The organism is Streptosporangium sp. NPDC051023, from assembly GCF_040689595.1.
In the GTDB taxonomy this organism is placed as follows: Bacteria; Actinomycetota; Actinomycetes; order Streptosporangiales; family Streptosporangiaceae; genus Streptosporangium.
On record NZ_JBFBCE010000055.1, the window covers coordinates 1 to 57,671 of the forward strand.

Sequence of the window (57,671 nt, forward strand, 5' to 3'; positions counted from 1 at the left end):
TGGCGGGTCGCGGCCGGGCTGTGCCTGGGCGCGGCCTGCGCGGTCAAGTGGTCCGGGGTGTTCTTCCTGATCGCCTTCGCCCTGATGTCCCTCCTGTGGGACGCGGGAGCCCGCAGGGCGATCGGCCTGCGCGGGCCGTACCGGGGCGCGGTCGCCGTGGACCTGCCGACCGCACTGGCGGCGCTCTGCGCCGTCCCCGCGCTGACCTACCTGCTCTCCTGGGCCGGCTGGTTCGCCTCCCCGCTGGGCTGGGGCCGTAACTGGGCGCAGGCGACCTCCCAGGGCCCGGCCTTCTTCGTCTTCGACTCGCTGCGCTCCTGGCTGAGCTACCAGCTTCAAGTGCTGAGCTTCCACACCGGCCTGGCGGAGCCGCACAACTACCAGTCGGAGCCGTGGAGCTGGCCACTGCTGCTGCGCCCGGTCGCGTTCTTCTACGAGAGCCCGAAGAACGCCTGCGGCGCCGAGACCTGCTCCCAGGCCGTCCTCGGCGTCGGCACCCCGGTCATCTGGTACGGCGCGCTCGCCGCCCTCATCGCCATGATCGCCTGGTACGTCGCCACCCGCGACTGGCGCGCCGGAGCCGTCCTGCTCGCCTACGTCGCGGGCTGGCTGCCCTGGTTCTACTGGGCCATCGCCGACCACCGCACCATGTTCATCTTCTACACGATCCCCATGGTCCCGTTCATGATCCTCGCACTCACCCTCGCCGCCGGGCTCATCATCGGCCCGGCCGACGCCACGCCGAACCGCAGAGCCGCCGGGGCCTCCGTGGTGGGAGCCTTCGCGTTCCTCGCGCTGGTCAACTTCTGGTGGCTCCACCCGGTGCTGACCGCAGAGGTCATCCCCTACGCGCAGTGGTGGCAGCGGATGCTTTTCCGGAGCTGGGTCTAGCGAACCCGTGCCGCAGTGAGATCGCGGCGGCCAGGCACGCCAGCGGCACGGCGGGCAGGACATAGCGGTAGTCGAACTCGGCCGTCGCCGCGGGGGCCAGGATGAGGCCGAAGGCGCCAAGCCACGGCAGCAGGACAGGGCCGCCCAGTGTGCGCCAGCGCACCACGACCCCGGCCAGGCCGATCAGCAGCAGGACGCCGACCACGAGGCCGGGCAGCCTGACCGTCTGCTGGTAGGCCTGCATGAACCGGGCCCACGGGGCGTGGAGCTGGGTGCCGATCACGCTGGGCTTGCCGCGGATCTGGGCGGTCGGCAGGCCGGGGTCGTAGATCTGGGCGTCCCGGTCGCTGGTGCCCCGGTAGGAGGACCATGAGGGCAGCACCTTGCCCTCGGGGAGGAACTCGTACTGCCGGTAGGTGTTGGCGTCGGGGAACTGCGGCCGGTCCCAGCGGAAGGCGCGGAAGAAGTCTCCGGTCACGACGCCGAGATAGTCGAGCGGCTGGGCGAGGATGGCCCGCTTGGCGAACGTTCCCGCGGCCTGGTTGACGGCGGGGGTGAAGGTGGTGTTCGGCCCGAACGCGTGGAACCGTTGCCCCGGCTGGGCCCACCACAGGTACTTCTGACCGGAGAAGTGGCGCTCGCTCGGCGGGGCGCTGATGCACAGCAGCGCCAGCTCCAGTTCCTTGCGCGGGTCGACCTTCATCTTGTTGCAGTCGGCGAACAGCGAGGTCCGCATGTAGAGGATCGCGCCGTCGCTGTTGGTCATGGAGAAGTTGCCGTAGGTGGAGGCGAACCAGGCCATGTAGCCGAGCACGGGGACGGCGCACGCGGTCACCATGGCCGCGATCGGTTTCCAGCCGGTCCGCTTGACGAGCATGTAGGCGACGACCAGGGCCAGGATCGGCAGGCCGATCGACCTGGTCAGCGCGGTGAGCGCGAGCAGCAGGCCGATCACGGCGCCGAGCCTCCAGGACACCTTCCTGTGCCACAGCACCAGCGTTATGACGCCGACGACCAGCAGCATGAACATGGCGTCCGACATGACCAGATGCTCTAGCTGGATCTGGTAGGCGTCGAACAGCACGGGCAGCGTGGCCAGCGTCGCCCCCCAGCCCGGCAGGCCGAACCTCCTGCGCAGCAACGCGTAGATCAGCACCGCGATGCCCAGGCCCATCAGGTGCTGGGTGAAGACCACGAAGGAGAAGCTGTGGATCGGCCGCAGCAGCAGCAGCCAGAAGGAATAACCGTTCGGACGCAGGGCACTGGGCCTGTCGGGGTTGACCGCCCCCGAGACGTACTCGAAGGAGTCGTTGAACCACAGCGCCGGACCGTAGCCGAGCATGGTGACGACACGCAGCATGAACGCCAGCGCCACGACGGCGGCGAACAGCCGGTGGCGTCCCAGGAACGCCCACACGCGTGTGGGCACGCCTGTCGCGGGCGCGTCGAGTCGCGGTGGTTCGGTGACGGTCACCATGCATTACAGGATGCCAGCCGTTTCATGGAGTTGACCCGCGCGGTAGACGATAGAGGGCATCATGATGAGGTTGGGCTGTGCCGTAACTGAGAGGTTGAGACGTGGAACTGACCGTGGTCATGCCTTGTTTGAACGAGGCGGAGACCGTGGAGACCTGCGTACGCAAGGCACTGGCCTGCATGCGGGAACACGGGATCGACGGAGAAGTCCTGATAGCCGACAACGGCAGCACGGACGGCTCCCAGCAGCTCGCACGCGACGCGGGAGCCCGTGTCGTGCACGTGGACGCCAAGGGGTACGGCAACGCGCTCATGGGCGGCATCAGGGCGGCTCGTGGCAAGTACGTCATCATGGGCGACGCCGACGACTCCTATGACTTCACCGCGTTGCTGCCGTTCGTCGAGCAGTTGCGCGACGGGGCCGACCTGGTGATGGGCAACCGTTTCAAGGGCGGCATCGCGCCGGGCGCCATGCCCCCGCTCCACCGCTACCTTGGCAACCCGGTGCTCTCCTTCATCGGCCGTCTGTTCTTCCCGAGTGCCATCGGCGACTTCCACTGCGGCCTGCGCGGCTTCAGGCGCGACTCCGTCCTCAAGCTCGGCCTGCAGACCGGCGGCATGGAGTTCGCCAGCGAGATGGTGGTGCGCTCGACGCTGTCGGGGCTCGACGTGCGCGAGGTGGCGACCACGCTGTCGCCCGACGGCCGCTCCCGCCCGCCGCACCTGCGCTCCTGGCGTGACGGATGGCGCCACCTGCGCTTCCTGCTGCTGTACAGCCCGCGCTGGCTGTTCTTCATCCCCGGCCTGATCCTGATGACCCTCGGCCTGGTCGTGGGCGCGGCCCTGACCTTCGGCCCGGTCTACATCGGCAAGCTCGCCTTCGACATCGACACCCTGGTCGGCGCCTCGGCCGCGGTGGTGATCGGCTTCCAGGCCTCGCTGTTCGCCCTGTTCACCAAGGTGTACGCCGCGGAGGAGGGCTTCCTGCCAGAGGACAGGCGGGTGCGCAAGCTCGTCGACATCGTGACCCTGGAGAAGGGCCTGATCGCCGGAGGCCTGCTGGCCCTGGCCGGTCTGGCGGGCCTGGTCGCCTCGCTGGTTCACTGGCAGACACGCAGTTTCGGCCCGCTGATCCCTTCTGAGTCGCTGCGCCTGGTCGTCCCGTCGGCGACCGCGCTGGTCATGAGCTTCCAGACCATCTTCGCGGCACTGTTCATCAGCATCCTCGGCATCCGCCGTACCAAGGAGACGCCGATCGACGTGGCCGCCTCGGCCGCTGAGGAGGCTGCCCAAGCCGTCAGCCTGGACGGCGAGGAGAAGACGGCGCAGGCCGTCTCCCGGGAGAGCACCAAGGCCTGAGCCCGCGTCCCTTAGGCTTGGCATCATGTCCCAGCACATCCTGACCGCGGTCGCGTGGCCATACGCCAACGGCCCCCGCCACATTGGGCACGTCTCCGGATTCGGCGTGCCCTCCGACATCTTCAGCCGCTACCAGCGGATGGCGGGCAACAAGGTCCTGATGGTGAGCGGGACCGACGAACACGGCACGCCCATCCAGGTGCAGGCGGACAAGGAGGGGCTGAACGCCCGCCAGCTCGCCGACCGCTACAACCGGGTGATCGCCGAGGACCTCCAGGCTCTCGGCCTGTCTTACGACCTGTTCACCAGGACCACGACGGACAACCACTACGCCGTGGTCCAGGAGATCTTCAAGGGTCTCCACGAGAACGGCTACATCTTCCCCAAGACCACGATGGGCGCCATCTCGCCGTCGACCGGGCGTACCCTGCCCGACCGCTACATCGAGGGCACCTGCCCGATCTGCAGCTACGACGGCGCGCGTGGCGACCAGTGCGACAACTGTGGCAACCAACTCGACCCGATCCAGTTGATCAACCCGGTCAGCAAGATCAACGGTGAGACGCCGATCTTCGTCGAGACCGAGCACTTCATGCTCGACCTGCCCGCCTTCGCCGAGGTGCTCGGCACCTGGCTGCAGTCCAAGCAGGGCGAGTGGCGGCCCAACGTGCTGAAGTTCGCCCTCAACATGCTGGCCGACCTGCAGCCCCGTGCGATCACCCGCGACCTCGACTGGGGCGTGCCGATCCCGCTCGACGGCTGGCGTGACCAGCCGAACAAGCGGCTCTACGTCTGGTTCGACGCCGTCATCGGCTACCTCAGCGCCTCCATCGAGTGGGCCCGCCGCTCCGGCGACCCCGATGCCTGGCGGCAGTGGTGGCAGAACCCCGACGCCCGCGCCTACTACTTCATGGGCAAGGACAACATCGTTTTCCACGCCGAGATCTGGCCCGCGCTGTTGCTCGGCTACAACGGCCAGGGCGCCAGGAACGGCACGCCGGGCGCGCTCGGCGAGCTGAGCCTGCCCTCCGAGGTCGTCTCCAGCGAGTTCCTGACCATGGAGGGGCGCAAGTTCTCCTCCTCCCGCCAGGTCGTCATCTACGTCCGCGACTTCCTGGCCCGCTACGACGCCGACGCGCTGCGCTACTACATCGCGGTCGCGGGCCCGGAGAACCAGGACACCGACTTCACCTGGTCGGAGTTCCTCAACCGCAACAACGGCGAGCTGGTCGCGGCCTGGGGCAACCTGGTCAACCGTTCGATCTCGATGGCCGCCAAGAACTTCGGCACCATCCCCGAGGCGGGTGACCTCACCGACGCGGACCGCGCCATGCTGGAGCGCAGCCGCGGGGCCTTCCCCAAGGTCGGCGCCGAGCTCGAACGCTCCCGGTTCAAGAACGCCACGAACGAGGCGTTCGACGTCATCCGCGAGGCCAACAAGTATCTCGCGGAGCAGGAGCCCTGGAAGATCAAGGACGACCCCGAGCGGGTCAAGTCGATCCTCCACGTGGCCCTGCAGGTCGTCGACGACGCCAAGACCCTGCTCACCCCGATCCTGCCCTCCTCCTCCAACAAGATCCACGCGATGCTCGGCGGCACCGGCGTCTGGTCGGGGATGCCGGAGATCAAGGAGGTCGACGAGGAGAGCGGCAGGCAGTACCCCATCATCACGGGCTCGTACGACGGCGAGGCCCGCTGGGAGCACACGCCACTGCGGGTCGGGGCTCCGCTCGCGCCGCCAACCCCGCTGTTCACCAAGCTCGACCCGAAGATCGTCGATGAGGAGCTCGCCCGCCTCGGCGAGTGATGTGCTGTTTTGCGACGCCTGAGGCGTCGCAAAACAAACACAGTAGGTTGGTCCAGTGAGCACGAAGCTTCCCGCAGTCCCCGAACCCCTGGCCGCCGAGGTGTTCGACAGCCACTGCCACCTCGACATCATGGTCGGCAACCGTCAGGCGTCCTCGGGAGACCCCGTCGCACAGGCCGCTCAGGCGGCTCAGGCGAGCGTCGAAGGCATCCTCGAGCAGGCCCGCTCCGTCGGCGTGACCCGGCTCGTCACGATCGGCTACGACCTGCCGTCGTCCAGGTGGAACGCCGGTACGGCCGAGCTCAACCCCGACGTCTACGCCGGGGTCGCGATCCACCCCAACGAGGCGCACGCCTCGACGCCGGAGGTCCTCGCCGAGATCGAGGGGCTGGCTCGCCTGCCGCATGTCAGGGCGGTCGGGGAGACGGGCCTCGACTACTACCGTGACTGGGCTTCCAAAGACGACCAGCACGCCAGCTTCAGGGCGCACATCGAGATCGCCAAGCGGACCGGCAAGGCCCTGGTGATCCACGACCGGGAGGCACACGACGACGTGCTGCGCGTCCTGGCGGAGCAGGGGGCCCCGGAGATCGTGGTCTTCCACAGCTTCTCCGGCGACGCCGAGATGGCCAAGAAGTGCGTCGAGGCCGGTTACTTCATGTCCTTCTCCGGCCCGGTCACCTACAAGAACGCCGGCTACCTCCGCGAGGCCGCAGCGGTCGCGCCCAAGGAGCTGATGCTCGTCGAGACCGACGCGCCCTACCTCCCGCCGACGCCGCACCGGGGCAAGCCGAACGCCCCCTATCTCATCCCCATCACGCTGCGCTGCCTCGCCGAGGTGAAGCAGATCGATCCGGCCGAGCTCGCCACGGCCATCAGCACCAACGGGGAGGCCGTCTTCGGCTCCTGGTGACCCGCCCCGGCCCCTCCTCCCCGGAGGCGCGGACAGGGAGGCGGGGGCGGGGTTCAGCCGACGGCTGCGCCGAAGTCCGCCGAGCCCCCGTCGCCCAGGGCGGGAACCTTCCCGGTCCCCGGAGACAGCAGCGTGCCCGCGCCGTCGTTGCGGCCGAGCACCGTCACCGCCCCCGAGACGCCGTGGTCTGGCGCGCCGACCACCAGGCGGTTGCCGCTGAACGCCACCGACCAGCCGAAGTGGTCGCCCGCCCCGCCCTGGCCGACCAGCCTGGCCCCCGCCGGATCCCGCACCGGTATCAGCCGCACGCCACCCCGCTGGTCGGGCCCGTCGAAGGGGACCCCGACCGCCAGCCGGGCGCCGCCCTCCCCGGCGAACGCCAGCGAGAAGCCGTACCCCTCACCCGCCGCTCCCTCCGGTCCCTGGTCGAAAGTGGTCATCGGGGCGATCTCCTCGGAGGAGGAGGCGCGGAAGAGCCGGACCAGGCCCGAGTCCTTCACCCGGCCGCCGTCGCCGAGCGGCGCGCTCACCGCGAGGTATCCCTCGTCCCCCTCCTCCGCGTAGGCCATCGCGTAGCCGAACCGGTCGCCGGCGTGAGTCTCCACGATCTGGTGGAGATCCCACTTCCTGCTGGTGTACGTCCCCTTCGCGCCGAGCACGTCGAAGAGCACGGCGATCGACCCCGCGTCGAGCGCGCCCTCCCCGCTCTGCCGCCCCGGCCCGTCGTCGTTGTCGTACGGCGCGCCGACCGCGAGATCGAGCTCGCCCAGGGTTCCGCCCATCCTGCCGACGGCCACGGACCAGCCGAACATGTCACCGGGCTCGCTGCTGCCGGGAACCCCCTCGGTGTCCTGGGAGATTCGCCGCCCCTCGCCGAGCGAGCCCGAGTCGAACAGGTAGACCGCGCCCGCGTCCTCGATCCCGTCCGCGTCCTCGTGCGGGGCTCCGGCGACGACCACGGTGCCGCCGGAGGCCAGGGACCAGCCGAAGTGGGCGTTGGCCTCGGGGGCGGAAGAGACCAGGCGGACCGGTTTCCTGGCGGCTCCGCCGTACACGGCGTAGACGGCGCCCGCGTCCTCGATCCCGTTCACGTCCGCGTACGGCGCGCCGACCAGCAGGTCCGCGCAGCGGTCGGCGTCGAGGTGGGTCAGCTTCACCGACCAGCCGAATCCCTCGCCCGCCTCAGGCAGGGGCGCGCGCACGACCGTCCCGCCCTCGCCCCTGCCGGACACCACGTGCACGGCTCCGGCACCGGCCACGCCGTCGGGGGTGGCGAACGGGTCGCCGACGGCTGTGTCGTCCAAGCCGTCGCCGTCGAAGTCGTTCGCACCGGCTCCGGCGCAGTCGGCGGTCGCGGAGAAGGCGGTGGGAGGGGGAACCGCCGCGGGGATGGGAAGGATCGCGGGAAAGAACAGCGCGGAGAGCAGCAGGGACGCCGGGAACCTCGTCAAAGCCGCACCTCGATCCGCCGCCCGCCCTCGACCACCTGACCGGTCAGCCGCACCGGTCTGCGCCCGGGAGACAGGTCGTAGACCAGGACGTCGTCCATTCTCCCACCGGGAGCCAGTTTGCCCGTCGTGTTCGCGGGATTCGCCCCGACCGGTTCGGGGGTGTGGAGCGCGCCCAGGTCGTCGACCAGGGTGAGCGGGGTACGGCTGAGGGGAACCTCCTTGCCTCCGGTGTTGAGCAGGGTCATCCCGATCACGCACAACCGGCCGCGTGCCGTTGTGCCCTCGTAGGAGGGGAGACCGCATCGCGGGCCCCGGGGGATGATCAGTTGCGGATCCTCGATCAGGGAGCCGGTCGCGATCCGCCTGCCCACGTCGGTCGCGCCACCGGTCGTGGTGGTCACGGGTGGTGTCCCGCCTCCGGTTCCCTCGCCCGCGCGGACCAGCACCGCGACCGTGACGGCGAGTGCCGCCGTCACGGCCAGTCCCGCGAGCAGCCAGCGCCGCCTGGCCTGCCTGGCGGAAGCCGTACCCGGCTTGGACGGAGACGGCTGTGAGGCATCCGCAGGAGGGGGGTTCGGGACGGCCGGGGAGAGGGGCGCGGGGGAGGTCCTCGCTCTCAGGGAGCTGAGGACCTGCGTCGAGTCCGGTTCCACGTTGGCCGGGGGACGCCACGACTCGCTGAGCATGTCCCCCGAGATCAGGGTCGGCGGGTCCTCCGGGGTGGTGGTGGCAGGCGGCGTCGAGATGTCGCCGCCGACCAGCGCGATCAGCAGGTCCTGGGCGGTCGGCCGCTCCCTGGGGTCCATCGCGGTCGCCCTGCGGGCCAACTCGTCGAGCGGGGCGGGGAGCGTGCCGAGGTCGGGCGGGCTGTTCAGCAGCCGGGTCGCCATAGTGATCATGTCGCCCCGGCCGTAAGGGTGGCGGCCGTTTCCCGCGTAGGCGACCAGGCAGCCCCAGGCGAAGACGTCGGCGGCCGGGGTGACCTCCAGGCCGCGCACCTGCTCAGGAGCCCACCACCCCGGGCTGCCGAGCACCTCGCCCGACCGGGTGAAGCCGTGGGTCGAGTCCAGCGCCCTGGCGATGCCGAAGTCGATCACGCGAGGCCCCGACATGGACAGGACCACGTTGGCGGGCTTGAGGTCGCGGTGGACCACCCCCGCGACGTGGATCGCGGCCAGCGCGGCGGCGACTCCGAGCGCCACTCCGTGCAGCGGAGCGGGTTCGAGCGCGCCGTACGTGCTGATCTGCCGTGACAGGGGAGTGCCCGCGATGTACTCGGTGACCATGTACGGCCTGCCGTCGGCGGCGTTTCCGTTGTCGAGCACCTGGGCGGTGCAGAACGACGCGACCCGCCGGGCGTTTCGCACCTCCGCGTGGAAGCGTGCGGCGAATCCGTCCTCGACCGCGACCTCCGGCTTGATCACTTTCACCGCCACGGGCCGCCCCGTCGGAGCCGTCGCCAGGTAGACGGTGCCCATGCCGCCCTCGCCCAGACGTCCGAGAAGCCGATAGTCCCCGATCCGCTCGGGATCACCGGGGCGCAGCCCCTCGACACCGGGCTGGTTGACGTCCTTCACGGGGTGGATCCCTTCCCTCGCCGACGATCCCCCGTACGGCCAACGTTATCGGGCGGGAACACGGCGGCCTGCCGATGGTGGACAAGGGCTTCCATGCTGCCGCCAGGGGGGCGGTGGCCGCCGCGAATCGCGAAACCCGCGTCGCGACGGGCGCCGGGTTTTCGCGAGGAGGGCAGGACCCTCGCGTGAATCCGTGAAATCCGTTTCCCGGCCCGCGGGGTCCGGCGGTTCTCCCATGGAGGCCTGCGGTTTTCCCGCGGGGAGGGCAGGTGCCTTTCCGGCCGGAGACCGGTGATTTCCTCGGGTGGGGGGAGGCGGGCGGCACCCGGCCGTGACTCGCGACGGCTCGCCGGTCCGAACCGTCTACCGGTAGGCGATTGTGATGCATTTCTGGCGATAAATGGTGCTGTTTTATGGAAAGTGGAATAAGGTCTGCCTGGTGGGTTGTTTGAGAGTTTTCTGTGCAGTGCGTGAGTCGTTCCCTTTTTGTGGATGCATGTGAGGGGGTGGGCGGGCATGGAAATATCGAAAAGTGGCGGTATTTCGGGTGACAATGCTCCGCTGTCGCGGTGAGCGGAGGGCGCTGTGACGGTGGGTGGGCTCGGACTGGTGGATGCCCGGTGAACGGGGAGTACTTGGTCCGGTTTGGTGTAGGCAGTGCTGGAATCAGGGTTTTGAATAGTGTTCCTGCGGGTGGCGAGTAAAAAAACGCGTGTTCCCCGGCCAATGTCTCAGCAATGTTTTTCGGCTACTGTTTCCAGAGGTGTTCCGTCGGCTCAAAAGGTCTGTCCTGGAGTTTTTCATATATGCGCGAGGGGAGAAATTCACCCGTGGCTACCTTTATGAAACGGACCCTGGTGGGTGGCGCACTCGCCGGGGCCGTTCTTGTTTATTCCCCTGCTCCAGCAGGAGCCGACACGACGCCGGCCTGGCTCGCAGCCCAGAGGATCGGTCACTCCGACACGAGTGGCGCCGCTCTGGCCAAGCCGGCCGGCCTTTCCTTCAAAGTGAAGCCCTTCCGGGCTTCCACCCGTTCTCGTTCCGTCTCCGGGAAAGCCCGCACGGACTCCGGGAAGGTTCGCGCGGCCTCTGGGAAGGTCAGTACGGACAATCCAGTACAGAGCAAGCCGACCTCGGAGCTTCGCGACGAGCCCGCCTACATCCCGCTGTGCAGGTGGCTCCACCTGCCGGTGTCCCTGTGCGAGGTCCCCGAGGGCCCCCAGGGTCCCGCAGGTCCCAGGGGCCCCGCGGGCCCGACCGGCCCGACCGGCCCCAGGGGGCCGCAGGGCCCGGCGGGCGCTGACGGTGCAACCGGTCCCGTGGGTCCGGCGGGCCCGGTCGGTGTCACCGGTTCGAGGGGGCCCGCGGGCCCCGCGGGTTCCGACGGCATCCCCGGCGCCACGGGACCGCAGGGTCCGGCAGGGCCGCAGGGTCCCGCGGGCCCGGCAGGTCCGGTAGGCCCGCAGGGTCCCGCGGGCGCCAACGGCTCCGATGGTGCCGCAGGCCCCGCCGGTCCGGTTGGTCCCGCAGGTCCCGAGGGCCCGGCGGGTCCGCAGGGCCCTGCAGGTCCCCAGGGTCCCGCAGGTGCCGACGGCGCTCCCGGCGCCGACGGTCCCGCAGGTCCGCAGGGTCCGGTAGGCCCGGCAGGCCCGGTGGGTGCCGACGGTCCGGTAGGCCCGGCTGGTCCGGCGGGTGCCGACGGCGCCACCGGTCCGCAGGGCCCGATCGGTCCGCAGGGTCCGATCGGTGACACCGGTCCGCAGGGTCCTGCTGGTCCGGCAGGTGCCGACGGTGCCCAGGGTCCTGCTGGCCCTGCGGGTGCCGATGGCGCCCAGGGTCCTGCTGGCCCCGCTGGCCCGGCTGGTCCGCAGGGTCCGGCAGGTGCCGACGGCGCTCAGGGACCTGAGGGTCCGGCTGGCCCTGCGGGTGCTGATGGCGCTCAGGGTCCGGCTGGCCCTGCGGGTGCTGATGGCGCTCAGGGTCCGGCTGGCCCTGCGGGTGCTGATGGCGCTCAGGGTCCTGCTGGTCCACAGGGTCCCGCGGGTGCCGATGGCGCTCAGGGTCCTGCTGGTCCACAGGGTCCCGCGGGTGCCGACGGTGCCCAGGGGCCCGAAGGCCCGGCAGGTCCGGCAGGTCCGGCAGGCCCGATCGGTCCCGAAGGCCCGCAGGGACCCGACGGTCCGGCTGGTCCGGTTGGTCCGGCGGGTGCCGATGGCGCTCAGGGTCCGGCTGGTCCGATTGGTCCGGCGGGTGCCGACGGCGCCACCGGTCCGCAGGGCCCGATCGGTCCGCAGGGTCCGATCGGTGACACCGGTCCGCAGGGTCCTGCTGGTCCGGCAGGTGCCGACGGTGCCCAGGGGCCGGCTGGCCCTGCGGGTGCCGATGGCGCCCAGGGGCCCGCTGGTCCGCAGGGTCCCGCGGGTGCCGACGGTGCTCCCGGCCCGGCTGGCCCGGCAGGTCCGGCTGGTCCCGCTGGTCCGGCAGGCCCGGCAGGTCCCGCGGGTGCCGACGGCGCCCAGGGGCCCGTTGGCCCCGAGGGCCCGGCTGGTCCCGAAGGACCGACTGGCGCGACCGGTCCCGCGGGTGCCGACGGTGCCCAGGGTCCTGCTGGTCCTGCGGGTGCCGACGGCGCCACCGGTCCGGCGGGTTCGGCAGGTCCTGAGGGGCCTGAGGGTCCGGCAGGTCCGGCAGGTCCGACGGGTCCCCAGGGCCCGGCTGGACCTCAGGGTCCGATCGGCCCCGAGGGACCGCAGGGTCCCGTCGGCCCCCAGGGCCCTCCCGGCCCGCCCGGTGGCACCCCGACGAGGGTGACCAAGGCAAGGGTCACCACGGCGAGGTTCGCCGGGTAACCCCGGCGCCCGCGGACCGTCGTCGTCGGCTCTCTCCGGCCGGAGCGCGCACCTCGGACATCGAGGCGCCGCCGCCGGGGAGACCGACCGAGGCGGACCGCCGGAGGTGAGGCAACAGGAGGTGCGGGCGGCGACGCCCGCACCTCTTCGCGTCCGCCCCGTGTGCGCGGTCCCGCTCCCAAGCGTCGTCGCAGGGTGTTCCATGCGCGAAACTTGTCGGATGACGTGGGGAGTGCAGCGGTGAGCGAGCGCGGCGGACGAGTCGGCGGGTACGGTGACCGGGTGGACGCCGGGTTCCTGGCGCCGGGCGAGGTGCGGTCATGAGCCTTCTCGGCCCGGTGGAGATACGCGAACTGGCGGACAGGCTCGACATCCGCCCGACCAAGAAGCTCGGCCAGAACTTCGTGATCGACGGCGGCACGGTGCGCCGGATCGTCAGGGTCGCCGAGTTGCGTCCCGACGACGTGGTCATCGAGGTCGGCCCCGGCCTGGGATCGCTCACCCTCGCGCTGCTTCCCGAGGTGCGCGGCGTGGTCGCGGTCGAGATCGACCCGGTCCTCGCGGCACGGCTCCCGCTGACCGTCGCCGAGCACGCCCCCGAGTTCGCCGACCGCCTCACCGTGGTGCTCGCGGACGCCATGCGGGTTCTTCCCGGCGACCTGCCGCAGGAGCAGCCGACCGCGCTGGTCGCCAACCTCCCCTACAACGTCTCCGTTCCCGTGGTGCTGCATCTGCTGGAGACGCTGCCGTCTCTGCGCCGCATCCTGGTCATGGTCCAGTCCGAGGTCGCCGACCGGCTCGCCGCGACGCCGGGCTCCAAGATCTACGGCATTCCCTCGCTCAAGGCCGCCTGGTACGCCGACGTCCGCAGGGCCGGTCCCGTCGGGCGGACGGTCTTCTGGCCGGTTCCCAACGTGGACTCGGGCCTCGTGGCGATGACCCGCCGCGAGCCTCCCGTGACCGGAGCCTCCCGCAAGGAGGTCTTCGCGGTCATCGACGCCGCTTTCGCTCAGCGGCGCAAAACTCTGCGCGCCGCCCTGGCCTCCTGGGCGGGCACGGCCGCCGCCGCAGAGCAGGCGCTCCGCGCCGCGGGGATCGACCCCACGCAACGCGGTGAACAGCTCTCCATCGAAGATTTTGCACGAATCGCCGAAAAGCGCATATGAGCGGATTTGTCGGGGAGTCTGCGAGGGCAGAGCCGGGGACCCCGTTACGATCGGGGACCGTGACAAGTGAGCGAGCGCAGATGAGGGACACATGAACTCCGTGACCGTCCGTGTGCCCGCCAAGGTCAACCTGCAGTTGGCGGTCGGGCCGCTGCGTGACGACGGCTTCCACGACCTGGTCAACGTCTTCCACGCGGTGTCGATCTTCGACGAGGTGACGGCCGTCGCCGAGACCGGGATGCGGGTCCGGGTCGAGGGCGATTCGGCGGACCAGGTCCCGGAAGACGACGACAACCTCGCCATCCAGGCCGCCCTCGCGTTGGCCAGGCACGCGGGCAGGTCCTACGGCGTCAGCCTCGTCATCCGCAAGTCGATCCCGGTCGCGGGGGGCATGGCGGGCGGCAGCGCCGACGCCGCCGCCGCGCTGGTCGCCTGCAACGAGCTGTGGGGCCTCGGCCTGCCGATCGAGGACCTGCTGGAGATCGCCGCCGACCTCGGGAGCGACGTCCCGTTCGCGCTGCTCGGCGGTACGGCCGTCGGCACCGGCAGAGGGGAGCAGCTGACTCCCCTCAAGGTGGGTGGCACGTTCCACTGGGTGTTCGCGCTGGCGGACGGCGGACTGTCGACGGCGAAGGTCTACGCCGAGTGCGACCGTATGCGTGAGGCGACCGGGGAGAAGGTCGCCTGGCCCAGGGCGTCCGACCCGCTGCTGGCCGCGCTCCGCGAGGGGGACGCCAAGGCTCTCGGCACGGAGCTGGCCAACGACCTGCAGCCCGCGGCCGTGATGCTCCGCCGCTCCCTCGCCGGAACCCTCGACGCGGGGCGCGAGCACGGCGCCCTCGGCGCGCTCGTCTCCGGCTCGGGTCCCACCTGCGCCTTCCTCGCCGGTTCCGAAGACCACGCCACCGAGCTGGCCGTCTCGCTCAGGGCGGCGGGCGTCGCCCGTGACGTCATCACCGCCCACGGTCCCGTTCCCGGTCCGACGGTCGTGTAGGCCGGGACCGGATACGCTTGTGTCGCGATGAATCTGGTCAATCTTGAGTCGGTCTCCCACTCCTACGGTCCCAAGCCGCTGCTCAGCGACGTCTCCCTCGGCATCGAGGCGGGTGACCGCATCGGCGTGGTCGGCCGCAACGGCGGTGGCAAGACCACGCTCATCTCGGTGATCGCCGGAAACCTCAAGCCGAACACCGGGCGGGTCACCCACAACCGGGGCCTCCACGTGGGTTCGCTGTCCCAGGGGGACGACCTCGACCCGGCGCGTTCCGTGCGGGACATCGTCCTCGGCGGCAGGCCCGAGCACGAGTGGGCGCGAGACGCGGGCGTCCGCGAGATCCTGGCGAGCCTGCTCGGCGACATCGACCTGACCGCGCTCGCCGGGAGCCTGTCCGGCGGTGAGCGGCGCCGTACGGCGCTGGCCAAGCTGCTCATCGACGAGCACGATCTGATCATTCTGGACGAGCCGACCAACCACCTGGACATCGAGGCCATCGACTGGCTGGCCAGGCACCTGTCGGGGCGCAGGACGGCGCTGCTGGTCGTGACCCATGACCGGTGGTTCCTGGACGCGGTCTCGACCAGGACCTGGGAGGTCGTCGACGGCGCCGTCGAGCGCTACGAGGGGGGATACGCCGCCTACGTGCTGGCCAAGGCCGAGCGCGCCCGGGTGGCCGCCGCCTCGGAGGCCCGCCGCCAGAATCTGATGCGTAAGGAGATCGCCTGGCTGCGCCGGGGCCCGCCCGCGCGCACCTCGAAGCCCAAGTTCCGCATCGAGGCGGCTCAGGCGCTGATCGCGGACGAGCCCCCGGCCAGGGAGACCGTCGAGCTGGTCAAGTTCGCCGCCGCCAGGCTCGGCCGTACGGTCTACGACCTCGAGGACGTCACCCTGCACGCGGGCGGTCCCGGGCAGGGGCCGCTGGTCCTTGACCGCTCGACCTGGCAGTTCGGCCCCGGTGACCGGGTCGGCCTGATCGGGGTCAACGGTTCCGGCAAGTCCTCGCTGCTGCGCCTGCTCGCCGACACGGTGCGGCCCGACTCGGGCAGGGTCGTGCGGGGCAAGACGGTCCGCCTCGCCCACCTGTCGCAGGAGCTGGCCGAGCTCGACCCGACGCGCCGGGTGCTGGAGACCGTCGAGGAGATCCGCAAGTTCATCCAGGTCGGCAAGAAGGAGTGGACCGCCTCCCAGCTGCTCGAACGCCTCGGCTTCAAGGGCGAGGCACAGTGGAAGGTGGTCGGCGACCTGTCGGGCGGCGAGCGCCGCCGCCTGCAGCTGCTGCGCCTGCTGATGGACGACCCCAACGTGCTGATGCTCGACGAGCCGACCAACGACCTCGACATCGAGACGCTGAACGAGCTGGAGGACCTGCTCGACGGCTGGCCCGGCACGCTGATCGTGGTCAGCCACGACCGCTACTTCCTCGAGCGGGTCTCCGACAGGACCGTGGCCCTGCTGGGCGACGGCAAACTGTCGATGCTCCCCGGCGGCGTCGACGAGTACCTGGAACGGCGCGCTTCGGGCGGGGCGCTGTCCGCCAGAGCCGCCTTCGGTACCGCTTCGGCCGCTCCCACGACTTCTGGCGGAGGTGCCGCGGCGGTGCCGTCGGCCGAGCCCGGCCTGTCCGCCAAGGAGGAGCGCGAGCTGCGCAAGGAGCTCTCCCGGCTCGAGCGCCAGCTCGACAAGCTGGGCGCCCGCGAGGCGAAGCTGCACGCCTCCATGGCGGACGCCGCGGCCGACTACGGCCGTCTGGCCTCCCTCGACGCCGAGCTCAAGGACATCGTCGCGGAGAAGGAGACCGTCGAGACCGAGTGGCTTGAGCTGGCCGACCGCCTCGGTGAGTGAGCACCGTCGTCTCCGAGGCGGCCGGACACCGCTTCCGAGACGGGCGGGCATCTTTTTCCGGAGCGAGTGGACATCGTCGCGCCGATCGGTTTATCCCCTTCAGCGGGGGCAGAGGGGTCAGTGCGCTCCGGTGTCGGTCGCGTCAAAAGGGACGAGTAGCGTGCGCAGCAGGTCCGAAAGGGCCTGCTGTTCATGCTTTCCGAGACCGGCCAGCAACTCGCGTTCGCGGCGGAGCAGATCGGCGAACGCGCCGTCGACCCGCACCCGCCCCGCTTCCGTCAGGGAGACCAGCACCCCGCGCCTGTCCTCGGGGTCGGGGCGGCGCCGTACCAGCCCGGCGGCGGCAAGTCTGTCGATTCGGTTGGTCATGGTCCCCGACGTCACCAGGGTCGCTCTCAGCAGGGCTCCCGGGCTCAGCTCGTACGGCTCGCCCGACCGGCGTAGCGCGGTGAGGACGTCGAACTCCCAGGTCTCCAGGTCATGCTCGGCGAAGGCCGCCCGGCGGGCACGGTCCAAATGGCGGGCGAGCCGGGAGACCCGGCTCAGCACCTGGAGCGGTTCGACGTCGAGGTCGGGCCGTTCCAGGTGCCAGGCGGCGACCAGCCGGTCCACCTCGTCGATAGGCTGTCCGGCATCGCGGCCCGCGTGGTGCAGGGTCATGTGACGAGTCTATCTGTCTTGACGTCGAGATAATTGTGTCGCTTTGTCGGGCTGTGTTGTTTGCCCGGAGGCTCGGCTGCCCTTCGAGTCGGTGTCTTCCCTCGTCGTTCAGTCGCTCCCGCACTCCTCAGTCCAGCCACCCTCGGCACCCGAGCGAGTCCAGGCATCGACGGTGGCTGGGTGACCACAGACGTTGATGGCGTCCGAGTGGGTACAGACACCGACGATATCTGAGGGAGTTTGGGCAACCACGCGGCCTCGCTGGGCGACATAATCTCGCGAAAAGCGATCTCGTGGGAGTGGGCGATGTCAGGAGACATGTGGGATCCGGCGATCTACGGCCGGTATGCCGACGAGCGGTCGCGGCCTTTCTTCGATCTCGTCGCCAGGGTGGACGCGGAGCGTCCGCGCCGGGTGGTCGACGCGGGCTGTGGCACCGGTGATCTCACCGCCGAGCTGGCCAGGCGCTGGCCGAGGGCGGAGGTGCACGGCTTCGACTCCTCGCCCGCGATGATCGCCGGGGCTCCGGCGGGTGGCAGGCTGACCTTCTCCGTCGAGGACGTCGCGCGATGGTGTCCCAGGAGCCCGGTCGACGTGATCGTGTCGAACGCCGTCCTGCAGTGGGTGCCCGAGCATCGCGAGGTGCTGCGGCGCTGGGCCGGGACGCTCGCCACCGACGGCTGGCTCGCCTTCCAGGTTCCCGGCAACTTCGGCGCGCCCAGTCACGCGCTGGTCCGTGAGCTGTGCCGTACGAAGTGGCGTGACCGGCTCGCCGACCTGGTCAGGGAGGCGCCGGTCGGCGATCCCGCCGAGTATCACGACCTGCTGGCAGGGGCGGGCTGCCAGGTCGACGCCTGGGAGACCACCTACCTGCACGTGCTCACCGGCGAGGACACCGTGCTCCGGTGGGTCTCGGGCACCTCGCTGCGCCCCATGCTCGACCGGCTGACCCCCGAGGAGGCGGAGGACTTCCTCTGTGACTGCGCCGCCCTGCTGGACGAGGCCTATCCCCGCGGCCCCCACGGCACGCTGTTCCCCTTTCGGAGGATCTTCGTGGTGGCTCAAAAAGTGATCAGTAGATGAACGTGAAGTGAATGTGAGGTGTCGCGATAATGAAGGTGATGTTGCTGTTGGGTGGCTGGTTGCAGGTCAATCGTCCGGATTTTCTGGACGAATAACCGGTCATCAATAAATACTGCATGTACGTGGTAGATATCTGGGCAAATCAGGGGATGGCCTGTGGCTATAGAGATAGAGGACAAGTTCGACGTCCCGGCGGACTACGAGCTTCCGGAACTGGCCGACCTGCCGGGGTGCGCGGAGGCCGTCGGCCCCAAGACCCACCAGCTCGTCGCGCTCTACTTCGACACCCCTGACCTGAGGCTCGCGGCCAGGGGCATCACCCTGCGCCGGCGCAGGGGCGGGACCGATCCAGGCTGGCACCTCAAGCTCCCCAAGGCCAAGGGCGTCCGGCAGGAGATCGTCCACCCGCTCACCCGCAGTGCCCGGATCGTTCCCCAGGAGCTGGCGAGTCTCGTGCTCGCCTACACCAGGGGAGCCCCGCTCGCCCCCGTCGCCGAGCTCGACACCCGCCGTTCGGTGGTCCAGCTGGTCAGCGGCGCGGGCATCCGGCTGGTCGAGATCGCCGACGACCGGGTCAAGGGCACCGTGCTCGGTGACCAGCCGCACGTCGAGCGCTGGCGTGAGGTCGAGGCGGAGCTGATCGAGGGCGAGGAGAAGCTGCTCGGCAAGGTCGGCAAGCGCCTGGTGAAGGCGGGCGCGGCCCCCGCGGAGTCGGCCAGCAAGCTGTCCCGCCTGCTCAACACCGCCGTCTCCGTCCCCGAGATCGGGCTTGCCCCGACCAAGGCGGGGTCCGCGGGAGAGGTCGTCGTCGGCTACCTCGCCTCCCAGGTGGCCACGCTCCTCGCCCAGGACCCCCGGGTACGGCGCGCGGAGGAGGACGCCGTCCACCAGATGCGCGTCGCCTCGCGGCGGCTCCGCAGCGCGCTGAAGTCCTTCAAGACGATCGTCGAGGGAACCGAGGCCGTCCAGGAGGAGCTCAAGTGGCTGGCCGGGGTGCTCGGCGAGGCCCGTGACCTCGAGGTCATCCGGGAGCGGTTCGCCCACAGGCTCGACACCCTCGACCCCGTGCTGATCGTCGGCCCGGTCAGGACGCGCCTCAGCTCCGACCTGCTGGACGCCGAGCACGAGGCCTATGACCGGATCAGGGAGACACTCGGCGGGGAGCGTTACTTCGCCCTGCTCGACGCCCTGGACGACCTGGTTGCGACCCCCGTGCTCACCAAGGCCGCGAAGAAGCCCGCCGAAACCCTCGACGCCGTCGCCGCCAAGGGCTGGCGCCGGGTCACCAGGGCGTACGCCGCGGCCCAGGCCGTCGAGGGGGCCGATCGCGAGATCGCCATGCACGACGTGCGCAAGGCCGCGAAGCGGGCCCGGTACACCGCCGAGGTGCTCGGCATGGGCAAGCTGGCCAAGCGGGCGGAGGCCGTACAGGAGGTGCTGGGCACCCACCAGGACGGCGTCGTCGCCCAGGAACGGCTGGCGGCCGAGGCGGCGAACGCCCGCCTCGCCGGGGAGGACACCTTCACGTACGGCGTGCTGACCGGACTGGAGCGGGCGAGCGCGGAGCGGGCCTGGGACGAGTTCCCGGGGGTCTGGGCCGAGACCTCGACGGCGGTCGAGACGCTGTTGTGAGCCGTGCCCGGGTCAGGTGATGTAGCGGTCCACGCCGACGATCCTGCCGTCGGCGTGGTGCAGCACCGTGAACGCGCCCTTGCGCAGCTGCACGTCCCCGGGCCGGTCGATGATTCCGGCGATCAGCTCGGGCAGCACCTTGCCATGGCTGCACAGCACCGTGGGCCGCTCGGAGGCCAGCGCCTTCGAGACCAGCCGCAGCGCGGCCCTCGGGTCGTGGTAGGTCTCAGACAGCAGCCGTTCCTGGCGGATCTCCAGTCCCGTGCTCTCCGCGTACGGTTCGAGGGTCTGCACGCACCGCTTGCTCGTCGAGCTGATCAGCTCGACGGGGCGGTAGGCCGCCAGCGCGTCCGCGAGGACCTCGGCCTGCAGTCTGCCGACCTCGTCCAGCGGGCGCTCGTCGTCGTCGCCCTCCCACTCCTGGCGTGACCCCGCCATGCCGTGCCGGACCAGGACGAGCGGGGTGGTCGCCAGCGGCACCGCGGTGAGCGCGCGCAGCAGACCCGCGTCCCACTCGTAGGTGAGGCGGCGCCTGGCCTCCTTCAGCGGCAGCCAGACCACCTCGTCCACTTCCTCGACGTCGGTGTAGCGCTCCCCGGAGACCACCCTGGCCGCCCAGTAGTCGACGCGCTTGAGCCGCTTGCCCTTCAGGTAGTGGATCGGCGGCAGCGAGCGGCCGAGCATCGCGGTGATCCCGGTCTCCTCGGCGACCTCGCGCAGGGCTCCGGCGATGACGTGTTCGCCCGGCTTGAGCTTTCCCTTCGGGAAGGTCCAGTCGTCGTACTTCGGCCGGTGGACGAGTGCCACCTCTGGTGCCGTCTCCGTCCCCCGCCACACGACCGCCCCTGCGGCGCGGATCATGTCAGTCGGGTGGACGTCCAGCTCAGTCATCGATCGTCCTCCACCGCCGAGTGCTGATCAGATGGTTCTGCAGGTCCTCGCCGGGATGCCGGGCCCAGCTCCCGTCCGCGTTGAGCCACCAGGTGGAGGTCTGCTCCGACATCGCCCTGTCGAGGAGGGCGCTGAGGTAGACCCGCTGCTGCTGGCTGGTGACTTTGACCAGCGCCTCGACGCGGCGCTCCAGGTTGCGCCGCATCAGGTCGGCGCTGCCGATCCAGATCTCCGGCCTGCGGCCGTGGCCGAACTCGTAGATCCGGGAGTGCTCAAGGAAGCGGCCGAGCACGCTTCTGACCCGGATGTTCTCGGAGAGACCGGGGATCCCGGGGCGGAGCGTGCACACCCCGCGCACCCACAGGTCGACCGGGACACCCGCCTGGGAGGCCTGGTAGAGGGCGTCGATGACCAGCTCGTCGACCAGGGAGTTCGTCTTCATCCTGATGCTGGCGGGGCGGCCCGCCTCCTGGTGGGAGATCTCCCGCTCGATCCTGGCGACCAGCCCGCCGCGCAGCGAGTGCGGGGCGACCAGCAGCCGCCGGTAGGCCGAGTGGTTGGAGTATCCCGTCAGGTGGATGAACAGATCGGTGACGTCCTCGCCGACCAGCGGGTCGGCGGTGAGCAGGCCCAGGTCCTCGTAGTGCCTGGCGGTCTTCGGGTTGTAGTTGCCGGTGCCGATGTGGCAGTAGCTGCGCAGCTCGCCGGAGGGCTCCTGCCGTACGACGAGGGCGAGTTTGCAGTGCGTCTTCAGCCCGACGACCCCGTAGACCACGTGGCATCCGGCCCGCTCCAGCTTGCGCGCCCAGGTGATGTTGGCGTGCTCGTCGAACCTCGCCTTGATCTCCACGACCACGACGACCTGCTTGCCCGCCTCCGCCGCGTCGATCAGCGCGTCCACGATCGGGGAGTCGCCGCTGGTCCGGTAGAGCGTCTGCTTGATGGCCAACACGTTCGGGTCGGCCGCCGCCTGCTCGATGAAGCGCTGCACGCTCGTGGAGAACGAGTCGTACGGGTGGTGCAGCAGCACGTCCCGCTCACGGAGCACCGCGAAGATGTCGTCCTCGACGTGGACGACCTCGGCGGGGACGAACGGGCGGAAGCCGAGCTCGCCTCGGTCCAGATCGGCGATCGCGTGCAGCCCGGTCAGGTCAAGCGGGCCGGGCAGCCGGTAGATCTCGTGCTGGGCCACGCCGAGCTCGTCGACCAGCAGGTCGAGCACCTCGGGGGTGATGGTGTCCTCGACCTCGAGGCGCACCGGCGGCCCGAAGCGGCGCTTGAGCAGCTCCCGCTCCAGCGCCTGCATGAGGTTCTCCGTGACGTCCTCGTCCACGTCCAGGTCCTCGTTGCGGGTCACCCTGAAGACGTGGTGTTCCACGACCTCCATGCCCTTGAAGAGCTGGCCCAGGTGGGCGGCGATCACATCCTCGAGCGGGACGAAGCGGTCCTTCGACGCCGCGACGAACCGGGGGAGCTGGCTCGGCACCTTGACCCGCGCGAACACGGTGTTGCCGCTTGTGGGGTTGCGGACGGTAACGGCAAGGTTGAGCGAGAGACCTGAAATGTAGGGAAAAGGATGGGCGGGGTCGACCGCCAACGGCGTCAGGACGGGCCGAATCCGCTCCCGGAACAGCTTGCGCATCTCGGTGCGCTCGTCGCGGCCGAGGTCGTCCCAGCGCACGATCTCGATGCCCTCGGAGGCGAGCTCCGGGCGCAGCTTCTCGTGGAAGCAGATGGAGTGCCGCTGCGCGAGGCCGTCAGCGATCGCGGCGATCCTGGCCAGCTCCTCGCGGGGCTTCAGTCCGCTCTTGGTGCGAAGCAGCAGGCCGGTGGCCATCCGCCGCTTGAGGCCTGCCACCCGCACCCGGAAGAACTCGTCCAGGTTGCTGGCGAAGATCGCCAGGAACCTGACCCGCTCCAGCAACGGCAGGGAGGGATCTTCGGCAAGCTCCAGAACCCGCTGGTTGAACTGTAACCAGCTCTCCTCACGGTTGAGGAAGCGTTCTTGTGGAAGGGGCAATCCTTCGGAGGTGGGATGCGCGGATTCGGCGGACATATGACCAGAATGCCCGCTTTGATTGAACGGAACGTTAATTTAGGATCAACGGCTGCTGTTGCTTACTCGCTAGGTTCAAGTTTTCCTCGATCCTCGGCGGCGCTCCCGGCCGGTGTGGTCTGCCTCGTGGCCTCCCTGCCGCCCGTTCTGGCCTCCCTGGCGCGGAGTTTCTCCTGCTCCTTCAGCTCGCGCTCGTGGATCTTCTCCTGCTCCTTGAGTAACCGCTCCCGCTCGCGTTGCTCCCGCTCCCGCGCCTTCTCCTGGTCGCGTAGCTCCCGCAGCCGTGCCTTCTCCTGGTCTCGCGCGAGCTTCTCCGCGTCACGCTGCTCGCGCTCGCGGATCTTCTCCTGCTCCTTCAGCTCCCGTTCACGCGCCTTCTCCTGGTCGCGCAGCGCCCTGGCGGTCGGGGGTGAGGGAGAGGACTGCGCCTGGACCGGGGAGGGCGCGGGGGGCTGCGGCTGCCGCTGCTCCACAGTGTGGGAGGAGGTCAGACGGGGGTTCGGGGCCAGACCGGTCAGGCCGTTCCACGCCAGGTTGACCAGATGCGCGGCCACCTCCTCGCGCGAGGGCCTGCGCACGTCCAGCCACCACTGGCCGGTCAACGCCACCATGCCGACCAGCATCTGCGCGTACATGGGCGCCAGCTTCGGGTCGTAGCCCCGCTCAGCGAACTGGTCGACCATTACGTCCTCGACCTGGCTGGCGATGTCGTTGATCAGGCTGGCGAACGTGCCCGTCCCCGAGGCCGCGTGGGAGTCGCGGACCAGGATGCGGAAGCCCTCGCTGTTCTCCTCGACGTAGGCCAGCAGCGCCAGCGCTGCCCGCTCCAGCTTGATCAGCGCGTGAGAGGCGGACAGCGCCTCCGTCACCATGCCGAGCAGTTTCTGCATCTCGCGGTCGACGACGACCGCGTAGACGCCCTCCTTGCCGCCGAAGTGCTCGTAGACCACCGGTTTCGAGACGTTGGCAGTCGCCGCGATCTCCTCGACCGAGGTGCCGTCGAACCCTTTCTCCGCGAACAGGGTCCGGCTGATCTGGATCAGCTGCTCCCGGCGTTCCTTGCCTGACATGCGTCGTCGAGGTTCGCTCACGTCTCTAATAATGGCGCTCCCCGGTCGCGAAAGGGGAACCGCGCTGTTGACCGCCTTGGCGACCGCCTCGGCACGGGAGGGCCGGCCGACGGCGTTGCCTGAGGTGCCGGGGGGTGTCGCGACGATCTGGGCCGCCGAGGCGGCCCCCGGGGAACTGTCAGGCGGCAATGCGCTTCGCCGCCAGGCGCTCAGGCGTCGGCCAGCGGACGTCGTGGGCCCAGCCCGCCTTCTCGAACCAGCGGATGACGCCCGCGCTGAGGTCGATCTGGCCCTTGAGCGCGCCGTGCCTGGCACACGTCGGGTCGGAGTGGTGCAGGTTGTGCCAGGACTCGCCGAACGACGGGATGGCCAGCCACCACACGTTGCGCGACTTGTCGCGCGACTCGAAGACCTCCTCGCCGAAGACGTGGCAGATGGAGTTGATCGACCAGGTCACGTGGTGCAGCAGCCCGATCCTGACCAGCGTGCCCCAGAAGAAGCCGGTGGCCACGCCCCACCACGACCAGGTCAGCAGGCCGCCCAGCACCGCGGGCAGCACCATCGAGGTGATCGCCATCACGGGGAAGAACTTGTGCAGCTTGATGATGTCAGGGTCCTTGACGAGGTCGGGGGCGTACTTCTCCCGGTTCGCCCTGTCCGTCTCGAAGAGCCAGCCCATGTGCGCCCAGAGCAGACCCTTGGTCAGCGGGAGGAAACCGCTGCCGAACCGCCACGGCGAGTGCGGGTCGCCCTCCTTGTCGGAGAACTTGTGGTGCTTGCGATGGGTCGCGACCCAGTCAAGCACCGACATCTCCAGCGAGAGGCTGCCCGCGATGCCCAGCGCGATCTTCAGCGGGCGCTTGGCCTTGAAGGAGCCGTGGGTGAAGTGGCGGTGCAGGCCGACGGTCACGCCCAGCCCGGAGACCATGTAGAACACGAAGGCGATCGCGATGTCGGCCCAGCCGAGCCCCCAGCCCCAGGCGAACGGGACGGCGGCGATCAGCGCGATCAGCGGGGCGGCCACGACCACTCCGAAGGTGATGAGCTCGGGCGTGGTCTTCGGCTCGGGGTCTACGTCTGGTTTCGGGCCTTGAGCAGCGCGTTCTTCGATGACGGTCATGCACTACCTCACGGGAGCTCGGGAAGGAGGTGGGCTTTTGTCTGGCTACGCAACCGTAACCTACGCCATCGTAAGTTAGGAATCCCTAAGTGCCTAATGTGGGGAAGCTGACTCTTGGCGGCCGGTCCCCTGGGGGGTTAATGACTTGTGTACCACCCGCCCGACCTGCTATGCGACATCTTCGGTGCGGCGCGCCCGTGGTCGTGTCCCCGATCGGGTCGTCCCCGTGTCCGATGAGGTCTCCAAACGAGGCGCGTTTGATATCAAGGGGTCGGTATCGTAGGGGAGCCGGGCGTTCGGGTTGGACCCGAGTCGCCGGGCTGATCCGGCATTGGGTAATTGGCAGCCCGCAAGGTTTTGGTCCTTGTTGTCCAGGTTCGAGTCCTGGTGCCGGAGCTGTCTGTTATGTCCGGTTTGGCAACTCGGCTGGTCGGCTGGGTGGATTAGCAGACGGGAAGGTATCCTCACGTTGTCGAGTGGATGACGGGACGGTTCCCAGGCGGTAGCCATACGTCATCCCGCTTCGTCATGTCTCAGCCGCGACGCCGAGGGAGCCTCGTCCGTGAGTGTGCCGCGCCCGGCCGCCGTCATCGTCCTCGCCGCAGGTGAGGGCACCCGGATGAAATCGAAAACGCCCAAGATCCTGCACGAGCTGTGCGGCCGCACCCTGGTCGACCACATGCTCACAGCCGCCCGAGGTCTCGAACCCGGGCGGCTCATTGTTGTCATCGGCCATGAGCGAGATCGGGTCGAGGCCCACCTGTCGGGAAGCAGCCCCGACGCGCTGGCCGTCGTACAGGCCGAGCAGAAAGGAACCGGTCACGCGGTCAGGGTCGTGCTGGAGGCGGTCGGCACGATCGAGGGCACCGTCCTGGTGACGTACGGCGACACCCCGCTGCTGCGCACCGAGACCCTCGCCGCGCTCCTGGAGCGGCACCGCGCCGACGGCAACGCCGTCACCGTCCTGACCGCCGAGGTTCCCGACCCGTACGGCTACGGCCGGATCGTGCGCGACACCACTGGAGCGGTCCTGCAGATCGTCGAGGAGAAGGACGCGAGCCCCCAGCAGCGGGCGATCAGGGAGATGAACTCCGGCGTCTACGCCTTCGACGGGGCGCTGCTGGCCGACGCGGTCAAGCGGGTCTCCACCTCCAACGCCCAGGGTGAGGAATACCTCACCGACGTCCTGTCCATCCTGCGGGAGGACGGCCACCGGGTCGGCGCGCACGTCGCCGCCGACCACGTCGAGGTCGAGGGCGTCAACGACAGGGTGCAGCTCGCCTTCGCCCGCAAGGTGCTCAACTCCCGGCTGCTCGAGGCCCACATGCGCGCGGGGGTCACCGTGATCGACCCCGCCAGCACCTGGGTCGACGTGGACGTGATCCTGGAGCCGGACGCGGTCATCCATCCTGGCACCCAGCTGCACGGCCGTACGGCGGTCGCGGAGGGGGCCGAGGTCGGCCCGGCCTCGACGCTGACCGACACGGTCGTCGGTGAGCGGGCGGTGGTCCGCAACGCGGTCTGTGTCGAGGCGGAGATCGGCCCGGAGGCGATGGTCGGGCCGTACGCCTACCTGCGCCCGGGCACCGTGCTCGCCCGCAAGGCCAAGGCGGGAACCTACGTCGAGATGAAGAACGCGAAGGTCGGTGAGGGCGCGAAGGTGCCGCACCTCACCTACGCCGGGGACGCGGTCATCGGCGCGGGGGCGAACATCGGCGCCTCAACGATCTTCGTCAACTACGACGGGGTCAACAAGCACCAGACGACGGTCGGCGAGCACGCCTTCGTCGGGTGCGACACCATGCTCGTCGCGCCGGTGAACATCGGCGACGGCGCTTACACTGCCGCGGGCTCGGTCATCGCCGGAGACGTCCCCCCAGGGGCGATCGGGGTGGCCCGCGGGCGGCAGCGCAACATTGAAGGGTGGGTCGCGCGCAAGCGCGCGGGCACCAAGTCGGCCGACGCCGCGCTGCGCGCCGCCGAGGCCGAAAATCAGCAGGGGAGCAAGACGTGAGCGAGCGAAGCAAGCGGGCCATCAGGCGTAGCGGCGTCGCTAATGCAACGACGGGCCGTCGCAGCGGGAGGACGGCATGAGCAGCGGTATCAAGCAGACCGGCCAGAAGAACCTGATGTTCTTCTCCGGGCGTGCGTACCCGGAGCTGGCCGAGGAGGTGGCCAGTCACCTCGGTGTCGAGACGACACCGACCGCGTTGCGCGACTTCGCCAACGGTGAGATCTACGCCCGCTACCTGGAGTCGGTCCGGGGATGCGACGCGTTCGTGATCCAGAGTCACACCGGTCCCATCAACAAGTGGATCATGGAGCAGTTGATCATGGTGGACGCGCTCAAGCGTGCCTCCGCCAAGCGGATCACCGTGATAATGCCGTTCTTCGGGTACGCCCGTCAGGACAAGAAGGGCAGGGGCCGCGAGCCCATCACCGCCCGCCTGATGGCCGACCTGTTCAAGACCGCGGGAGCCGACCGGCTGATGTCGATCGACCTGCACACCTCCCAGATCCAGGGCTTCTTCGACGGCCCGGTGGACCACCTGTTCGCCATGCCCGTCCTGGTCAACTACCTCAAGGACAAGCTCGACCTGGAGACGACCACCATCGTCTCGCCCGACACGGGCCGGGTACGCCTGTCCGAGCGGTGGGCCGACACGCTGGGCACCCCGATGGCCTTCATCCACAAGCGCCGCGACCTCGACGTAGCCAACCAGGTGAAGGTGAACGAGGTCGTCGGCAAGGTGCGGGGCCGTACCTGCGTGCTGATCGACGACATGATCGACACCGCGGGCACGATCTGCAAGGCGGCCGACGCGCTCTATGAGCAGGGCGCGACCAACGTGCTCGTCGCCGCGACGCACGCGGTGTTCTCCGACCCCGCGGTCGACCGGCTGAAGAACTCCAAGATCTCCGAAGTGATCGTCACCAACACGCTGCCGCTCGCGGAGGACAAGAGGTTCGACAAGCTCACCGTGCTGTCGATCGCTCCGCTGATCGCCCGCGCGATCACCGAGGTGTTCAGCGACGGCTCGGTGACCAGCCTCTTCGAGGGCGACAGCTGATCCGAGGCCCGCACGGCTTCGGGGCGACAGCTGATCCGAGGCCGCACGGCGACATCCGGCCCGGTGACCGTCACGGCTCACCGGGCCGCTCGCCGTACCGGCGCGGGCTCCTCGCCGCGCAGGGCCGCGCGGGTCGCCACGCGCGATAGGCTGTACAGGTTCTGTGCGCTCGTAACGCCTTCCGCTAGGGCGGGTGAGGGAGAGCGCCCCTTTTCATAAGATCCCTAGGAGATCCGCCGTGTCCGAAGTAGTCATCAACGCCGAGTCCCGCACCGACTTCGGCAAGGGTGCCGCCCGCAAGATCCGCCGCGAGCACAAGGTGCCCGTCGTCCTCTACGGTCACGGCACGGAGCCCCAGCACCTGTCCCTTCCGGGGCACGAGCTGCTGCTCGCGCTGCGTACGCCGAACGTCCTGATCCGCCTCCAGGGCGCGGTCACCGAGCTGGCGCTGCCCAAGGGCGTCCAGCGTGACCCGCTCAAGGGCTTCCTCGAGCACGTCGACCTCCTGCTGGTCAAGCGTGGCGAGAAGGTCACCGTCGACATCCCCGTCACCGTGACCGGTGAGGTCGCGGACGGCATCCTCGACCAGCAGCTCGTCTCCGTCTCGGTCGAGGCCGAGGCCACGCACATCCCGACGGGCGTCGAGGTGGACATCGAGGGCCTGGAGGTCGGTGCCCAGATCACCGCGGGCGACCTGAAGCTGCCCAAGGGCACGACCCTGGTCGCCGACCCCGAGACGCTGGTCCTCCACGTCACCGCCGCCCCGACCGCCGAGCCGGAGGCTGCCGAGGGCGAGCAGGCCGCCGAGGGCGAGGCCGCCCCGGCCGAGTCCGCAGAGGCCGCCGAGTAGTTCTCTCTGCTACACCTTGTCAGGGCAGTCCGTCTCCGGGCTGCCCTGACGCGCGTGTGGGAGCCGAAACGCACACGAGAAGGGATGCCGACCGTGGACCGCTGGTTGGTCGTTGGCCTGGGGAATCCCGGTCCGGAGTACGCCGGGAACCGGCACAACGCGGGTTTCATGGTGCTCGACGAGCTCGCCGCGCGGGCCGGTGGCCGGTTCAAGGCGCACAGGTCGCGGGCCGAGGTGCTGGAGGGCCGCCTGGCCGGCGCCCCCGCCGTGCTGGCCAAGCCATTGTCCTTCATGAACCTCTCCGGCGGCCCGGTGAAGGCCCTGGCCGACTTCTACAAGGTGGACCCGGCGAGAGTGATCGTCGTCCACGACGAGCTGGACATCCCGTACGGCGCGCTCAGGGCCAAGCTCGGCGGCGGTGACAACGGCCACAACGGGCTGAAGTCGATCACCAAGTCCCTGGCGACGAAGGACTACCTGCGGGTGCGGTTCGGGATCGGCCGCCCGCCGGGCCGGATGGACGCCGCCTCCTTCGTGCTGCGCGACTTCGCGACCGCGGAGCGCAAGGACCTGCCGTTCCTGGTCGACAGGGCGGCGGACGTGGTCGAGTCGCTGATCCGGGCGGGCCTCGAGGCGACCCAGAACGCCTTCCACGCGGGCGACCTGAACATCTCCGGCCCCCCCAGATAGGGAACCCGCCTCAGCGCAACATGAGGTTTTGCAGGAGTTCCGCCTGCTCGATCGCGTCGTCGAGGGCGTTGTGGGTGTGCGGCCGTGAGGAGCGCAGGTGCTTGGGCATCTGCCGCTTGGTCGCCCAGCCGATGGGCACGCCCGCCTTGGCGGCGTAGAACGTCTTCATGTCCAGGCAGCGGGAGTGCCCGAACGGTGAGACCCCGGCGAAACGCATGAAGTACCAGTACATCCACATCCAGTCGTAGGAGAGCGGATAGGCGGCGAGCACCGGGGTGCTGGTGCCGCACACCTCGCTGATCCACCCGGTCGCGGCCTTCATCGCCTCGGCGGGGTCCGTGCCCTCGCGGATCAGCCTCTCCCGGTCGAGCCCGCTGACGGCGAGCGCCTCGGGGACGTGGTCGTCGCTGATGGGCCGCAACTCAGCGTAGAAGGTGTGCGTCTGCGGATCGACCGGCTCGAAGTCCCTGCCGGTCATCCTCCCCGCCACGGTCATGCCGAAGCTGGACATCGAGTAGGGGCCGGGAATCGGGCCATCGGCCTCAATGTCCACGGAGATATACGTTTCGGTTTTCAAACCTCGGGCCCCTGTTCTTCCCGCTAGCATTCGATCACTGTCCGTTGGTGAATGGTTACGCAGGGGGAGCGTGTGCGCGACGTGACCGTCGTCCAGGCGACGCCGAGGGCCGTGCAGACGATCCGTCCGAGTGTGCCGGGCTGGGTCCGTCGATACAGGGCGCGGGCCGTCGCCGCCGACATCGGTTCCGCCTCCTTCGCCGGGGCGCTCGCCCTGTTCGTTCGCTTCGGCGAGGTTACTCCCTACGTGACCCCCTACGTGGTGTTGAGCGCCGCGCTTCCCGTCGTGTGGGTCTGCGCGATCAGGGTCAACCGCGCCCACGAGCCCCGCCTGATCGGGCTCGGCGCCGAGGAGTTCCAGCGGATCCTCCAATGCGGGTTCACCCTCACCGCGGCCCTGGCCATCGGTGCCTACGTGACCAAGACCGACGTGGCCAGGGGCTATGTTGTGCTGGCCCTCCCGCTGACGACGCTGGTCACCCTCCTCGCGAGGTACGGCCTGCGACGCTCCCTGCACCGCAGGCGGGCTCGGGGCGCCTGCATGCGCAGGGTCGTGGCGGTCGGCCATCGTGCCGCGGTCGCCGACCTGGTCCGCCGGTTCCGCAGGGAGCGTTACCACGGCATGGAGGTCGTCGGCGTCTGCATGCCGTACGACGGTATGGGCGACGTGGAGGGCGTCCCCATTCTGGGGGGCATGTCCGACGTCCCACTCGTGATCGCCCAGGTCTCCGCCGACACCGTCGCGGTGCTCGCCTGCCCCGAGATGGACGGCGTCGCGCTGCGGCGCCTCGCCTGGCGTCTCGAGCGGACCGAGACCGACCTGGTCGTCGCCCCGGCCCTGATGGAGGTGGCCGGGCCCCGGATCACGATCCGCCCCGCCGCCGGGCTTCCGCTGCTGCATGTCGACCATCCCGAGCTCACGGGGCCGCGCCAGCTGGCCAAGAACCTCTTCGACCGGGTCTGCGCCGGTCTGCTGCTCGTCGCGCTGCTGCCGCTGTTCGTCGTGCTGCTGACGGCCGTGCGCGCTTCGAGTCCGGGCCCCGCGTTCTTCCGTCAGCGGCGGGTCGGCAGGGACGGCGCCGAGTTCACGATCTACAAGTTCCGGACGATGACCATGGACGCCGAGCGGCGGCGGATCGACCTGGCGGGCGACGGGCAAAGCGTGCTATTCAAGATCCGGAACGATCCGCGCGTCACCCCGCTGGGCGCCAGGCTGCGCCGCCACTCGCTGGACGAGCTGCCGCAGCTGATCAATGTGGTGCTCGGCCAGATGTCGCTGGTCGGTCCAAGGCCGCCGCTGCCGGAGGAGGTCGCCCGCTACGGAGACGACGTCCGGCGCAGGCTGCTGGTGAAGCCGGGAATGACCGGCCTTTGGCAAGTGAGTGGGCGGTCTGACCTCTCTTGGGAGGAATCTGTACGGTTGGACCTGCGTTATGTGGAGAACTGGTCCCTCACCCTGGACCTGCAGATCCTGTGGAAGACCTGGTCGGCTGTCGCGCGAGGGGCTGGAGCATACTGATGACGATTCGCGACGACCACGTTCTCGCTGCGGATTTGGCGACGGAGGCGGGCGAGAGACTGCTCGCCCTGCGCGAGAAGACGGGGTTCGCCGACCCGTCGGCGCTCCGTGCCGAAGGCGATTCCGCCTCCCACCTGTTCCTGATGGAGGCCCTGACGGCCTCGCGTTCAGGTGACAGTGTGCTGTCCGAAGAGGCGACCCAGGACGAGCGTCTCGACCCCCGTCGCCTGACGGCGGAGCGCGTCTGGATCGTCGACCCGCTCGACGGCACCCGCGAGTTCGCCGAGGAGGGGCGGGACGACTGGGCGGTCCACGTGGCCCTCTGGGAGCGCGGCACGCTGACCGCGGGAGCGGTGGCGCTGCCCGCCCAGGGCAGGACGTTGTCGACCCTCGAACCACCCGCGCTGCCCGAGCTCAGAGCGGACGCCAGGCCGCGGATCGCGGTCAGCAGGACCAGGCCGCCGGAGTTCGTCGTCGAGCTGGCCCGTCTCGCCGGGGCGGACCTGGTGCCGATCGGCTCCGCGGGCGCCAAGATCTCCGCCGTCCTCACCGGGCAGGTCGAGGCGTACGTGCATGCGGGCGGACAGTACGAATGGGACTCCGCAGCCCCGGTCGCCGTCGCGCTCGCCAGCGGAGCCCATGCCAGCCGGATCGACGGCTCCGCCCTGACCTACAACCAGGGTGACCCATCGCTGCCGGATATCCTTGTTTCCCTACCGGGACTGGCGCCGATCTTGCTCGCCGGAATCCGGGATCTCCACCGATAATCCCCGCTAGGAGAGTCAGATGCTTCAGCGCGACTACACCACGTCGCAGCTCGATGTCCTCGAGGCAGAGGCCATTCACATCATGCGTGAGGTCGCGGCCGAGTTCGAGCGTCCCTGTCTGCTCTTCTCCGGTGGGAAAGACTCCATCGTCATGCTCCGCATCGCGGAGAAGGCGTTCTGGCCCGCGCCGATCCCGTTCCCGCTGATGCACGTCGACACCGGGCACAACTTCGCCGAGGTCATCGAGTTCCGCGACCGCAGGGCGGCGGAGCTCGGCGCGCGCCTCGTCGTGGCGAGCGTGCAGGACTCCATCGACGCGGGGCGCGTGGTCGAGGAGACCGGTCGCAGGGCCTCCCGCAACCGGCTGCAGACCACCACGCTGCTCGACGCGATCGAGGACAACGAGTACGACGCCGTGTTCGGCGGCGCCCGCCGAGACGAGGAGAAGGCCCGCGCCAAGGAGCGGGTCTTCTCCTTCCGCGACGACTTCGGCCAGTGGGACCCGAAGAACCAGCGCCCCGAGCTGTGGAACCTCTACAACTCGCGGATCCGCAAGGGCGAGCACATCCGGGTCTTCCCGCTGTCCAACTGGACCGAGCTCGACATCTGGGACTACATCCGGCGTGAGGACATCGAGATCCCGTCGATCTACTACGCTCACACGCGCAAGGTGTTCGAGCGTGACGGCATGCTGCTGGCCGACAGCGAGTTCATCACCCGCGACGACGACGAGCAGCTCGTCGAGATGACGGTCCGCTACCGCACGGTCGGCGACGTGACCTGCACGGGCGCCGTCCAGTCAACCGCCGTTACGGTCGAGGAGATCATCGACGAGATCGCCGTGACCCGGCTCACCGAGCGCGGCGCGACCCGCGCCGACGACCGGGCCTCGGAGGCGTCGATGGAGGACCGCAAGCGGGAGGGATACTTCTAGTGCGTGACGTCCTGTCGCACCGGCCCGCCCCCTCGCAGGAGGGGACACGCGTGATCCGGGGGGCGCTTCCCACGGGCCGCGCCCTGTCGCGCCGGCCGTTCCCGCCGGTTCCCACGTTCCCCGCGGCTTCGGCGCAGGAGCGCCCGCGTGTGCTCCGCGGCCCCCTCCCGGCACAGCCTTCCCGCGAAAGCCGTACGACCTCTGGAGAGCAGTTCTGATGGACATCCTTCGCTTTGCCACGGCGGGAAGCGTCGACGACGGAAAGTCGACCCTCATCGGGCGTCTGCTCTTCGACTCGAAGGCGATCTTCGAAGACCAGCTCGAGGCCGTCGAGCGCACCTCCCGGGACCGCGGCACCGAGTACACCGACCTGTCGCTGCTCACCGACGGCCTGCGGGCCGAGCGGGAGCAGGGCATCACCATCGACGTGGCCTACCGCTACTTCGCCACGCCCAAGCGCAAGTTCATCATCGCCGACACCCCCGGGCACATCCAGTACACCCGCAACATGGTCACCGGCGCCTCGACCGCCGACCTGGCGATCGTCCTGATCGACGCGCGCAAGGGCGTGCTCGAGCAGTCGCGGCGGCACGCGTTCCTGACCACACTGCTGCGGGTGCCGCACCTGGTGCTGGCGGTCAACAAGATGGACCTGGTCGACTACTCCCAGGAGCGGTTCGAGGAGATCCGCGAGGAGTTCACCGCGTTCGCCTCCAAGCTGAACGCCCCCGACCTGACGTTCATCCCGATCTCCGCGCTGCACGGCGACAACGTCGTGTCCCGCTCGGACAACATGCCCTGGTACAACGGCTCCTCGCTGCTGCACCACCTCGAGCACCTGCACATCGCCTCCGACCGCAACCTGGTCGACGTGCGTTTCCCCGTGCAGTACGTGATCAGGCCGCAGCGGGCGACCGACCACGCCTTCCACGACTACCGGGGCTACGCGGGCCAGGTCGCGGGCGGTGTGCTGAAGCCGGGTGACGAGGTCATGCACCTGCCCTCGGGGCTGACCACGCGCATCGCGTCGATCGACACCTTCGACGGCCCCGTCGAGGAGGCGTTCCCGCCGATGGCGGTGACCCTCCGCCTTGAGGACGACATCGACATCTCACGCGGTGACATGATCTGCCGTCCGAACAACCAGCCGCACGTCGCCCAGGAGTTGGAGGCGATGGTCTGCTGGATGACCGACGCGACCAAGCTGAGCCCGCGCACCAAGCTGACCATCAAGCAGACGACCCGTACGGCCCGCGCGCTGGTCCGCGACCTGCACTACCGGCTCGACGTCAACACCCTGCACCGCGACGAGTCGGCCCAGGCGCTCAGCCTGAACGAGATCGGGCGCGTCTCGCTGCGCGTCACCCAGCCCCTGTTCGTCGACGACTACGCGAGGAACCGCCTCACCGGCGGCTTCATCCTCGTGGACGAGGCGACCAACAACACCGTCGGCGCCGGGATGATCGTCGAGGCCCGTTAGGAGCCTTCCCGGGGGGCATCGGCGTCCCCCGGGTCGGCCATCTCGCTGACCCTGTTCGCCCGCCGACACCGGCTCGCCGCCGGACGAGCCTCACCCGGCCCCCTTCGCCGCCTGCCGTACGCGGGCGGGGAGGGGGCCGTCGTGTTGCGCGGCAGGAGGCCGCGACGGGCCCGCTTCGGGAGGGCGGGGCGGGGCCGGTACGGCGTTCGCAGGTAGATCCTTTGGTCGTTCCCCGACTCTCTGGTAACTCTCCGCGCTAGCCTCAGCACGTTCCGTATCCATCGGGTGAGGATTCGTGCCTGTGTCTGATAGTCCGTCCCCCGCCAGGGTTGTCTTCCTGGGAGGTCTCGGCCGTAGCGGCACCACGCTGCTCGAACGGCTTCTCGGCGAGGTCCCCGGCATCGCGCCGCTTGGCGAGGTCGCCCACCTCTGGGCCAGGGGCGTGCTCGCGGACGAGGACTGCGGGTGCGACGAGCCGTTCGGCACGTGCCCGTTCTGGCACAAGGTCGGTGAGCGCGCGTTCGGCGGCTGGTCGGAGGGACTCGCCAAGCGGGTCCTCGCACTCGGGCGGCGAGTCGACCGCACCCGGCGCATCCCCACCCTCGCGCAGCTCCTGGCCGACGGCAGGACCGGCACCCCGGTGTGGCCCTCGCCGAGAACCGCAGAACTGGGTGAGTACGTCGCCGCCCACCGTCGTCTGTACGACGCGGCGGCCGAGGTCGCCGACTGCCCGGTCGTGGTCGACTCGAGCAAGCATGCCTCCCTGGCCTTCTGCCTCGCCGCGGCCGGAGTCGACGTGCACGTCGTGCACGTCGTGCGCGACCCCCGAGCGGTCGCGTACTCCTGGCACAGGCGGGTCACGCGCCCCGAGGATGGGTCCCCGATGACCCGCTGGTCACCGGCCCGCACCTCGCTGCACTGGCTGGCCCAGAACCTCGGCATGGAGCTCCTGGCCCGCAGCGGCGTCCCCGTTACCAGGGTCCGCTACGAGGATCTCCTTGAGGCCCCCGCCGACACCCTCAGGCATCTGGTGGCCAGGATCGGCGTGCGTCCCCGCCTCGACTTCCTGGCCGACGGCGAGGCCAAGCTCTCCCGGGCTCACACAGCCTCGGGTAACCCCGTGCGCTTCACGGTCGGCCGGATCGGGCTGGTCCCCGACGACGCGTGGCGCACCGCGGTCCCGGCCGGGCACCGGCGCCTGGTCACCACGCTGACCTGGCCACTAATGATCAAGTACGGCTATCGCGGGAGGCTCGCGTGAGTCCATCGGTGGGTGTGGTCATCCCCACGAGAGGGCGTCGGCCAGAACACCTACGCGCCGCGACGCGCGCCGCGCTCGACCAGGACCACCCCGGCGCGGTCGAGGTCATCGTCGTCGCGGACGGCGCGGACACGGCCCTGGTCACCGACCAGGTCGCCGACCTCATCGCCGGCCTGCCCAGGACTGCAGGGGAGGCGCAGGCGCTTGCGCGCGGGGTCCGGGTGGTGGCCAACCGGCTCAGCCCCGGCCTGCCTGGAGCACGCAACACGGGCATCGCGGCGCTCGGCACCGAGCTGGTCGCCTTCTGCGACGACGACGACCAGTGGTCGCCCGGCAAGCTCGGCGCCCAGGTCGCCGCGTTGCGTGCGGAGCCCGGCGCGGAGTTCGCCAGCTGCGCCATCGAGGTCGAGTACGGCTCCCGCCGCCTCCCACGCCTCGCGGGGACCTCCTCGATCACCCGGGCCGACCTGCTGCGCTCGCGCATGGTGATGGTGCACTCCTCGACATTCCTGTTCAGGCGCGGCGCGTTCTGGGTAGACGAGAGCGCGCCGAACGGCCAGAACGAGGACTGGGACCTGGCACTGCGCGCGGCCGCTCGTCGTCCCATCGTGCACGTCGACCGCCCGCTGGTGCGCGTCCGCTGGGGCGGCTCGCTCTACGCGACCCGGTGGGCCGACCGGATCGCCGGGCTGGAATGGATGCTCGCCCGGCACCCCGATCTGGCCGTGGATCCGCGCGGCGCGGCGCGGGTCTACGGTCAGCTCGCCTTCCACCACGCGGCCCTTGGCCGGAGGGGGGAGGCGGGGCGCTGGGCGTGGCGGGCGTTCGCCGCACGGCGTGGCGAACCCCGCGCGCCCATCGCGCTCGCCGTCGCGGCGGGCCTGGTCTCGGCCCAGACGGTGCTCAGCACCCTGCACCATCGCGGACACGGCATCTGATGGCGACCAGAACGGCCGGGCAGACCCCCGGCGTCGCACCGGGGGCACCGCGCCCCGACAAGGCGACCCGCAGAAGGCTACGCCGCAGGGTTCGGGTCGCCGGTCTCGCCATCGACCCGATGACCGAGGGCGAGGTGGTCGATCACGTGGTCGCCGCGCTGAAGCGCGGTGAGGGCGGCCATCTGGTCACGCCGAACGTGGACATCGGCTGGGCCGCCGCCCGCGATCCCGAGGCGCGCGAGCTCATCGAGAGCGCCGACCTCGTGGTCGCCGACGGCATGCCGCTGGTGTGGGCGGCGAAACTGCTCGGCACACCGGTGCCAGGCAGAGTGACCGGCGCGGACCTCATCTGGTCCCTGTCGGAGGCCGCCGCCTTCTACCGTCACCCGGTCTACCTGCTGGGCGGCCCGCAGGGCGTGGCCAGGCAGGCGGCGAACCGGCTGATGGAGCGCCACCCCCGCCTGCTCGTCGCGGGCGCCGAAACCCCGCCGCACGGGTTCGAGACGACCCAGGAGGGCTACCCGGAGATCAGGGACGCCCTGCTGGCCGCCGCGCCCAAGCTGGTCTTCGTCGGGCTCGGCTTTCCCAAACAGGATCGGCTCATCGCGAGGCTCCGCGAGGACCTGCCCGGCACCTGGTTCGTCGGCTGCGGCGCGGCGATCGCGTTCGCGGCGGGCACGGTGCGCAGGGCGCCGCGGTGGATGCGGCAGGCCGGGCTCGAGTGGCTCTTCAGGCTGCTCAACGAGCCGGGCAGGCTGGCCCGCCGCTACCTGCTGCACGACCTGCCGTTCGCGCTCAGGCTGCTCACGGTCTGCCTGTTCCGCCGCCTGTTCTCCTGAGCGTCTCCCGCGGCCGTGCCCGGGGATCCTGCCCGAGGGAGGCCAGCTCCAGGACACGGCGGGTCTCCTCTGGGCTCAGCCGATTCGCCGCGGAGGCCAGGGCTCCACGGGAGTCCATGGGGCGGTAGGCCGTACGGGACAGGCCGCTCCAGGTGAAGCCGCCCGCGCCGGTCGCGGGCGCCGTGCAAGCACTGGAGACCCGCCTTTGCGCGCGAGCCGACCAGGTCAGCCCCAGCCTGCCGTACAGGCGGCGGAATCCCTCCCCGGGGTCGGCGGCCAGATCCTCGTAGCGGGCGAGCAGGATCCCGGGGTGCCTGGCCGCCAGGTCGGCGGCGACGGCCCTCGCCGCCCGCCACAGCGCGACGGCCTTGACGAGGCGGTCCTGGCAGCCGACGAGCGCGCGCAGCGACTCCAGGTGCGGGTGGTCCCTGACGAGCAGCGGCTGTTCGAGCAGCTCGTGGAAGTAGACGGTCCAGCCGAGCCGCTGCCAGCTTCCCACGAACGACACCGGGTCACGCAGCAGGATGACCACCACGCAGCCGAGGCGCTCGGCGAACCATCCGGCGGAGAACAACGCGAACGGATCGTCCAGCAGCGCCCGCCGTCCCGCCAGCCGCCCGAGCGTGAACGCCGTGCCGTATCTGGCCATCCTCGCCAGATCGTACGGCGAGCGGTTGCGCCGCAGCTCGGCCAGGAACCGGTAGCGCAGCGCGACGGTGTCGGCGAAGGCGGGCAGCCAGGTCTCCTCGTTGTCCGGGCAGATGTACTGGAAGCGGTGGGTGACCTGGGCGTTCAGCACCCCGGGACACCGGCCGGGCGGATGCTGGGGGTTCAGCGGCTCGTTGACGTAGACCAGCTCGCCGCCCGCGGTCAGCATCTTGCCCGTCCAGCTCGTGCCGCTCCTCGGCAGCCCGGTCACCAGCACGGGAGTCCGGCCCGTCACGGGCCCCGCCAGGGTCTCAGGGCTGTCAGGCTGTGGACGCCGAAGGGGCGCAGGCCGTAGCGGCGGTGGATCTGCCACAGTGGCAGCAGGTTCTTGACCAGCGTGCCCCCGGCCCAGCAGAGGGCGGCGCCGGACGCGCCGTACGAGGGGACCAGAAACGCGCCCAGCGCCACGGTCGCCGCGACGGCGGCGACCAGGTTGAACAGACTGGAGCGGGTGTGCCCCGCGGCGGTCAGCACCACGTCGACCATGCCGCAGGCGCTCGCGAGCATCATCGTCGCGGCGAGGACCAGCGCCACCGGGGCTCCCGCGGCGTAGCCCTCGCCGAGGAGGCCCAGCAGCCACGGCGCGACGGCGGCGTATCCCAGCCAGAGCGGCCAGGTCAGCAGGACCAGCCACATGGTCGCCGACTGGTACAGCTCGCGGACGCGTCGCAGGTCGCCCCTGGCCAGCGCGTCGACCAGCCTCGGCTGCGCCGCCTGCGCCAGCCCCCGGCCGACGAGCTGGCCGACCACCTTGAAACGGGTGGCCGCGGTGTAGACGGCCGCCTCCGCGGGCCCGGCGAGCATCGCGACGACCACGATGTCGAGCCTCTGGAACACCGCCTGGATCGCGGCCGCGGCCGACCTGGGCCAGGTGTGCTGCCACAGCTCGCGCGCGGTGCCGGGAATGTACGGCGTGCGGGGCAGCCGTCCGCGCAGCCAGAGCGCGGCCAGCGCCAGCACCGGGACGTACGACAGCGCCCAGGCAGCCGCGAGGACCGGCACCGACTCCACACCGGCCAGCACCGGGACGGCGACCAGGACGAGCTGAGCGGTCGGCTGCAGCAGGCCGTCCAGCAGCAGGGTCGGCAGCATCGCGCCGAAGCCGCGTGTCGCGGCGACGACGACGTCCGCGCACACCACAGCGGGCAGCGCGACCCCGAGCACCCGGGATGCGGGGTCGGGGACGCAGACCAGGACGACGGTGCCCACGGCCAGGGAGAGCACGGCGACCGGCGCCAGTGCCGCGAGGACGTGGCCGCGGGCCCGCTCGTAGCCGGACGCCCCGGCTCCGGCGATGGCCTGGATCAGCCCGTTGCCCGCATCCAACCGGAGGATTCCCGCGACCATCAGGCAGAGCGCGGTCGCCGTGAAGAAGGCGCCCGCCGTCTGTCTGCCGGTGTCCCTGGTGACCAGCACGACCATCAGGAACTGCGCGCCCGCTCCGGCCCCGGCTCCCACGAGCCCCGCGAGCCCGTCCCTGGCCATCCCGTTCACACGAGGCAGTCGGGACAGACTCGCGGGGGTCAGCGTCGCCACGAGGGTTCCGTGCCGAGCCACCGGGCCAGCAGGGCGTCCGGCTCCTCGAAGTGGGCGGCCAGCTCGTGGCGGAGCGACTCCGGCATGGGATGGGGCCGGGGCTGGGCGTTGTGCCACTCGAACACCGGGTCTCCGATGTGCGGTAGCCCGAGGAACTCCAGCACGCGGTCGTAGACGATCTCGGGCTCGCCGAAGAAGCGCCCGCTGTCGACCACGAGCATCCGGTCCCTGCCGATCAGTGGTTCGAGACGGGCGAGCTGCTCGACGTAGCGGCCCCTGGCGAGGTAGGCGTGGTGGCGGTGCGCGTGGCTCGTCGAGTACGGCGCGGCACACAGGCCGTCGACCGCCCCGGCGAGCCGCTCCTCCTCGAGCTCGATCGCCCTGGCGAAGGAGTGCTCGGTCTCGAAGCCCCGGGCCAGCTCGTGGGCGTGCGCGGAGAAGGCGCGTTCGACCGGGTCCCGCACCAGGACGATCAGTTTCACGCCTGGCAGGTCCCAGGCGATCCGGGAACCGGCCAGCGGGTGGAACAGGTAGTAGGGCGAGGACTCGAAGGCCTGGGGGCGGCAGCCGTACCGGCGGGCCAGTCTGGAGACCCTCGCCCGCAGCGGGAAGTGCGCCCGGTACCACGACAGGCCCCGGTCGTAGGCCACGTCGAAGTAGTGCACCCCCTTGTGGAGCACGGGCTTGAGGATCAGCGGGTGCTGTGAGAGCGCGCGATAGAGCGAGGTGGTGCCCGAGCGCTGCGCCCCGGCGATCAGGAAGGAGGGCAGCACCCGCCCCCCGGCGGTGAGACGTCCCGTGGTCCGCGAAACGGCGTGCACGGAACGCTTCAGCATGGGCTTCACGACAAAAGCTCCTGGAAGTCGACGGCGGGGTTGAGCCAGTGCTCTGGCGGGCCGAGGGGGCTGTGGCCGTCGGCCGCGTGCCGGTCCGCCAGCGTGATCAGGTAGCGGATCGCGGTCAGTCTGGCCTCCGCGGCGGAAAGCCCGAACGGGGCCAGCGTCGCCAGGGCCTGCGCCAGGCAGGCCCTGGCCGCGGTGGCCGGATCCGCGCGCCGCAAGGCGCGCTGAAAGAAGTGGTGGACGGCGTCGAGACCGAGCGGGACCCCGGTGCCGAACCGCTCCCAGTCCCACACCAGCAGCCTGCCGTCCTGGGCGCACGCGATGTTCCAGGGGGAGAAGTCTCCGTGCCAGGCGAATCCCTCGCCGGGGCCGGGGAGGTGGCGGGAGAGCCTGCTGATCTCGCCGATCGCCTCGGTGAGGAGGCCGGCGGGGACGGGGTTTCCGCGTATGCCCCGCCGTACCGGGAGAGGCGTCAGCGCCAGCACGGACAGGCCGCGCCATGACCCGTGGTGGAGTACGGCGGGCGGGACGACGGTCTTCAAGGGCGCGTCGGCGAGCATGCCGAGCGTCCGTGCCTCGTGCGCGACGAGGTCGCGGACCGGGGCCGTGTCGCCGATCTTCACGAAGGCGGCAAGCCCGTCCCGCGCGTGGGCCTCGAGGATCGGCTTGCGGTTGGCCCGCCCGGCGGGGCGGACGTGCAGCACGACCCGGATCGGGGTACCGAGCACCTCGCTGAGGTAGGTCTCGATCGTGGCCTCTCCCGAGGGGACCATGACCCTCCTGCCCGGGTGCCACCACGCGCGGGGTGCCAGCCTGCGGGGGAGCACGGAGTGGGGGAGCAGGGTGTAGGGACGCCTGTCGCCGCCAGGAGGGAACAGTAGGTCGATCGTCTGGGCGAGGTAGCGCAGCCGGACGCGGGCGTCGTTCATGCGGTCCCGCTCGCCATCGAGTTCCTCCAGAGCAGCGCGAATGAGATCAGGTACAGGCTGAGCGGCGTGACCAGCCCGTCGTAGACGAACATGTAGAGCAGGGTCAGGATCATCACCAGGACCCCGGCCATGCCGATCGGGCTCCGGTCGCGCCAGTGGCGGCGGATCGCCCCGGCGAAGAACGCCACGTAGAGCGCGGCTCCGACGAACCCCTGGGTGATCATCAGATGCCAGAGCTGGCCATCGCTGCCCAGCGGGGGGTGGCCGCAGCCGTCGCACCAGTCGGTCCTGCCGGTGGTGATTGTGCGGTGGTTGCCCATCGCGTTCCTGGTGTTGCCGTAACCGATGATCGGCGAGGTGCGCGCCGCGGCGACGGTCGCGGAGACGGTGAAGGCGCGGATGTCGTTGCTGTGTGGGTTGTCCAGCCGCTGGACGACCATCCCACGCAGCGGGCTGAGGAGGAAGAGCAGCGTCCCGGCGGCGATTGCCGAGCAGGCCAGAACGCGGGTCCGGGGGCCCAGACGCAGCAGCAGGTAGGCGGACGCGACCCCGAGGCCGATCCACAGGCCTCTGTTCAGGGAGTAGACGACGGGGATGGCGCAGAGCGCGAGCACCGGGGCGACGGCCAGGCGTCTGCGCGGCCCGCCGTACGCCCACCAGCCGACCACGAACCAGACGAGCAGCACCGAGACGTTGCTGCCCCAGGCGTTGGCCCACTCGAACGGCGCCTCAGGGCGGGGGGAGGCGTGACCGAGGACCTTCTGCACCTGCGCCGAGGTCGGATGGATCAGGTTGTGCACGAAGGCGTTGCCGCTGATCCAGCGGGGCAGCAGCGACTCGACCGGTGAGGTGAAGTCGGCGTTCGGGGCGAAGACCCCCAGCAGGCCGCCCGCCACGGTCGTGAGGAACAGCGTGCCGAGCATGCGCACCAGCGCGAGCTGGGGAAGCTCCCGCTCGGTCAGGTTGCCCAGGTAGAGCACCATGACCAGCAGCGAGACGTAGAGGGACAGGCGCATCAGGTAGCCGAGCACTCGTCCAGCGCCGAAGTCGCCGTAGGTCTCCGGCGGCATCTCGCCGAGCATGAGCGCGCTGACCAGGTAGCCGGCCAGCAACATCAGCCAGAGGCCGAATCCCCGAGGAACCCTGATCGGCCGCCGTCGCCACAGGATCACCGCCATCGGCGGGGCCAGCACGATCACCGAGAGCCCGCCGAAGCCGAGCGCCCACCAGAGCGGGTAACCGACGAGCAGCGCGGCGATCGGCCACGCCGCCCGGTCCAGGCCTCTCACGGGGGGAAGACCCTCTCACCCACGGAGAACGCCCTGAACGGCACGGTGGGCGCGGAGGTGCCCACCACGTGGCCGCCCGTCTCCGCCGTGGTCGCCGGCCCGTTCGCGGCCCGTCCGCCTCTCCCCGTCGTGGGTACGGTCCGCCTGCCTGTCTCCGCGGCGGCCTCGGAGCCGCCCATGGCCCGCCTGTCCGTCTCGGAGACGGAGACGGGCCAGCCGCCTCCCGGTGTCCCGCCGTTTCGCCCGTCCGTGCTCCCCGTCCTGTCCTGGGGGGTGACGAAGGCGCCGACCACCGGGATGCCCTGCCGTCTCAGCCTGCGCACCGCCCGCGCCATCCCCCGTGAGGACGTCCCGGCCACGCTGACCAGCAGCACCGCGCCCTCCCTGCCCGCCAGGCTGCCGATCTCCGCGGGCTCCGCTCCGAGGACGGCCCCGCCGGGGCCGCTCCGGCCGGTCGCGAACCCGGCTCCCGAGCCCGTGCCGGAACCGCTCAGGCGGTCACGGAGCCAGGCGAGGCCGACTCCGGCGAGGAGCCCGGCCATCAGGCCGCTGCCCAGGTAGAGAGGCGGCCTGGGGGCGCTCGGTTCCGCGGGGGTGACGGCGTCGCTGATCACGGAGCCGGGGGTGACGGCGACGGTCCTCAGCGCGTCGTACTTCACCGTGAGGTTGTAGACCTGGCGGTTGAGCACGTTCTGCCGCTGTAGGGCCAGGGTCCGCTCCGCGGTGCCCTTGAGCAGGCCCGGCAGCGCGGCGACCACGGTCGCCAGGCTCGCGTTGACCTGCCTCAGCTTGGTCAGGAGCGTCTTGAGCTGGGCGTCCAGCGCCCGCGTCGCGGTCTCGCGCCGGTTGTCCAGGTAGGCCTGGGCGTACGCGCTCGCTCCCGCCGCCGCCGAGCGCGGATCGGCCGCGGTGTAGGAGATCTGCAGGACCGAGGTGTTCGGCGGCACGGAGACCTCGACCGGGCCCGGGGTGCTTTCGAGCGCGTGCGCCGCCCTCCTGGCGACGACCGCGGACCGGGCGATCTGGGCCTCGGTGTCGAGGTTGAGCGGTTCACGCTGCCGGTTGGTGACCTGGTTGGTCTGCTCCTGTGGGCCGGTCGGGGTCACCAGCACCTGGGCGGAGGCGGTGTAGACGGGCGGGGTCACGCGGAGCAGGGCGGCGCCCGCGGCGACCCCGGCGGTGAGGAGGAACAGGACGGTCGGCCACCTGCGGCGGAGAAGCGACGCGTAATCCGTCAGCTCTCCGCCGGGGCGGCGGACAGCGGCGTCCGGCGACGGGCTCATGCGTTGCGAGTCCTTTTCGGGTGGATTCGATATGGGGGAGTCGGCGATTCCGAACCCTAGGAACTATAAGTCCGCCTGTCGTTTTCCCGATCCGATACGCAAGATTTTCGCTGAAGTGATCGTGGCGGTCGGGAGGAAATAACCGCCATTTACCTTATATCTTCTCCGGGTTGCCGTTCGGGCCGGTGAAGCGGGTGACAGGGCATGTCGCCGTGATGAGAGGCTGGGGAAATCGCAAAGTCGAGAAGCCGACAAGCGGGGTATTTGTGAGGAAAAGGTGAATTGGGGAAATGTTGCTGCGGTGTTGATTTCCCGGAAGGCGATAATCATCGTTTCCGGGTTCTCGCTGATGCTCGGGGCGGGGGGGTGCGGTCAAGGTCGCGGCGTTTTCGGTGACCCCTCCGAGCGTGTCGTCGATCCCGCGGACCGCGCCGCGAACGGGCGCGGTGTGGCCGGGAGCACCGGGGACGGGCGTGCCGAGGCCGGGAGTACCGGGGACGGGCGTGCCGAGGCCGGGAGTACCGGGGACGGGCGCGCGGACGCGCCGGGCGCGGGCTCACCCGCCTGCGGGGTCACCGCCAAGCTCGTCCCCGCCTGCGGGGCCTGGTGGGGGGTCGCGCCCGAGGTCTTCACCGGCAGGCCCCCCCTGCGGGCGCTTGAGCGCGTCGAGCGGCGCATGGGCCGCCGTGCCGACATCGCGCACGTCTACCACCGCGGCGCGGAGCTGTTCCCGACCCCGCGGGAGCGGAGGATCGCGCGCGACCCGGAGGGGAGCAGGCTCCTGCTGGTCAATTGGAAGCCGTCCCTCGACCACACCTGGGCGGAGATCGCGGGGGGCGCGCTGGACCGGCGGATCGACCGGCTGGCCGCCCACATCGCGAGGAACTTCCCCGAGAGGTTCTTCCTCACCGTGCACCACGAGCCGGAGAACGACGTGCGGGAGAGTCCGGGCTCGGGGATGACCGCCGAAGACTACGCCGCGATGTTCCGGCACGTGGTGCTCCGCCTGCGACACGGGGGCGCGCGCAACGCGGTCACGGTCATGACCTACATGGGCGCGCCCAACTGGGCGGTCGCGCCCTGGTTCGAGCGGCTCTACCCCGGTGACGACGTGGTCGACTGGGTGGCGATGGACCCGTACGCCGACGACAGGGTCCAGACCTTCGGCGGGCTGGTCGACAAGACCCGCGAGGAGTTCGCCGGCTGGCCGGGGTGCTACCGCTGGATGCGGTCGCGCTTCCCGGGGAAACCCGTCATGGTCGCCGAGTGGGGCGTGTTCGAACGCCCCGGCGACCCTGGCTTCAAGGAGTCATTCTTCTCCACGGTGCGCCGGGAGATGCGCGACTACCCGCAGATCAAGGCGCTGGTCTACTTCGACTCACCGCGAGCCCCTCGGGGGGACACCCGCTTCGACACCACCCGTGGCGGCCTGAAGGCCTTCGCCGACCTCGCCCGCGATCCCTACCTGCGCCCCGCCACGGTTCCGCAGAAGTGACCACGCGACGCCTCCCGCGGCCACCGCCCCGCCGAGGGTCCACAGCATGGCCATGTTGCCGACCCCGAGAAGCTTCAGCGCGGAGGCCAGCAGCACCACCGCGAGCAGCGCGCGGATCACCCCGCCCGGCGCCCACGCCGAGATCCGCGCACCGATGTAGACGCCGGGGATCGAACCGACCAGCAGCGAGGTGGTGATGGAGAGCTGGAAGTCGCCGAACAGTAGGTGGCCGAGGGCGGCGGACGCGACCAGCGGCACGGCCTGGACCAGGTCGGTGCCGACGAGCTGGTTGGCCTTCAGCGCCGGGTACAGCGCGAGCAGCGCCACGATGATCAGCGATCCTGAGCCGACGGAGGAGATGCCGACGACCAAGCCCCCGATCATACCGACCAGTAAGGTGGGAATAGGTCGCACGACAATGGCCTCCAGGTCGGTGGAGACCGCCTCCGGGTGCTCGTTGCGCGCCATCCAGGCCTTCGCGACCAGCCCCGCGACCGCGAGCAGCAGGGCGACGCCCAGGGCGTACTTGACCGTCTCCTGGACCTGCTCGCCGTCCCCGAACAGCCTGGTGACGAAGACCCCGCAGAAGGCCGCGGGCACGGAGCCCGCGCACAGCCAGCCGACGAGGCGCAGGTTGACGGTGCCGCGCCGCATGTGGACGAACCCGCCGATCGGCTTCATGACGGCGGAGGCGACGAGGTCGCTGGAGACGGCCGCGAGCGGCGGCACGTTGAAGAACAGCAGCATCATCGGCGTCATCAGCGCGCCGCCGCCCATACCGGTCAGCCCGACGATGATCGCGACGAAGAAGGACCCGGCTGCGAGGGGGATGTCGATGGCCATCGGTCGTTCACCATTTCTCGGACACTGCGTGGACGGTGGTGGTGCCGGGTTCTCCGTACGGGGAACCCGGCCTGCCCTGTCGGGCTGCGGTCGCGCTGGACCGCCCGTTCTGCGGACCCGGCCTCTTTCGGCCGGACGGCGCCGGTGCCGGGTCCGCCTCTCAACGAATCCAGCCCCCCTGGACCAGCGGGTCGAGCACCTGCCGGACCGCCCGGTCCACGCTGATCGAGGTGGTGTCGATGACCAGGTCCGCGTCGTCCGGCTCCTCGTAGGGGTCGGAGACGCCGGTGAACTCGGGGATGAGACCCGCCCTCGCCTTGGCGTACAGCCCCTTGCGGTCGCGACGCTCGCACTCCTCGATCGGGGTGGCCACGTGGACGAGCAGGAAGTCGGCGCCGACCGCCTCAACCATCGCCCTGACCTCGTCGCGGGTCGCGGCGTACGGTGCGATGGGCGCGCAGATCGCCAGCCCGCCGTGCCTGGCGGCCTCGGCCGCGACGAACCCGATCCTGCGGATGTTGAGGTCGCGGTCCTGCTTGGAGAAGGTCAGTCCCGCCGACAGCAGGTGCCTGACCACGTCGCCGTCGAGATAGGTGACCGTACGGCTGCCGCGTTCGAGCAGCGCGTCACGCAACCCCCTGGCGACGGTCGACTTCCCCGAGCCGGAAAGGCCGGTGAAGAAGACCACGAGACCGCGCCGGTGTGGCGGCCCGGGAAGCGTGACCGGCTCGGGGCCCGCCAGGTGCTCCGTCGCGCCGTAGGCCTCGGCCACATGCTCGCGCAGCTCCAGGTCGACGCTGGAGTCCTGCCTCGGGGCGAGGGGCACGACGGCCAGGAGGGTGTCCTCCGGCAGCCGGTCCCGCGCCTTGAGCGCGGCGCGCACCACGGCCGGGCCACCCTCCCCGAATGCCAGGGGCAGCAGCAGGATCGTGGCGTCGAGCTCCTCGGCGGTCGCCCTGACCTCGTCGAGGTCGTCCAAGGGACCACGCATGGTGACCGCGAGCGTCTGCCTGCCCTCCAGCTCCTTGCGGACCTGGGCCGGGGGGCGGCGGAGCCTGGCGAACGGCCCGTGCTCCGGGGCGTCAAGCCCCTCGACGGGACCGGCGACGAAACCGTCCTCGCGGCCGGTGACGGTGAGCACGGCCAGTGCCGCGCCCTCCGGGTCGCGGAGCGTGATCCGGTCGCCGGGGGCGGCCGGATGGTCCTCGGGCAGCGTGAACGTGACGGGCGCGGGCCAGCGCGTGCCGTCGGCCAGGGTGCCGTGCTCGTCGACGGCGTGCGCGTCTGCCGAGCTCAGGAAGCCCGTCAGTGGCTGGAAGGCACCGGAGAGCAACAGCTCCAGGTCAGCCAGCTCGCGGGCGTCGGGGGTCCACTCCAAAGGGGCCGTCATCTGCTCCACAATCCCGATCAACTTAGTCGGATTTCATCACTCTACCTACTCCAGTTGTCCCACACCAACCCCGGGGCCTCATATCAGGCGGGCGAAATGGCTCTGCGGTTTGCGGACAACCATGGTGATCTCGTCGTGCGCGGCGGACAGCCGTCCCCGCGAGGCGGTCTCGACCGCGGAGCAGGCGAGCCGGGCGAGCCCGCGCCTTGGCCCGCTCAGCGCCGGTCCGCTCGCGGCGGACATGTCGTCGGTCACCATCAGCCCGCGCGTCAGGCAGAAGGAGTGCATCCCCTCGCGCGAGGTGACCTCCCCGTAGAAGGGGGTCAGCGGGCCGACGGCGCCCTCCGGGGCGAACCTTGGCCACAGCAGCCGCCGCAGCGCGGGAGGCAGCAGGCGGTCGCACGTGCCGTAGGCCGAGGCCCGGTCGCGCATCCGCAGCAGCAGCTGGCCGCCGGGGCGCAGTCCGGTGAGCAGCCGATCGAGCACCAGCTCGGGGTGCTCGATCCGTTCGAGCAGGAACGGGACGTGGATGACATCGAACGCGCGGGGCGGCACCGGAACCGAGCGCAGGTCGCCCAGTGTCCACGCGTCGAGGTCCTTGCGCGCGGACGTGCTCGCCCGCAGCACGGGAAGGTCCTCGTCGATCCCGGTGACCCGCGCCTGGACCCGCTCCAGGTCCAGCGGATCCGGCCATCCGCACCCGGCGACCAGGATGTCCAGCCGCCTGCTCGGCTGGCTCGCCCACTGCTCCCGGACCCGCCGGCTGAATATGTCGTCTCGTGAGACGACCGACCGTACCTCAGACATGTGACTGACAGTAGTCAACTCCGCACGATTCGTTGCGCATTTCCCGCTCCCTGCTGGTGACGGTCGCGAGGCAAGTAGCCTTGGGGAGACCCCCGGGCCGAACAGGCGCGGGGGCCTGCCGTGTTGCCGTCGTGTTGCCGTCGTGGGGCTGTGGGCGAATCTGATGAGCCTTTCCGGACTACTTGACCTTGTCGCGGGCGAGCCGAAGCTGGCCTCCGTCCTGCGGGACGTGCGCGGAGGCGATCTCTCCGACGTCTCGCTTATCTCGCCGCCCGCGCTGCGGCCGTTCACCGTCGCCGCGCTGGCCAGGGACGGGGCGGAGGGCGGAGCGCGGACCGTCCTCGCGGTCACCGCGACCGGGCGCGAGGCCGAGGATCTCGCCGCGGCGCTGACCAGTCTTCTCGACGGCAGCTCCGTGGCCGTCTTCCCCGCGTGGGAGACGCTGCCGCACGAGCGCCTCTCGCCGCGCAGTGACACGGTCGGCCAGCGGCTGGCCGTACTGCGGAGGCTGGCGCACCCGGTCAAGGGCGACGTCGCCGCGGGCCCGCTGCACGTGATCGTCGCGCCGGTCAGGGCCGTGCTCCAGCCGATCGTGCGGGGCCTGGGCGACCTTCGCCCCGTACGGCTGCGCGCCGGCGAGGAGGCCGACCTGGAAAGCGTCGTCGCCAGGCTCGTCGAGAACGGCTACAACCGGGTCGACATGGTGGAGAAGCGCGGCGAGGTCGCGGTCAGGGGCGGCCTGCTCGACGTCTTCCCGCCGACGGAGGAGCACCCGCTCCGTCTCGAGTTCTGGGGCGACACCGTCGAGGAGATCCGCTGGTTCAAGGTCGCCGACCAGCGGTCGCTCGAGGTGGCCGACGGCGGCCTCTTCGCGGCCCCCTGCCGCGAGTTGCTGCTGACCGGGGAGGTCAGGGAGCGCGCGCGGCGGCTCGCCGAGGAGCACCCCGCGCTGGCCGAGATCCTGGAGCAGCTCGCCGAGGGCGTCCCGGTCGAGGGCATGGAGGCGTTCGCGCCCGTGCTCGCCGGGGAGATGGACCTGCTGGTCGACCACCTGCCCGCGCGGGCCGCGGTGTTCGTCTGCGACCCTGAGCGCATCAGGGGACGCGCGGACGAGCTGGTGCGCACGAGCCAGGAGTTCCTTGAGGCGTCCTGGATCAACGCGGCGGCGGGCGGTGAGGCGCCCATCGATCTGGGGGCGGCGGCCTTCCGCACCCTTGAGGAGGTCCGCGACCACGCGCGAGAGCTCGGCCAGCCCTGGTGGTCGATCGCGCCGTTCGGCGGCGACGACCTGGGCGACGGACTGGTCCTGCAGGCACGCGAGGCCGAGGCCTACCGAGGCGACACCCAGCGGGCGCTCGGCGACATCAAGGGCTGGCTCGAAGAGGACAGGGCCGTCGTGCTGCTCAGCGAGGGCCACGGTCCCGCCGAGCGGATGGTCGAGCTGCTCAAGGGCGTCGACCTGCCCGCGCGCCTCGAGCCCGGGATCGAGACGGCGCCCGACCCCAAGGTCGTTCACGTCACCACGGGCCTGGTCGAGCACGGCTTCGTCAGCCCCGCGCTGGCCGTACTCACGCATCTGGACCTGGTCGGGCAGAAGGCGTCGACCAAGGACATGCGGAGGCTGCCCTCAAAGCGGCGCAACATGGTCGACCCGCTGCAGCTCAAGGTCGGCGACCACGTGGTGCACGAGCAGCACGGCGTCGGACGCTACATCGAGATGGTGCAGCGGACCGTGCAGGGCGCGACGCGCGAGTACCTCGTGATCGAGTACGCCAAGGGCGACCGCCTCTACGTGCCGACCGACCAGCTCGACGAGGTCACCCGCTACGTCGGCGGCGAGGCCCCGACGCTCAACCGGATGGGCGGCGCCGACTGGGCCAAGGCGAAGACCAAGGCGAAGAAGGCGGTCAAGGAGATCGCCGGGGAGCTGATCCGCCTCTACTCGGCCAGGATGGCCTCCCCGGGACACGCCTTCGGGGCGGACACGCCGTGGCAGCGGGAGATGGAGGACGCCTTCCCCTACGCCGAGACCGGCGACCAGCTCGAGGCCATCGACGAGGTCAAGCGCGACATGGAGCGCGCGATCCCGATGGACCGGCTGATCTGCGGCGACGTCGGCTACGGCAAGACCGAGATCGCGGTGCGGGCGGCGTTCAAGGCCGTGCAGGACGGCAAGCAGGTCGCGGTGCTCGTGCCCACGACGCTGCTGGTCCAGCAGCACCTTTCGACCTTCGCCGAGCGTTTCTCCGGGTTCCCGCTGAACGTCAGGCCGCTGTCGCGTTTCCAGAGCGACGCCGAGGCCAAAGCGACGATGGAGGGCCTGCGCGAGGGCTCGGTCGACGTGGTGATCGGCACCCACAGGCTCTTCTCACCGGAGATCAGGTTCAGGGAGCTCGGCCTGATCATCATCGACGAGGAGCAGCGTTTCGGCGTCGAGCACAAGGAGGCCATGAAGCACCTGCGGACGCAGGTCGACGTGCTGGCCATGTCCGCGACGCCGATCCCGCGCACGCTGGAGATGGGGCTCACCGGCATCCGCGAGATGTCGACCATCCTCACCCCGCCCGAAGAGCGGCACCCGATCCTCACCTTCGTCGGCCCGTACGACGACAAGCAGATCGGCGCCGCCATCCGGCGCGAGCTGATGCGCGACGGCCAGGTGTTCTTCGTCCACAACCGGGTCGCGAGCATCAACAAGGTCGCGGCCATGCTGCACGAGCTGGTGCCGGAGGCGAGGATCGCCGTCGCGCACGGCCAGATGCAGGAGCACCAGCTTGAGAAGATCATGGTGGGCTTCTGGGAGCGCGAGTTCGACGTGCTCGTCTCGACCACGATCGTCGAGTCGGGCCTCGACGTGCCGAACGCCAACACGCTGATCGTGGACAGGGCGGACAACTACGGCCTGTCCCAGCTCCACCAGTTGCGGGGCCGGGTCGGGCGCGGGCGCGAGCGCGGCTACGCCTACTTCCTGTACCCGCCGGAGAAGCCGCTCACCGAGACCGCCCACGAGCGTCTGGCGACCATCTCCCAGCACACCGAGATGGGCGCGGGCATGTACGTCGCGATGAAGGACCTGGAGATCCGCGGCGCGGGCAACATCCTCGGCGCCGAGCAGTCCGGCTTCATCGCGGGCGTCGGCTTCGACCTCTACGTGCGGATGATGGCGGAGGCCGTACAGGAGCAGAAGGCCAAGCTGTCGGGCACGTTCGTCGCCGAGGAGCGCCAGGACGTCAAGGTCGAACTGCCGATCAACGCGCACATCCCGCACGACTATGTGACCTCGGAGCGGCTGCGCCTCGAGGCCTACAAGCGGATCGCCGCGGTCGACTCGGACGAGCAGGTCGCCGCGGTGCGGGAGGAACTGGTCGACCGGTACGGCAGGCCGCCCCAGCCGGTCGAGAACCTGCTTGAGGTCGCCCGCTTCCGGATCCGCGCCCGTACCGCGGGGCTGACCGATGTCACCCTGCAGGGCCAGAACATCAGGTTCGCCCCGGTGGAGCTCAGGGACTCCCAGCAGGTCAGGCTCCAGAGGCTGTACCCGAAGGCGCTGCTGAAGCAGGCGGCCGGTACGTTGCTGGTGCCCGTGCCGAAGACCAGGCCGCTCGGCGGCCAGCCGTTGCGCGACCTGGACCTGCTCACGTGGTGCGGCGACCTGGTTCAGGCGATGTTCCTCGAGAACGTGCCGGTAAAGTAAACGGCGTTTGTCGTGAAGGGAACGCATGTGAAGTCGACTCGAGTGCGCGTCATCCTGGCGGTTGCCGCCGCAGGGGCCGCGTTGACCGCCTGCTCTCCTGGGCAGGCAGGGACCGCCGCCATCGTGGGCGGCGACCGGATCAGTTCCAGCGAGCTGGACAGCAGTGTGCGGGAGTACGAGGACGCGCTGGCCAAGGCCAACGTCTCGGCCTCGCAGCTGCAGTTCCCCGGCAGTGTCCCGCAGGTCGTGCTGTTCCAGCTCGCCACCGCCAAGCAGTACACCAAGGTGGCCGAGAACAAGGGCATCACGGTTACCGACGGTGAGATCGACCAGGCGATCGCCGCCTCGGGGGGCGCGGCCCAGCACGAGCAGCAGATGCTGCAGCAGGCCGTCCCGCCGTCGCGCGCACGCGAGTTCGCCAAGGCGGGTCTGCTGCTCACCAAGCTCATGGCCAAGTACGGCGGCGGCTCTGACGAGGCCGCCCTGCAGCGTGGCCAGGCCCAGGCGATCAAGGACCTGCAGTCGGTGAAGGTCACCTGGAACCCGCGCTACGGCACGCTCAACACGAAGCGGAGCGAGGAGGCGCCGCAGCTGTTCGTCGACGCCGGCCGTTTCGGCGCGATCCCTCCCGCCGCGCAGGCCCAGTAGTCTCGGGGGCATGCCCCTGATCGTCGTCACCACCTCGCCCCGGGTCGCCCCGGGGCTGCTCAGCCACCGCGCGTGGGAGGTCCTCGAGGAGGGGCCGGTGCGCACCGGGTCCGATGACCATCCGCACCTGCCCTACCTCGCGGAGGCCGGGGTCGCCGTCGAGGTTGTCACACCCGATCCCGCCGCCCTGGTCCGTGAGGCCCGCGACGGGACCGTGGTGTGGCTGGGAGCCGACGAGACGCTGATGCGCGCCATCGGGCACGCCGCGATCGCGCTGGACGACCCGCCGGTGATCGAGGTCGTGCCGGGCTCGTACGACCTGCCGGGGGCGCGGGTGCTCGACCTGGTCGAGGTGATGGACCGTCTCAGGACGAACTGCCCGTGGGATGCCAAGCAGACCCACGAGTCGCTGGCGCCGTACCTCCTTGAGGAGGCCTACGAGGTGCTGGAGACCATCGAGGAGGGTGACCACGCCGCCCTCCGCGAGGAGCTCGGCGACCTGCTCCTCCAGGTGGCCTTCCACGCCCGGGTCGCCCACGAGCGCCCCGAGGAGTCGGGCGGGTTCGACATCGACGACGTGGCCGACGGGATCGTCGCCAAGCTCGTCCGCCGCCACCCACACGTGTTCGCGGACACCAGGGTGAAGGGCGAGGAGGAGGTCAACGACAACTGGGAGACCATCAAGGCGGCCGAGCGCGCGGCCAAGAACGGCGGCGACTCCGGCTCCGTCCTCGACGGGGTCCCGATGGGCCAGCCCGCGCTCTCCCTGACCGCTCAGCTCATGAGGCGGGCCGAGCGGGCCGGGGCACCCGCCGAGTTCCTGACGCCGGCCGAGGGTTCCGCCGACCTGGGCGCGCGGCTGTTCGACCTGGTACGGCAGGCGCACGCGGCCGGTCTCGACCCGGAGGCGGAGCTGCGAACCGCCGCCCGCGACTACCGCGACCGGGTCCGCGCCTGGGAGTCGGAGAACCGCTGAGCCAGACGCTGAATCAGACCAGGCGGCCGTTGACGAACTGCACCAGGCCGTAGGCTCGGTGACGCAGCCCGGAGAAGCCGAGGCGGGTGAGGGCGTCGACGACCTCCTCGTCGCCGAAGAGGCGCACCCCCGAGGCGGCGCCGACGAGGTTGTTGAACGGGCCGCCGAACGGCACCCGCCTGGTCGTCATGACGGCGATCCTGCCGCCGGGTCTGAGCGCCCGTGCCATCCCGGCCAGGGCGTCGAAGGGGCGGGCGAACAGGTAGAGCGCGGCCAGGCAGCACACCGCGTCGAAGCAGCCGGGCAGGAAGGGCAGGTCGACCGCGTCCCCCCGCACGTAGACGACGTTCTCCGAGCCGGTGTCGCGCACCGCGCGGGCGAGCATCGTCGCCGACGCGTCGATCCCCACGGCCAGGCCCTCCCCGCCGACCGCCCTGGCCAGAGTCCGCGTCACGTTGCCGGGGCCGCAGGCCACGTCCAGCACCCGGTCGCCGGGCCCGAGTTCGAGCATCCGCCCGACCAGCGCCATCTCCTGCGCCGTGCTCGGCCCGAAGGGGCCCTTCATCGCCCCGAGCACCGCGGGCCGCCAGATCCGCTCGTAGATTCCCGGCAGGAAGCCCGAGCGCATGAGCCACTGCACGGGCGACTCGTCGTCGGGCTCCTCGCCGAGGAGGTCCAGGTAGCCCCGCGCGGAGGGGCTCAGGGCCGCCAGGTCGAGCAGGGCGGGATCCAGCAGCTCACGGACCCGGTCGAGCGCCGTGGGATCGTTCATGGCTTCGATTTGAGCACACGCGTCATCGAGGGGGGACGCCGCCCGCCGTACCGGCAGGTAGTCCTCGATAGGCTTCTGAAGCAAACTGTCCTGCGACTTTAGGAGCGCTTCGTGGCTTCCATCGAGGGTGTCACCGCCCGCGAGATCCTTGACTCCAGGGGCAACCCGACGGTCGAGGTCGACATCCTGCTCGACGACGGCAGCGAGGGTCGCGCCGCGGTTCCGAGTGGTGCGTCGACCGGCCAGTTCGAGGCCGTCGAGCTGCGTGACGGCGATGAGCGTTACGGTGGCAAGGGCGTCGAGAAGGCGGTTCTCGGCGTGACCGACGAGATCGCCGACGAGGTTCTTGGATTCGACGCCGCCGAGCAGCGCAGCATCGACCAGGTCATGATCGATTTGGACGGCACGCCGAACAAGGCCCGTCTCGGCGCGAACGCCATTCTGGGCGTCTCCCTCGCCGTGGCCAAGGCGGCGGCCGAGAGCGCCGAGCTGCCGCTGTTCCGCTATCTCGGCGGCCCGAACGCGCACGTGCTGCCCGTTCCGATGATGAACATCCTCAACGGTGGCGCGCACGCCGACACCAACGTGGACATCCAGGAGTTCATGATCGCGCCGATCGGCGCCGGGTCGTTCCGCGAGGCCGTGCGGATGGGGACCGAGGTCTACCACGCGCTCAAGGCCGTGCTGAAGGAGAAGGGCTACGCCACCGGGCTTGGCGACGAGGGCGGTTTCGCGCCCAACCTGCCGTCCAACCGCGACGCGCTCGACCTGATCCTGGTCGCGATCGAGAAGGCCGGTTATGCGCCCGGTGAGGACGTCGCGCTCGCGCTCGACGTCGCGGCCTCCGAGTTCCACTCGGACGGCGTCTACACCATCGACGGCAAGAGCCTGTCGTCCGCCGAGCTGGTCGCCTTCTACGAGGACCTGGTGGCCAACTACCCGCTGGTCTCCATCGAGGACCCGCTGAACGAGGACGACTGGGAGGGCTGGAACGCCATCACCCGCGCGCTCGGCGACAAGGTCCAGCTCGTCGGTGACGACCTGTTCGTGACCAACCCCGAGCGCCTCGCCCGCGGCATCGCGGAGGGTACCGCCAACGCGCTGCTGGTCAAGGTCAACCAGATCGGCACCCTGACCGAGACCCTCGACGCCGTGGACCTGGCGCACCGCAACGGCTACCGCTGCATGATGAGCCACCGTTCCGGCGAGACCGAGGACACCACGATCGCCGACCTCGCCGTGGCCACCAACTGCGGCCAGATCAAGACCGGCGCCCCGGCCCGCTCCGACCGGGTGGCCAAGTACAACCAGCTGCTCCGCATCGAGGAGCTTCTCGACGACGCCGCCCGCTACGCGGGTCGCGCCGCTTTCCCGCGCTTCCAGCGGTAGTTTCGCCGGTACGGCTTGCGCCCGATTTGATTGGGCGCGAGCCGTACGGCGGGGCGGGCGGCCCGGCCCGGGACACCGGGGCGTGCCGCGGGGCCGGGGGAGTCCCCCCGCCGGGGTGACGAGGCGAACAGACAGAGCGGGACGGGGAGGTGCGCGTGGCGAAACGGCCGCAGCTGACGGGACGGGCCGCGGTCCTCGCGGTCGTGGTGTGCGCGATCGCCATGAGCCTCGCCTACCCGATCAGGGAGTACGTCGCGCAGCGCCGCTACATCGCCCAGCTCGAACAGCAGAAGGCCAGGGAGCTCGCCGAGATCAAGGAGCAGGAGGACCGGTACCGCCAGCACCTCGACCCCGGCTACATCAAGCGGCAGGGCAGGGAGCGGCTCTTCTACTGTGATCCCGGGCACAAGTGCTTCGTCGTCATGCGGGATCGGCCGACCCAGAGCAAGGGGGCGGCGCCGGAGAAGAAGGCCGCGAAGCCGCCGTGGTACCAGACGCTCTGGGAGTCGGTCGAGGCGGCGGACACGGGAACCGGCGCGAAGGTGGCCGGGACCGGCGGATGACCCCGATACCCTGGATGTCATCTTTCAGGGGGGTGTCCGCGGATGGTTGACGACCGTGATGTGGCGGCGGTCGAACGGCAGCTCGGCCGGACGCCGCGAGGGCTGCGGGCGGTGGCGCACCGCTGTCCGTGCGGCCTGCCCGACGTGGTCGAGACGGCGCCGAGGCTGCCCGACGGCTCGCCGTTCCCGACGCTGTTCTACCTGACCTGCCCCAGGGCGGCCTCCGCCATCGGCAGGCTGGAGACCTCGGGGATGATGCGGGAGATGCAGGCCAGGCTGGCGGAGGATCCCGAGCTCGCCGCCGCCTACCAGGCGGCCCACGACGACTACGTCGCCCGCCGAGACAAGGCCGCCGCGCAGGAGGGCCTGGAGCCGCTGCCCAGGGACATGCAGAGCACCGGGGGCATGCCTTCCCGGGTCAAGTGCCTGCACGCCCTGGTCGGGCACGAGCTGGCGGCGCCGGGAACCAACCCGTTCGGCCGTGAGGCCCTCGACGCGCTCGACGAGTGGTGGGCGGCGGGCCCGTGCTGCCCGGAGGAGCCGGGCGCCGGTGCGGGCACGGACGGGGTCGCTCCCGAGATGAACCCGAGCACGACCACCCATGAGGAGACCCCTTGACCCGTGTCGCCGCGATCGACTGTGGCACCAACTCCGTCCGCCTGCTCATCGCCGACATCCACGCGGGTGTCCTGACCGACGTCGAGCGCCGGATGGAGATCGTCAGGCTGGGCCAGGGCGTCGA

The 57,671-nt window shown here is 70.4% G+C and carries 46 protein-coding genes, 1 tRNA gene and 2 pseudogenes (1 of these 49 running past the window's edge); 30 read left to right on the forward strand and 19 right to left on the reverse strand.

What is annotated here, in order from left to right; genetic code table 11:
- A pseudogene (locus AB0395_RS30350) lies at positions 1-891 on the forward strand (phospholipid carrier-dependent glycosyltransferase); the annotation flags it as partial.
- On the opposite strand, the gene AB0395_RS30355 reads toward AB0395_RS30350, so the two are convergent.
- Complete coding sequence (locus AB0395_RS30355; RefSeq protein WP_366286970.1) at positions 839-2,368, reverse strand: hypothetical protein; 1,530 nt, start codon at positions 2,366-2,368, stop codon at positions 839-841. The pseudogene AB0395_RS30350 and the gene AB0395_RS30355 overlap by 53 nt on opposite strands.
- Before the next feature lie 101 nt (positions 2,369-2,469).
- Here AB0395_RS30355 and AB0395_RS30360 point away from each other — a divergent pair, with 101 nt between their 5' ends.
- Genes AB0395_RS30360 through AB0395_RS30370 form a run of 3 tightly spaced genes read left to right on the forward strand, consistent with a single transcriptional unit; the run spans position 2,470 to position 6,446 of the window.
- The gene (locus AB0395_RS30360) at positions 2,470-3,726 is read left to right on the forward strand and encodes a glycosyltransferase family 2 protein (RefSeq protein ID WP_366286971.1); all 1,257 of its coding nucleotides are present in this window, start codon (positions 2,470-2,472) and stop codon (positions 3,724-3,726) included.
- Positions 3,727-3,751: 25 nt separating this feature from the next.
- Positions 3,752-5,533, forward strand: coding sequence for a methionine--tRNA ligase (metG, locus tag AB0395_RS30365; RefSeq protein ID WP_366286972.1), 1,782 nt, complete (start codon positions 3,752-3,754; stop codon positions 5,531-5,533).
- 55 nt (positions 5,534-5,588) lie between these two features.
- Positions 5,589-6,446, forward strand: a complete 858-nt coding sequence (locus tag AB0395_RS30370) for a TatD family hydrolase (protein WP_366286974.1) — start codon at positions 5,589-5,591, stop codon at positions 6,444-6,446.
- A 53-nt stretch (positions 6,447-6,499) separates the two neighbouring features.
- Here the strand turns inward: AB0395_RS30370 and AB0395_RS30375 are convergent, their stop codons facing one another.
- Both AB0395_RS30375 and AB0395_RS30380 read right to left on the reverse strand, forming a co-directional pair.
- The gene (locus tag AB0395_RS30375) at positions 6,500-7,897 is read right to left on the reverse strand and encodes a hypothetical protein (RefSeq protein WP_366286976.1); all 1,398 of its coding nucleotides are present in this window, start codon (positions 7,895-7,897) and stop codon (positions 6,500-6,502) included.
- A complete protein-coding gene (locus AB0395_RS30380; RefSeq protein WP_366286978.1) occupies positions 7,894-9,474 on the reverse strand; it encodes a protein kinase in 1,581 nt (526 codons plus the stop codon). Before AB0395_RS30380 ends, AB0395_RS30375 begins: the two co-directional genes overlap by 4 nt.
- Before the next feature lie 1,746 nt (positions 9,475-11,220).
- On the opposite strand from AB0395_RS30380, the gene AB0395_RS30385 reads away from it, so the two are divergent.
- From AB0395_RS30385 to AB0395_RS30400, 4 genes are all read left to right on the forward strand, one after another.
- Complete coding sequence (locus AB0395_RS30385) at positions 11,221-12,285, forward strand: hypothetical protein (protein ID WP_366286980.1); 1,065 nt, start codon at positions 11,221-11,223, stop codon at positions 12,283-12,285.
- A gap of 358 nt (positions 12,286-12,643) precedes the next feature.
- Positions 12,644-13,489, forward strand: coding sequence for a 16S rRNA (adenine(1518)-N(6)/adenine(1519)-N(6))-dimethyltransferase RsmA (gene rsmA, locus AB0395_RS30390; RefSeq protein ID WP_366286982.1), 846 nt, complete (start codon positions 12,644-12,646; stop codon positions 13,487-13,489).
- A gap of 91 nt (positions 13,490-13,580) precedes the next feature.
- Positions 13,581-14,483 (forward strand): 4-(cytidine 5'-diphospho)-2-C-methyl-D-erythritol kinase, encoded by a 903-nt coding sequence (locus AB0395_RS30395; RefSeq protein ID WP_366286984.1) that lies wholly within the window; start codon positions 13,581-13,583, stop codon positions 14,481-14,483.
- Between the two features lie 27 nt (positions 14,484-14,510).
- Positions 14,511-16,328 carry an ABC-F family ATP-binding cassette domain-containing protein gene (locus AB0395_RS30400; protein WP_366286986.1) on the forward strand — a complete coding sequence of 606 codons (1,818 nt, stop codon included), beginning with the start codon at positions 14,511-14,513 and terminating at the stop codon, positions 16,326-16,328.
- A 117-nt stretch (positions 16,329-16,445) separates the two neighbouring features.
- On the opposite strand, the gene AB0395_RS30405 is transcribed toward AB0395_RS30400, so the two are convergent.
- Complete coding sequence (locus AB0395_RS30405) at positions 16,446-16,988, reverse strand: MarR family transcriptional regulator (RefSeq protein ID WP_366286988.1); 543 nt, start codon at positions 16,986-16,988, stop codon at positions 16,446-16,448.
- 306 nt (positions 16,989-17,294) lie between these two features.
- Here AB0395_RS30405 and AB0395_RS30410 point away from each other — a divergent pair, with 306 nt between their 5' ends.
- Both AB0395_RS30410 and AB0395_RS30415 read left to right on the forward strand, forming a co-directional pair.
- Complete coding sequence (locus AB0395_RS30410; RefSeq protein WP_366286990.1) at positions 17,295-18,071, forward strand: trans-aconitate 2-methyltransferase; 777 nt, start codon at positions 17,295-17,297, stop codon at positions 18,069-18,071.
- Between the two features lie 156 nt (positions 18,072-18,227).
- A complete protein-coding gene (locus AB0395_RS30415) occupies positions 18,228-19,703 on the forward strand; it encodes a CYTH and CHAD domain-containing protein (protein WP_366286992.1) in 1,476 nt (491 codons plus the stop codon).
- Positions 19,704-19,715: 12 nt separating this feature from the next.
- Here AB0395_RS30415 and AB0395_RS30420 read toward each other — a convergent pair whose 3' ends face one another.
- From AB0395_RS30420 to AB0395_RS30435, 4 genes and pseudogenes are all read right to left on the reverse strand, one after another.
- Entirely contained in the window at positions 19,716-20,594 is an 879-nt protein-coding gene (locus AB0395_RS30420; RefSeq protein WP_366286994.1) for an NUDIX hydrolase, read from the reverse strand.
- A complete protein-coding gene (locus AB0395_RS30425; protein WP_366286996.1) occupies positions 20,587-22,650 on the reverse strand; it encodes an RNA degradosome polyphosphate kinase in 2,064 nt (687 codons plus the stop codon). Before AB0395_RS30425 ends, AB0395_RS30420 begins: the two co-directional genes overlap by 8 nt.
- 506 nt (positions 22,651-23,156) lie before the next feature.
- Positions 23,157-23,720: pseudogene (locus AB0395_RS30430) on the reverse strand (TetR/AcrR family transcriptional regulator); the annotation flags it as partial.
- A 178-nt stretch (positions 23,721-23,898) separates the two neighbouring features.
- Positions 23,899-24,840, reverse strand: coding sequence for an acyl-CoA desaturase (locus tag AB0395_RS30435; protein WP_366286998.1), 942 nt, complete (start codon positions 24,838-24,840; stop codon positions 23,899-23,901).
- A gap of 324 nt (positions 24,841-25,164) precedes the next feature.
- Between AB0395_RS30435 and AB0395_RS30440 the strand changes: the two genes are divergently transcribed.
- The 5 genes from AB0395_RS30440 (at position 25,165) to pth (ending at position 29,451) form a co-directional block, all read left to right on the forward strand.
- A tRNA-Gln gene (locus tag AB0395_RS30440) sits at positions 25,165-25,236 on the forward strand.
- Between the two features lie 166 nt (positions 25,237-25,402).
- Positions 25,403-26,854, forward strand: a complete 1,452-nt coding sequence (gene glmU / locus AB0395_RS30445; protein WP_366287000.1) for a bifunctional UDP-N-acetylglucosamine diphosphorylase/glucosamine-1-phosphate N-acetyltransferase GlmU — start codon at positions 25,403-25,405, stop codon at positions 26,852-26,854.
- A 76-nt stretch (positions 26,855-26,930) separates the two neighbouring features.
- Complete coding sequence (locus AB0395_RS30450; RefSeq protein WP_366287002.1) at positions 26,931-27,911, forward strand: ribose-phosphate diphosphokinase; 981 nt, start codon at positions 26,931-26,933, stop codon at positions 27,909-27,911.
- 238 nt (positions 27,912-28,149) lie between these two features.
- Positions 28,150-28,761, forward strand: coding sequence for a 50S ribosomal protein L25/general stress protein Ctc (locus AB0395_RS30455; RefSeq protein WP_366287004.1), 612 nt, complete (start codon positions 28,150-28,152; stop codon positions 28,759-28,761).
- An 84-nt stretch (positions 28,762-28,845) separates the two neighbouring features.
- On the forward strand, positions 28,846-29,451 hold the full coding sequence (gene pth / locus AB0395_RS30460) for an aminoacyl-tRNA hydrolase (protein ID WP_366287006.1): 606 nt from the start codon (positions 28,846-28,848) through the stop codon (positions 29,449-29,451).
- 10 nt (positions 29,452-29,461) lie between these two features.
- On the opposite strand, the gene AB0395_RS30465 is transcribed toward pth, so the two are convergent.
- Entirely contained in the window at positions 29,462-30,004 is a 543-nt protein-coding gene (locus AB0395_RS30465) for an exonuclease (RefSeq protein ID WP_366287008.1), read from the reverse strand.
- 75 nt (positions 30,005-30,079) lie between these two features.
- Between AB0395_RS30465 and AB0395_RS30470 the strand changes: the two genes are divergently transcribed.
- The 7 genes from AB0395_RS30470 (at position 30,080) to AB0395_RS30500 (ending at position 37,765) form a co-directional block, all read left to right on the forward strand.
- Positions 30,080-31,546, forward strand: coding sequence for a sugar transferase (locus tag AB0395_RS30470; protein WP_366287010.1), 1,467 nt, complete (start codon positions 30,080-30,082; stop codon positions 31,544-31,546).
- Positions 31,546-32,313, forward strand: coding sequence for a 3'(2'),5'-bisphosphate nucleotidase CysQ (locus AB0395_RS30475; protein WP_366287012.1), 768 nt, complete (start codon positions 31,546-31,548; stop codon positions 32,311-32,313). Before AB0395_RS30470 ends, AB0395_RS30475 begins: the two co-directional genes overlap by 1 nt.
- A 19-nt stretch (positions 32,314-32,332) precedes the next feature.
- Positions 32,333-33,247 (forward strand): sulfate adenylyltransferase subunit CysD, encoded by a 915-nt coding sequence (gene cysD, locus AB0395_RS30480; protein WP_366287014.1) that lies wholly within the window; start codon positions 32,333-32,335, stop codon positions 33,245-33,247.
- Positions 33,248-33,464: 217 nt separating this feature from the next.
- A complete protein-coding gene (cysN, locus tag AB0395_RS30485) occupies positions 33,465-34,727 on the forward strand; it encodes a sulfate adenylyltransferase subunit CysN (RefSeq protein ID WP_366287016.1) in 1,263 nt (420 codons plus the stop codon).
- 301 nt (positions 34,728-35,028) lie between these two features.
- Positions 35,029-35,988, forward strand: coding sequence for a sulfotransferase (locus tag AB0395_RS30490; protein WP_366287018.1), 960 nt, complete (start codon positions 35,029-35,031; stop codon positions 35,986-35,988).
- A complete protein-coding gene (locus AB0395_RS30495; RefSeq protein WP_366287020.1) occupies positions 35,985-36,926 on the forward strand; it encodes a glycosyltransferase in 942 nt (313 codons plus the stop codon). Before AB0395_RS30490 ends, AB0395_RS30495 begins: the two co-directional genes overlap by 4 nt.
- A complete protein-coding gene (locus AB0395_RS30500; RefSeq protein ID WP_366287022.1) occupies positions 36,926-37,765 on the forward strand; it encodes a WecB/TagA/CpsF family glycosyltransferase in 840 nt (279 codons plus the stop codon). Before AB0395_RS30495 ends, AB0395_RS30500 begins: the two co-directional genes overlap by 1 nt.
- Here the strand turns inward: AB0395_RS30500 and AB0395_RS30505 are convergent.
- The 6 genes from AB0395_RS30505 to AB0395_RS30530 are packed head-to-tail and all read right to left on the reverse strand — an operon-like array spanning position 37,731 to position 44,352.
- Entirely contained in the window at positions 37,731-38,708 is a 978-nt protein-coding gene (locus AB0395_RS30505; RefSeq protein WP_366287024.1) for a sulfotransferase, read from the reverse strand. The two genes, AB0395_RS30500 and AB0395_RS30505, sit on opposite strands and share 35 nt — an antisense overlap.
- A complete protein-coding gene (locus AB0395_RS30510; RefSeq protein WP_366287026.1) occupies positions 38,705-40,009 on the reverse strand; it encodes a polysaccharide biosynthesis C-terminal domain-containing protein in 1,305 nt (434 codons plus the stop codon). Before AB0395_RS30510 ends, AB0395_RS30505 begins: the two co-directional genes overlap by 4 nt.
- Positions 39,997-40,845 carry a sulfotransferase gene (locus AB0395_RS30515; RefSeq protein WP_366287058.1) on the reverse strand — a complete coding sequence of 283 codons (849 nt, stop codon included), beginning with the start codon at positions 40,843-40,845 and terminating at the stop codon, positions 39,997-39,999. The genes AB0395_RS30510 and AB0395_RS30515 overlap by 13 nt, the downstream gene beginning before the upstream one ends.
- Before the next feature lie 5 nt (positions 40,846-40,850).
- Positions 40,851-41,780: a hypothetical protein gene (locus AB0395_RS30520; RefSeq protein WP_366287028.1), complete on the reverse strand. Its 930-nt coding sequence runs from the start codon at positions 41,778-41,780 to the stop codon at positions 40,851-40,853.
- A complete protein-coding gene (locus AB0395_RS30525) occupies positions 41,777-43,069 on the reverse strand; it encodes a hypothetical protein (protein WP_366287030.1) in 1,293 nt (430 codons plus the stop codon). The genes AB0395_RS30520 and AB0395_RS30525 overlap by 4 nt, the downstream gene beginning before the upstream one ends.
- Complete coding sequence (locus AB0395_RS30530) at positions 43,066-44,352, reverse strand: Wzz/FepE/Etk N-terminal domain-containing protein (RefSeq protein ID WP_366287032.1); 1,287 nt, start codon at positions 44,350-44,352, stop codon at positions 43,066-43,068. The genes AB0395_RS30525 and AB0395_RS30530 overlap by 4 nt, the downstream gene beginning before the upstream one ends.
- Before the next feature lie 301 nt (positions 44,353-44,653).
- Between AB0395_RS30530 and AB0395_RS30535 the strand changes: the two genes are divergently transcribed.
- Positions 44,654-45,847 (forward strand): hypothetical protein, encoded by a 1,194-nt coding sequence (locus tag AB0395_RS30535; protein ID WP_366287034.1) that lies wholly within the window; start codon positions 44,654-44,656, stop codon positions 45,845-45,847.
- On the opposite strand, the gene AB0395_RS30540 is transcribed toward AB0395_RS30535, so the two are convergent.
- The 3 genes from AB0395_RS30540 to AB0395_RS30550 form a co-directional block, all read right to left on the reverse strand.
- A complete protein-coding gene (locus AB0395_RS30540) occupies positions 45,731-46,690 on the reverse strand; it encodes a sulfite exporter TauE/SafE family protein (protein ID WP_366287036.1) in 960 nt (319 codons plus the stop codon). The two genes, AB0395_RS30535 and AB0395_RS30540, sit on opposite strands and share 117 nt — an antisense overlap.
- 160 nt (positions 46,691-46,850) lie before the next feature.
- Complete coding sequence (cysC, locus tag AB0395_RS30545; RefSeq protein ID WP_366287037.1) at positions 46,851-48,080, reverse strand: adenylyl-sulfate kinase; 1,230 nt, start codon at positions 48,078-48,080, stop codon at positions 46,851-46,853.
- A gap of 78 nt (positions 48,081-48,158) precedes the next feature.
- Positions 48,159-48,887 carry a methyltransferase domain-containing protein gene (locus AB0395_RS30550; protein ID WP_366287039.1) on the reverse strand — a complete coding sequence of 243 codons (729 nt, stop codon included), beginning with the start codon at positions 48,885-48,887 and terminating at the stop codon, positions 48,159-48,161.
- A 163-nt stretch (positions 48,888-49,050) separates the two neighbouring features.
- Between AB0395_RS30550 and mfd the strand changes: the two genes are divergently transcribed.
- The 3 genes from mfd to AB0395_RS30565 are packed head-to-tail and all read left to right on the forward strand — an operon-like array spanning position 49,051 to position 54,205.
- A complete protein-coding gene (mfd, locus tag AB0395_RS30555) occupies positions 49,051-52,581 on the forward strand; it encodes a transcription-repair coupling factor (protein WP_366287041.1) in 3,531 nt (1,176 codons plus the stop codon).
- 27 nt (positions 52,582-52,608) lie between these two features.
- Entirely contained in the window at positions 52,609-53,229 is a 621-nt protein-coding gene (locus AB0395_RS30560; RefSeq protein ID WP_366287043.1) for a SurA N-terminal domain-containing protein, read from the forward strand.
- A 10-nt stretch (positions 53,230-53,239) separates the two neighbouring features.
- A complete protein-coding gene (locus AB0395_RS30565; protein ID WP_366287045.1) occupies positions 53,240-54,205 on the forward strand; it encodes a MazG family protein in 966 nt (321 codons plus the stop codon).
- 13 nt (positions 54,206-54,218) lie between these two features.
- Here AB0395_RS30565 and AB0395_RS30570 read toward each other — a convergent pair whose 3' ends face one another.
- A complete protein-coding gene (locus AB0395_RS30570) occupies positions 54,219-54,977 on the reverse strand; it encodes a methyltransferase domain-containing protein (protein ID WP_366287047.1) in 759 nt (252 codons plus the stop codon).
- A gap of 111 nt (positions 54,978-55,088) precedes the next feature.
- Here AB0395_RS30570 and eno point away from each other — a divergent pair, with 111 nt between their 5' ends.
- From eno to AB0395_RS30590, 4 genes are all read left to right on the forward strand, one after another.
- Positions 55,089-56,366 (forward strand): phosphopyruvate hydratase, encoded by a 1,278-nt coding sequence (gene eno, locus AB0395_RS30575; RefSeq protein WP_366287049.1) that lies wholly within the window; start codon positions 55,089-55,091, stop codon positions 56,364-56,366.
- Between the two features lie 155 nt (positions 56,367-56,521).
- The gene (locus AB0395_RS30580; protein WP_366287051.1) at positions 56,522-56,929 is read left to right on the forward strand and encodes a septum formation initiator family protein; all 408 of its coding nucleotides are present in this window, start codon (positions 56,522-56,524) and stop codon (positions 56,927-56,929) included.
- Positions 56,930-56,971: 42 nt separating this feature from the next.
- Positions 56,972-57,547 carry a DUF501 domain-containing protein gene (locus AB0395_RS30585; protein WP_366287053.1) on the forward strand — a complete coding sequence of 192 codons (576 nt, stop codon included), beginning with the start codon at positions 56,972-56,974 and terminating at the stop codon, positions 57,545-57,547.
- Positions 57,544-57,671 carry the beginning of a Ppx/GppA phosphatase family protein gene (locus tag AB0395_RS30590; protein WP_366287054.1) on the forward strand. 835 nt of this gene lie beyond the right edge of the window, so 128 of the gene's 963 nt are visible here — the first part of the coding sequence; its start codon is at positions 57,544-57,546; its stop codon lies off the right edge, out of view. Before AB0395_RS30585 ends, AB0395_RS30590 begins: the two co-directional genes overlap by 4 nt.

Bases quoted from the DNA above. Each gene is read 5' to 3' on its own strand.
- AB0395_RS30355 (WP_366286970.1), bottom strand. From the start codon at position 2,368: ATGGTGACCGTCACCGAACCACCGCGACTCGACGCGCCCGCGACAGGC.
- metG (WP_366286972.1), top strand. From the start codon at position 3,752: ATGTCCCAGCACATCCTGACCGCGGTCGCGTGGCCATACGCCAACGGC.
- rsmA (WP_366286982.1), top strand. From the start codon at position 12,644: ATGAGCCTTCTCGGCCCGGTGGAGATACGCGAACTGGCGGACAGGCTC.
- AB0395_RS30395 (WP_366286984.1), top strand. From the start codon at position 13,581: ATGAACTCCGTGACCGTCCGTGTGCCCGCCAAGGTCAACCTGCAGTTG.
- AB0395_RS30400 (WP_366286986.1), top strand. From the start codon at position 14,511: ATGAATCTGGTCAATCTTGAGTCGGTCTCCCACTCCTACGGTCCCAAG.
- AB0395_RS30405 (WP_366286988.1), bottom strand. From the start codon at position 16,988: ATGACCCTGCACCACGCGGGCCGCGATGCCGGACAGCCTATCGACGAG.
- AB0395_RS30410 (WP_366286990.1), top strand. From the start codon at position 17,295: ATGTCAGGAGACATGTGGGATCCGGCGATCTACGGCCGGTATGCCGAC.
- AB0395_RS30420 (WP_366286994.1), bottom strand. From the start codon at position 20,594: ATGACTGAGCTGGACGTCCACCCGACTGACATGATCCGCGCCGCAGGG.
- AB0395_RS30425 (WP_366286996.1), bottom strand. From the start codon at position 22,650: ATGTCCGCCGAATCCGCGCATCCCACCTCCGAAGGATTGCCCCTTCCA.
- AB0395_RS30435 (WP_366286998.1), bottom strand. From the start codon at position 24,840: ATGACCGTCATCGAAGAACGCGCTGCTCAAGGCCCGAAACCAGACGTA.
- AB0395_RS30450 (WP_366287002.1), top strand. From the start codon at position 26,931: ATGAGCAGCGGTATCAAGCAGACCGGCCAGAAGAACCTGATGTTCTTC.
- pth (WP_366287006.1), top strand. From the start codon at position 28,846: ATGCCGACCGTGGACCGCTGGTTGGTCGTTGGCCTGGGGAATCCCGGT.
- AB0395_RS30470 (WP_366287010.1), top strand. From the start codon at position 30,080: ATGGTTACGCAGGGGGAGCGTGTGCGCGACGTGACCGTCGTCCAGGCG.
- AB0395_RS30475 (WP_366287012.1), top strand. From the start codon at position 31,546: ATGACGATTCGCGACGACCACGTTCTCGCTGCGGATTTGGCGACGGAG.
- cysD (WP_366287014.1), top strand. From the start codon at position 32,333: ATGCTTCAGCGCGACTACACCACGTCGCAGCTCGATGTCCTCGAGGCA.
- cysN (WP_366287016.1), top strand. From the start codon at position 33,465: ATGGACATCCTTCGCTTTGCCACGGCGGGAAGCGTCGACGACGGAAAG.
- AB0395_RS30500 (WP_366287022.1), top strand. From the start codon at position 36,926: ATGGCGACCAGAACGGCCGGGCAGACCCCCGGCGTCGCACCGGGGGCA.
- AB0395_RS30515 (WP_366287058.1), bottom strand. From the start codon at position 40,845: ATGCTGAAGCGTTCCGTGCACGCCGTTTCGCGGACCACGGGACGTCTC.
- AB0395_RS30520 (WP_366287028.1), bottom strand. From the start codon at position 41,780: ATGAACGACGCCCGCGTCCGGCTGCGCTACCTCGCCCAGACGATCGAC.
- AB0395_RS30530 (WP_366287032.1), bottom strand. From the start codon at position 44,352: ATGAGCCCGTCGCCGGACGCCGCTGTCCGCCGCCCCGGCGGAGAGCTG.
- AB0395_RS30540 (WP_366287036.1), bottom strand. From the start codon at position 46,690: ATGGCCATCGACATCCCCCTCGCAGCCGGGTCCTTCTTCGTCGCGATC.
- cysC (WP_366287037.1), bottom strand. From the start codon at position 48,080: ATGACGGCCCCTTTGGAGTGGACCCCCGACGCCCGCGAGCTGGCTGAC.
- AB0395_RS30550 (WP_366287039.1), bottom strand. From the start codon at position 48,887: ATGTCTGAGGTACGGTCGGTCGTCTCACGAGACGACATATTCAGCCGG.
- mfd (WP_366287041.1), top strand. From the start codon at position 49,051: ATGAGCCTTTCCGGACTACTTGACCTTGTCGCGGGCGAGCCGAAGCTG.
- AB0395_RS30565 (WP_366287045.1), top strand. From the start codon at position 53,240: ATGCCCCTGATCGTCGTCACCACCTCGCCCCGGGTCGCCCCGGGGCTG.
- AB0395_RS30570 (WP_366287047.1), bottom strand. From the start codon at position 54,977: ATGAACGATCCCACGGCGCTCGACCGGGTCCGTGAGCTGCTGGATCCC.
- AB0395_RS30585 (WP_366287053.1), top strand. From the start codon at position 56,972: ATGGTTGACGACCGTGATGTGGCGGCGGTCGAACGGCAGCTCGGCCGG.